Annotated in this window: 55 protein-coding genes (1 of these 55 only partly in view); 9 read left to right on the top strand and 46 right to left on the bottom strand. The window is 62.8% G+C overall.

What is annotated here, in order from left to right; all coding sequences use genetic code 11:
- Positions 1-155, bottom strand: the 5' portion of a protein-coding gene (locus FN060_RS07375) for a deaminase (RefSeq protein WP_244665714.1). The gene continues 1,081 nt to the left of window position 1, outside the view; 155 of the gene's 1,236 nt are visible here — the first part of the coding sequence; it begins with the start codon at positions 153-155; its stop codon lies beyond the left edge, outside the window.
- Between the two features lie 1,056 nt (positions 156-1,211).
- Here FN060_RS07375 and FN060_RS07370 point away from each other — a divergent pair.
- A complete protein-coding gene (locus tag FN060_RS07370; RefSeq protein WP_142587503.1) occupies positions 1,212-1,646 on the top strand; it encodes a hypothetical protein in 435 nt (144 codons plus the stop codon).
- 97 nt (positions 1,647-1,743) lie between these two features.
- Here the strand turns inward: FN060_RS07370 and FN060_RS07365 are convergent, their stop codons facing one another.
- From FN060_RS07365 to cysG, 5 genes are all read right to left on the bottom strand, one after another.
- On the bottom strand, positions 1,744-2,583 hold the full coding sequence (locus FN060_RS07365) for a ferredoxin--NADP reductase (protein ID WP_142587502.1): 840 nt from the start codon (positions 2,581-2,583) through the stop codon (positions 1,744-1,746).
- A 135-nt stretch (positions 2,584-2,718) separates the two neighbouring features.
- Positions 2,719-3,225 (bottom strand): DUF934 domain-containing protein, encoded by a 507-nt coding sequence (locus FN060_RS07360; RefSeq protein ID WP_142587501.1) that lies wholly within the window; start codon positions 3,223-3,225, stop codon positions 2,719-2,721.
- 11 nt (positions 3,226-3,236) lie between these two features.
- Positions 3,237-4,907, bottom strand: a complete 1,671-nt coding sequence (locus FN060_RS07355; RefSeq protein WP_142587500.1) for a nitrite/sulfite reductase — start codon at positions 4,905-4,907, stop codon at positions 3,237-3,239.
- A 7-nt stretch (positions 4,908-4,914) separates the two neighbouring features.
- Positions 4,915-5,229 (bottom strand): DUF2849 domain-containing protein, encoded by a 315-nt coding sequence (locus tag FN060_RS07350; RefSeq protein WP_142587499.1) that lies wholly within the window; start codon positions 5,227-5,229, stop codon positions 4,915-4,917.
- Positions 5,226-6,662, bottom strand: coding sequence for a siroheme synthase CysG (gene cysG, locus FN060_RS07345; protein ID WP_077547354.1), 1,437 nt, complete (start codon positions 6,660-6,662; stop codon positions 5,226-5,228). Before cysG ends, FN060_RS07350 begins: the two co-directional genes overlap by 4 nt.
- 194 nt (positions 6,663-6,856) lie before the next feature.
- Between cysG and FN060_RS07340 the strand changes: the two genes are divergently transcribed.
- On the top strand, positions 6,857-7,435 hold the full coding sequence (locus FN060_RS07340; protein WP_142587498.1) for a deaminase: 579 nt from the start codon (positions 6,857-6,859) through the stop codon (positions 7,433-7,435).
- Between the two features lie 24 nt (positions 7,436-7,459).
- Entirely contained in the window at positions 7,460-8,284 is an 825-nt protein-coding gene (gene mazG / locus FN060_RS07335; protein ID WP_077547352.1) for a nucleoside triphosphate pyrophosphohydrolase, read from the top strand.
- A gap of 4 nt (positions 8,285-8,288) precedes the next feature.
- Here the strand turns inward: mazG and FN060_RS07330 are convergent, their stop codons facing one another.
- The gene (locus FN060_RS07330; protein ID WP_142587497.1) at positions 8,289-9,215 is read right to left on the bottom strand and encodes an AraC family transcriptional regulator; all 927 of its coding nucleotides are present in this window, start codon (positions 9,213-9,215) and stop codon (positions 8,289-8,291) included.
- Positions 9,216-9,308: 93 nt separating this feature from the next.
- On the opposite strand from FN060_RS07330, the gene FN060_RS07325 reads away from it, so the two are divergent.
- A complete protein-coding gene (locus FN060_RS07325) occupies positions 9,309-10,058 on the top strand; it encodes an SDR family oxidoreductase (RefSeq protein WP_142587496.1) in 750 nt (249 codons plus the stop codon).
- A gap of 32 nt (positions 10,059-10,090) precedes the next feature.
- Here FN060_RS07325 and FN060_RS07320 read toward each other — a convergent pair whose 3' ends face one another.
- The 10 genes from FN060_RS07320 to dusB form a co-directional block, all read right to left on the bottom strand.
- Entirely contained in the window at positions 10,091-10,678 is a 588-nt protein-coding gene (locus FN060_RS07320) for a YdeI/OmpD-associated family protein (protein WP_142587495.1), read from the bottom strand.
- Positions 10,679-10,747: 69 nt separating this feature from the next.
- Positions 10,748-12,118 carry a GTPase HflX gene (hflX, locus tag FN060_RS07315; RefSeq protein ID WP_425312148.1) on the bottom strand — a complete coding sequence of 457 codons (1,371 nt, stop codon included), beginning with the start codon at positions 12,116-12,118 and terminating at the stop codon, positions 10,748-10,750.
- A 44-nt stretch (positions 12,119-12,162) separates the two neighbouring features.
- Positions 12,163-12,405, bottom strand: coding sequence for an RNA chaperone Hfq (hfq, locus tag FN060_RS07310; RefSeq protein ID WP_037155370.1), 243 nt, complete (start codon positions 12,403-12,405; stop codon positions 12,163-12,165).
- A 110-nt stretch (positions 12,406-12,515) separates the two neighbouring features.
- Complete coding sequence (locus FN060_RS07305) at positions 12,516-13,379, bottom strand: D-amino-acid transaminase (protein ID WP_142587494.1); 864 nt, start codon at positions 13,377-13,379, stop codon at positions 12,516-12,518.
- A gap of 23 nt (positions 13,380-13,402) precedes the next feature.
- A complete protein-coding gene (gene trkA, locus FN060_RS07300; RefSeq protein WP_142587493.1) occupies positions 13,403-14,779 on the bottom strand; it encodes a Trk system potassium transporter TrkA in 1,377 nt (458 codons plus the stop codon).
- 35 nt (positions 14,780-14,814) lie between these two features.
- Entirely contained in the window at positions 14,815-16,179 is a 1,365-nt protein-coding gene (ntrX, locus tag FN060_RS07295; protein WP_077547346.1) for a nitrogen assimilation response regulator NtrX, read from the bottom strand.
- Positions 16,169-18,439 (bottom strand): sensor histidine kinase NtrY-like, encoded by a 2,271-nt coding sequence (locus FN060_RS07290; protein WP_077547345.1) that lies wholly within the window; start codon positions 18,437-18,439, stop codon positions 16,169-16,171. Before FN060_RS07290 ends, ntrX begins: the two co-directional genes overlap by 11 nt.
- Before the next feature lie 163 nt (positions 18,440-18,602).
- Positions 18,603-20,054, bottom strand: a complete 1,452-nt coding sequence (gene ntrC, locus FN060_RS07285) for a nitrogen regulation protein NR(I) (RefSeq protein ID WP_077547344.1) — start codon at positions 20,052-20,054, stop codon at positions 18,603-18,605.
- Entirely contained in the window at positions 20,051-21,199 is a 1,149-nt protein-coding gene (locus tag FN060_RS07280) for a two-component system sensor histidine kinase NtrB (protein ID WP_077547343.1), read from the bottom strand. The genes ntrC and FN060_RS07280 overlap by 4 nt, the downstream gene beginning before the upstream one ends.
- A complete protein-coding gene (gene dusB, locus FN060_RS07275) occupies positions 21,196-22,194 on the bottom strand; it encodes a tRNA dihydrouridine synthase DusB (RefSeq protein WP_142587492.1) in 999 nt (332 codons plus the stop codon). The genes FN060_RS07280 and dusB overlap by 4 nt, the downstream gene beginning before the upstream one ends.
- 176 nt (positions 22,195-22,370) lie before the next feature.
- On the opposite strand from dusB, the gene FN060_RS07270 reads away from it, so the two are divergent.
- Both FN060_RS07270 and FN060_RS07265 read left to right on the top strand, forming a co-directional pair.
- On the top strand, positions 22,371-23,555 hold the full coding sequence (locus FN060_RS07270; RefSeq protein WP_142587491.1) for a bifunctional 2-C-methyl-D-erythritol 4-phosphate cytidylyltransferase/2-C-methyl-D-erythritol 2,4-cyclodiphosphate synthase: 1,185 nt from the start codon (positions 22,371-22,373) through the stop codon (positions 23,553-23,555).
- Positions 23,552-24,055 (top strand): CinA family protein, encoded by a 504-nt coding sequence (locus FN060_RS07265; protein ID WP_142587490.1) that lies wholly within the window; start codon positions 23,552-23,554, stop codon positions 24,053-24,055. The genes FN060_RS07270 and FN060_RS07265 overlap by 4 nt, the downstream gene beginning before the upstream one ends.
- Positions 24,056-24,116: 61 nt before the next feature.
- Here the strand turns inward: FN060_RS07265 and FN060_RS23455 are convergent, their stop codons facing one another.
- The 14 genes from FN060_RS23455 to kdsA all read right to left on the bottom strand — a co-directional run bounded on the left by FN060_RS23455 (position 24,117) and on the right by kdsA (position 36,594).
- Entirely contained in the window at positions 24,117-24,899 is a 783-nt protein-coding gene (locus FN060_RS23455) for a cation:proton antiporter domain-containing protein (RefSeq protein ID WP_342345180.1), read from the bottom strand.
- 58 nt (positions 24,900-24,957) lie between these two features.
- Positions 24,958-25,440, bottom strand: coding sequence for a cation:proton antiporter domain-containing protein (locus FN060_RS23450; RefSeq protein WP_342345179.1), 483 nt, complete (start codon positions 25,438-25,440; stop codon positions 24,958-24,960).
- Positions 25,441-25,524: 84 nt separating this feature from the next.
- A complete protein-coding gene (locus FN060_RS07255; RefSeq protein WP_142587489.1) occupies positions 25,525-25,968 on the bottom strand; it encodes a type II toxin-antitoxin system RatA family toxin in 444 nt (147 codons plus the stop codon).
- 76 nt (positions 25,969-26,044) lie between these two features.
- On the bottom strand, positions 26,045-27,019 hold the full coding sequence (gene lipA / locus FN060_RS07250; RefSeq protein WP_142587488.1) for a lipoyl synthase: 975 nt from the start codon (positions 27,017-27,019) through the stop codon (positions 26,045-26,047).
- Positions 27,020-27,053: 34 nt separating this feature from the next.
- Positions 27,054-27,302, bottom strand: a complete 249-nt coding sequence (locus FN060_RS07245; protein WP_142587487.1) for a GlsB/YeaQ/YmgE family stress response membrane protein — start codon at positions 27,300-27,302, stop codon at positions 27,054-27,056.
- A 73-nt stretch (positions 27,303-27,375) separates the two neighbouring features.
- Positions 27,376-28,821: a dihydrolipoyl dehydrogenase gene (gene lpdA / locus FN060_RS07240; RefSeq protein ID WP_142587486.1), complete on the bottom strand. Its 1,446-nt coding sequence runs from the start codon at positions 28,819-28,821 to the stop codon at positions 27,376-27,378.
- Between the two features lie 73 nt (positions 28,822-28,894).
- On the bottom strand, positions 28,895-29,134 hold the full coding sequence (locus FN060_RS07235) for an HP1242/YdcH family protein (protein WP_052638239.1): 240 nt from the start codon (positions 29,132-29,134) through the stop codon (positions 28,895-28,897).
- 97 nt (positions 29,135-29,231) lie between these two features.
- Positions 29,232-29,873 carry an SGNH/GDSL hydrolase family protein gene (locus FN060_RS07230; protein ID WP_142587485.1) on the bottom strand — a complete coding sequence of 214 codons (642 nt, stop codon included), beginning with the start codon at positions 29,871-29,873 and terminating at the stop codon, positions 29,232-29,234.
- A gap of 13 nt (positions 29,874-29,886) precedes the next feature.
- The gene (locus tag FN060_RS07225; protein WP_142587484.1) at positions 29,887-31,263 is read right to left on the bottom strand and encodes a pyruvate dehydrogenase complex dihydrolipoamide acetyltransferase; all 1,377 of its coding nucleotides are present in this window, start codon (positions 31,261-31,263) and stop codon (positions 29,887-29,889) included.
- A gap of 13 nt (positions 31,264-31,276) precedes the next feature.
- Positions 31,277-32,707: a pyruvate dehydrogenase complex E1 component subunit beta gene (locus FN060_RS07220; protein WP_142587483.1), complete on the bottom strand. Its 1,431-nt coding sequence runs from the start codon at positions 32,705-32,707 to the stop codon at positions 31,277-31,279.
- Between the two features lie 19 nt (positions 32,708-32,726).
- Positions 32,727-33,773 (bottom strand): pyruvate dehydrogenase (acetyl-transferring) E1 component subunit alpha, encoded by a 1,047-nt coding sequence (gene pdhA / locus FN060_RS07215; protein ID WP_142587482.1) that lies wholly within the window; start codon positions 33,771-33,773, stop codon positions 32,727-32,729.
- Positions 33,774-33,923: 150 nt separating this feature from the next.
- The gene (locus tag FN060_RS07210) at positions 33,924-34,241 is read right to left on the bottom strand and encodes an FtsB family cell division protein (RefSeq protein ID WP_077547331.1); all 318 of its coding nucleotides are present in this window, start codon (positions 34,239-34,241) and stop codon (positions 33,924-33,926) included.
- 134 nt (positions 34,242-34,375) lie between these two features.
- Positions 34,376-35,650 carry a phosphopyruvate hydratase gene (gene eno, locus FN060_RS07205; RefSeq protein WP_142587481.1) on the bottom strand — a complete coding sequence of 425 codons (1,275 nt, stop codon included), beginning with the start codon at positions 35,648-35,650 and terminating at the stop codon, positions 34,376-34,378.
- Between the two features lie 95 nt (positions 35,651-35,745).
- A complete protein-coding gene (gene kdsA / locus FN060_RS07200) occupies positions 35,746-36,594 on the bottom strand; it encodes a 3-deoxy-8-phosphooctulonate synthase (protein ID WP_142587480.1) in 849 nt (282 codons plus the stop codon).
- A 200-nt stretch (positions 36,595-36,794) separates the two neighbouring features.
- Between kdsA and lexA the strand changes: the two genes are divergently transcribed.
- The gene (gene lexA / locus FN060_RS07195; RefSeq protein WP_077547328.1) at positions 36,795-37,511 is read left to right on the top strand and encodes a transcriptional repressor LexA; all 717 of its coding nucleotides are present in this window, start codon (positions 36,795-36,797) and stop codon (positions 37,509-37,511) included.
- Here lexA and FN060_RS07190 read toward each other — a convergent pair.
- The gene (locus FN060_RS07190) at positions 37,492-39,981 is read right to left on the bottom strand and encodes a ComEC/Rec2 family competence protein (RefSeq protein WP_142587479.1); all 2,490 of its coding nucleotides are present in this window, start codon (positions 39,979-39,981) and stop codon (positions 37,492-37,494) included. The two genes, lexA and FN060_RS07190, sit on opposite strands and share 20 nt — an antisense overlap.
- Positions 39,982-40,256: 275 nt before the next feature.
- On the opposite strand from FN060_RS07190, the gene gltA reads away from it, so the two are divergent.
- On the top strand, positions 40,257-41,546 hold the full coding sequence (gltA, locus tag FN060_RS07185) for a citrate synthase (RefSeq protein WP_077547327.1): 1,290 nt from the start codon (positions 40,257-40,259) through the stop codon (positions 41,544-41,546).
- 31 nt (positions 41,547-41,577) lie between these two features.
- Here the strand turns inward: gltA and lpxB are convergent, their stop codons facing one another.
- From lpxB to FN060_RS07115, 14 genes are all read right to left on the bottom strand, one after another.
- Positions 41,578-42,753 carry a lipid-A-disaccharide synthase gene (lpxB, locus tag FN060_RS07180; protein ID WP_142587478.1) on the bottom strand — a complete coding sequence of 392 codons (1,176 nt, stop codon included), beginning with the start codon at positions 42,751-42,753 and terminating at the stop codon, positions 41,578-41,580.
- Positions 42,753-43,634 (bottom strand): LpxI family protein, encoded by an 882-nt coding sequence (locus FN060_RS07175; protein WP_142587477.1) that lies wholly within the window; start codon positions 43,632-43,634, stop codon positions 42,753-42,755. The genes lpxB and FN060_RS07175 overlap by 1 nt, the downstream gene beginning before the upstream one ends.
- Before the next feature lie 3 nt (positions 43,635-43,637).
- Positions 43,638-44,453 carry an acyl-ACP--UDP-N-acetylglucosamine O-acyltransferase gene (gene lpxA / locus FN060_RS07170; protein ID WP_142587476.1) on the bottom strand — a complete coding sequence of 272 codons (816 nt, stop codon included), beginning with the start codon at positions 44,451-44,453 and terminating at the stop codon, positions 43,638-43,640.
- Positions 44,450-44,917: a 3-hydroxyacyl-ACP dehydratase FabZ gene (fabZ, locus tag FN060_RS07165; RefSeq protein WP_052638227.1), complete on the bottom strand. Its 468-nt coding sequence runs from the start codon at positions 44,915-44,917 to the stop codon at positions 44,450-44,452. Before fabZ ends, lpxA begins: the two co-directional genes overlap by 4 nt.
- The gene (gene lpxD, locus FN060_RS07160) at positions 44,910-45,974 is read right to left on the bottom strand and encodes a UDP-3-O-(3-hydroxymyristoyl)glucosamine N-acyltransferase (protein ID WP_142587475.1); all 1,065 of its coding nucleotides are present in this window, start codon (positions 45,972-45,974) and stop codon (positions 44,910-44,912) included. The genes fabZ and lpxD overlap by 8 nt, the downstream gene beginning before the upstream one ends.
- Before the next feature lie 50 nt (positions 45,975-46,024).
- Positions 46,025-48,358 (bottom strand): outer membrane protein assembly factor BamA, encoded by a 2,334-nt coding sequence (gene bamA, locus FN060_RS07155; protein WP_142587474.1) that lies wholly within the window; start codon positions 48,356-48,358, stop codon positions 46,025-46,027.
- Positions 48,359-48,545: 187 nt separating this feature from the next.
- On the bottom strand, positions 48,546-49,670 hold the full coding sequence (gene rseP, locus FN060_RS07150; RefSeq protein WP_142587473.1) for an RIP metalloprotease RseP: 1,125 nt from the start codon (positions 49,668-49,670) through the stop codon (positions 48,546-48,548).
- A 45-nt stretch (positions 49,671-49,715) separates the two neighbouring features.
- A complete protein-coding gene (locus tag FN060_RS07145; RefSeq protein ID WP_142587472.1) occupies positions 49,716-50,549 on the bottom strand; it encodes a phosphatidate cytidylyltransferase in 834 nt (277 codons plus the stop codon).
- Positions 50,549-51,292, bottom strand: a complete 744-nt coding sequence (locus FN060_RS07140; RefSeq protein WP_142587471.1) for an isoprenyl transferase — start codon at positions 51,290-51,292, stop codon at positions 50,549-50,551. The genes FN060_RS07145 and FN060_RS07140 overlap by 1 nt, the downstream gene beginning before the upstream one ends.
- A 44-nt stretch (positions 51,293-51,336) precedes the next feature.
- On the bottom strand, positions 51,337-51,897 hold the full coding sequence (gene frr / locus FN060_RS07135) for a ribosome recycling factor (protein ID WP_142587470.1): 561 nt from the start codon (positions 51,895-51,897) through the stop codon (positions 51,337-51,339).
- Positions 51,898-51,940: 43 nt separating this feature from the next.
- Entirely contained in the window at positions 51,941-52,663 is a 723-nt protein-coding gene (gene pyrH, locus FN060_RS07130) for a UMP kinase (RefSeq protein WP_142587469.1), read from the bottom strand.
- A 96-nt stretch (positions 52,664-52,759) separates the two neighbouring features.
- Positions 52,760-53,686: a translation elongation factor Ts gene (tsf, locus tag FN060_RS07125; RefSeq protein ID WP_142587468.1), complete on the bottom strand. Its 927-nt coding sequence runs from the start codon at positions 53,684-53,686 to the stop codon at positions 52,760-52,762.
- 165 nt (positions 53,687-53,851) lie between these two features.
- A complete protein-coding gene (rpsB, locus tag FN060_RS07120; RefSeq protein WP_052638219.1) occupies positions 53,852-54,631 on the bottom strand; it encodes a 30S ribosomal protein S2 in 780 nt (259 codons plus the stop codon).
- 189 nt (positions 54,632-54,820) lie between these two features.
- On the bottom strand, positions 54,821-55,354 hold the full coding sequence (locus tag FN060_RS07115) for a hypothetical protein (protein ID WP_142587467.1): 534 nt from the start codon (positions 55,352-55,354) through the stop codon (positions 54,821-54,823).
- A 216-nt stretch (positions 55,355-55,570) separates the two neighbouring features.
- On the opposite strand from FN060_RS07115, the gene FN060_RS07110 reads away from it, so the two are divergent.
- Positions 55,571-56,494, top strand: a 924-nt coding sequence (locus FN060_RS07110) for an NADP-dependent isocitrate dehydrogenase (RefSeq protein ID WP_185929039.1), incomplete at its 3' end; no start/stop codon positions are given.

Below are 56,494 nucleotides of genomic sequence, written 5' to 3'. Positions count from 1 at the left end.
GCAATAGCCTTCATCAGTTCAGTGATGCGTAGTGGGACTGACTTGTACTGAAGATTTGCGAGTTCTCTTATGATGACGTCTTGAACATAGTCTAGGTCCACGCCAATTGGACCGACGAGGCCGATAACGAGCTCCGGCTTTCTAGAATCATCCATACCGCCCCTCCCCGACAAGCATTGATAATTTGTGAACAAAGCTAGAAATTAATCGTTATGAGAACGCGCAGGAATCGCGTTTAATGAGATGTGTAATAGCAACCTTTGGTGGAGGCGACAATGTCAAGCGATTGCGTGGTCGTGAAGGATGCGCCGGTTTCACAAGTCAACGAAGTCAAGTGGCTTGGTGAGCAGTTGTTGGTAGCGCTCAGGAACTTGACAAGCAGGCCGCTGGAGCGGCGTGGACCCTACGAGGTCACAGATGAACTAATAGAGGACCTCAACCACAAGTACGATTTACGGTAGCGTCGACAACCATACGCACGTAAGCTACCTCGAGCTTGTTTCTGGTGGGTGAGGCCTGCCTTGGGCTGCAGTCTCCGGGGCATCGCTACTAAAGACCACGAATGGTTGCTCTCGCCGTGCAGACGCACGGCGGCTGGATCCTCGGGCCAAGCCCGAGGATGACGAAGGTGACCTTGTGCCTCAGGCCTTCCCCCCCAAAAACCGCACACCCACCCACCAAATATCAACCACTTACCCCCCTCCTCATCCCCGTCCGCCAAACCCGTGCCCATACTTCCCCTGTCCCGCCGCGGATACACCAGGAGGCGTCCTGGCGAGGCGGGGCCGGCGCTGGTGATGAGGAAACGACGTAAGTCCTCATCATCGGGGTCCGCGGAAAATGGTCTCCCTCCGGCGACACGGGGAGAGACGAAGGGTTACGGACCGGCCCTCGTCTCTTGATGCCCGAAAGAGCGCGCCGGGCGTGCCTGTGCGGCACACAGGGGGGCCGATGAGGATGGTGTCGCCGGACCTTCAAGTCCGACGAGATGCCGGGGCAAGGAGCCTCGGAACCCGGGAAACCGGCGGTCAAACACCTCCCCATTCGGCCTTTGCAGAGAGACCGGAGTCGCGGGCACAAACTGCCGAACGGGGCGCTGAGAGGTGCCACATAAACTAACTTTACGAGGCAGCTTTCAGCGCCCCGTCCAACACCTGCTTCGTCCTCCTCGGGAGAGCGAAGCGAAAACCGCGGATCGCCAAGGGGTTACCATGTCCGACACCAAGCCACCTGCCATCGACCCGCACCTCGCCGCCCGCACCGCCGAGGCGCTGGCGCTTCCGCACCTCGTCTGCCGGCGCCGCGCGTGCCGCCGCAAGAACCGCTGCCTCTGGTGCTTCCGCTCCACCGGCGAGCGCTGCTGCATGAGGAACCTGACGGCCGAGCAGCGCCGGATTTTCGACACCGTCTATCATGAGGCCGCTGCCGCCTGGCATTTTCTCGGCACGGACCCGCATTGGTTCGAGGCGCGCGAGGGAGAACGCCGGACGCACAACGACCTGGGGATCGCCATTGCCCGAACCGATCCCGGCAGGTGGCGGAGGGAGAAATGGGACGCCGAGTGGCGGGCGCGGGAGAAGCGGCTGGCGCAGTTCGACAGGGAGCGGACGTCGGGAAAGGACGGAGAGGAAGGGGGGAGAGGATGAGGCGCTGCCCCCCGGCCCTGCGCTTGCGCTTCGGGCGTTCGGCGCTCAAAACGCTCCACTGGAGCGTTTTGCCGGGCGCGTCGCGCCCGGACGCGCCTCACCCCACAAACGCCCGTTCGATCACGAACTCAGCCGGCTGGCTGTTGGCGCCTTCGGTGAGGCCGGCCTTCTCGAGCAGCGCCTTGGTGTCCTTCAGCATCTCGGTCGAGCCGCAGATCATGCCGCGGTCGGTGGCCGGGTCGAGCGGCGGCACGCCGAGATCGGTGAACAGCTTGCCGCTCTCGATCAGGTCGGTGATGCGGCCCTGGTTCGGATAGGAGGGGTCGCGGGTGACGGTCGGGTAGTGCTTCAGCTTGTCCCCGACGATCTCCGAGAGGAATTCGTGGTTCCTGATCTCCTCCATGAGGTCGAAGCCGTATTTCAGTTCCGCCACCTCGCGGCAGGTATGGGTGAGGATCACCTCGTCGAACTTCTCGTAGGTCTCCGGATCGCGGATCAGGCTCGCGAACGGCGCAATCCCGGTGCCGGTGGAGAACATGTAGAGGCGCTTGCCCGGCGTCAGCGCATCGAGCACCAGCGTGCCGGTCGGCTTCTTGCGCATCAGCACCGTGTCGCCGGGCTTGATCTTCTGCAGATGCGAGGTGAGCGGCCCATCCGGCACCTTGATGGAAAAGAATTCCAGTTCCTCGTCCCAGGCGGGGCTGGCGATCGAATAGGCGCGGTAGATCGGCTTGTCGCCGACCATCAGGCCGATCATGGCGAATTCGCCGGAGCGGAAGCGGAAGCCGGCCGGGCGCGTCATGCGGAAGCGGAACAGGAAGTCCGTATAGTGCTCCACCGCCAGCACCGTCTCGGCATAGACATTGTCCGGAATGCCGGCCGGCTTGTTCTCGGCCCCGGGGGCAACGAAGTCTTCCGTCTTGGCTGGAGCGTTCATGCGGCGTCCGTTTCGCTTGTCGTCTGGTGGGCTGCGGAGCGAAATATACCATCCGCCCCGCAAATTGAAGGCACCCGCGTGCTTATGCCGCGGCGCGCCCGGAAAATATGTGCCGGAAATTCCGCTTCCGACCGGTCAGCCGGTGGAGCGGCGGCGCCAGCTGTAGCCGGGGGCATCGGCTGCCGGTCGCGCGGCCGGCTGGTAGTGGACGGGAATGGCCGGCAGCCGGCCTTCCGCCAGCCGTCGCAGCGCCGTCTCGTTGGTCACCGCAAAACTGTCGATCCCGACCCGCAGCATCAGCGGGATCTGGTCGATCAGCACGTCGCCCAACGCCCGCAGCTCATTTTGGTAACCCAGCCGTTCCCGCAGCAGCGAGGCATGCGAAAATGCCCGGCCGTCGTTGAAGGCGGGAAATTCCACCGCTACGATCGCCAGCCGGTCGAGATAAGGCTGGAGCCGGTGCACATCGTCGGCGGGCCTGATCAGAACGCCGAGGCCGACGTCGTTGCTCGCCTCCGCCTTCTCGATCAGTTGGTCGAGGGACAGCAGCGGTTTCTGCTCGCCCGTCGCGGGATTCTCTTCGGTCTCGACCACCCAGGGGTCGTTTTCGACGAAGCCGGTTTCCTTCCAGATCCTGGTCATCATCCGCCCCTTCAAGCCGCTTCCGCCGTCGAACCGTAGAGCGCATCCTTGAACGGCTGCGGCCCGACGCGGCGATAGGCTTCCAGGAAGGTCTCCTCCTTCGACAGGCGAAGCCCGAGATAGGTGTCGACGATGGTCTCCACCGCATCGGTCACCTTGGCCGGCTCGAAGCCGCGGCCGATGATCTCGCCGATCGAGGTGTTCTCGTCGCCGGAACCGCCGAGCGTGATCTGGTAGAGCTCGGCGCCCTTCTTCTCCACGCCCAAAAGCCCGATATGGCCGACATGGTGGTGACCGCAGGCGTTGATGCAGCCGGAGATCTTGATCTTCAGCTCGCCGATCTCCGCCTGCCGCTCCGGTGATCCGAAGCGGGTCGAAATCTCCTGCGCCACCGGAATCGAGCGTGCATTGGCCAGCGCGCAATAGTCGAGGCCCGGACAGGCGATGATGTCGGTGATCAGCCCGGCATTGGCCGTCGCCAGTCCCTGGGCGACGAGGGCGCGGTAGACCGGCTCGAGATCCGCCAGTGCCACATGCGGCAGGATGACGTTCTGCTCGTGGCTGATACGGATCTCGTCGAAGGCATATTCCTCGGCGATGTCGGCGATCGCATCCATCTGCTCGTGCGACGCATCCCCCGGAATGCCGCCGATCGGCTTCAGCGAGATCGTCACCATGCCGTAATCGGGATGCTTGTGCGGCTCGACGTTCTGGTCCACCCAGCGCGCGAAATCCGGATCCTCCTTCTTCCAGCCGGCGATCTGCCCCCAGCCCTCCGGCCGCTCCGGCAGGGAGGGAGGCGCGAAATAGCGGGTGATTGCGTCGATATCGGCCTCCGGCAGCGTCAGCTCGGTGCCCTTCAGGTGCGAGAATTCCTCCTCCACGCGCCGCGTCATCTCCTCCACGCCGATCTCGTGGACGAGGATCTTGATGCGCGCCTTGAACTTGTTGTCGCGCCGGCCGAAGAGGTTGTACACGCGCACGATCGCGGTGGTGTAGGTCAACAGATCCTCTTCCGGCAGGAAGTCGCGGATCTTCTTGGCCACCAGCGGCGTACGCCCCTGCCCGCCGCCGACATAGACGGCAAAGCCGAGCGCGCCCTTGTCGTTCTTCTTCAGGTGCAGGCCGATGTCGTGGACCTGTATCGCCGCCCGGTCGCGCTCGGCCCCGGTGACGGCGATCTTGAACTTGCGCGGCAGGTAGGAGAATTCCGGGTGGACCGAAGACCACTGGCGCAGGATCTCGGCATAGGGACGCGGATCGGCCACCTCGTCGGCGGCGGCGCCGGCAAAGTGGTCTGCGGTGACGTTGCGGATGCAGTTGCCGGAGGTCTGCAGCGCATGCATCTCGACCGTCGCCAGCTCGTCGAGAATGGCCGGCGTGTCCGACAGCTTCGGCCAGTTGAACTGGAGGTTCTGCCGCGTGGTGAAGTGCCCGTAGCCCCGGTCATACGTGCGCGCCACATGCGCCAGCATGCGCATCTGCCTGGCGTTCAGCGTGCCGTAGGGAATGGCGATCCGCAGCATGTAGGCATGCAGCTGCAGGTAGACGCCGTTCATCAGGCGCAGAGGCTTGAACGCGTCCTCCGTCAGTTCCCCGGAGAGGCGGCGGTTGACCTGGTCGCGGAACTGCTCGACGCGGCTCTTGACGAAGGCGTGGTCGAATTCGTCGTAACGATACATGATATCCTCAGACTGCGATGAAGGCCGCATCGGCCGGGCGGTAGCCCGCGGCGTATTCCATGGTGGGGCCGGCAGCACGGATGCGCTCGCGCAGCCGGATCGGCCAAAGCTTGCCAGCGACTTCCTGCACGTCGATGACATTGACGTCGACGACGCGGTTGGCGGCGAAGTCCCGCTTGCCGATCGCTTCCAGCGAGGCGACGGCCTCGGCATGGCGGGCGACCAGGGCGTCCTGCAGGTTTTCCACCCAATGGCCGTTGGCATCCAGCCATACGGCGATGCCGTCCGTCAGCCTGTTTGCGGTGAGGACCTTGTCCGTCATGCTTCACTTCCCATCCTAGCGCGAGCCGTCGCAGTCCATGCGGACAGGGGCTCGGATCTTTGAAAATTCGCACCGGCGACAGCCTCGCCGATGATGACCATGACCGGACCGGCGAGATCGTCCCTCGCCTCGAGATCCGGAAGTTCCTTCAGGACCCCGTGGAAAAGACGGCGATCGGTGCGGCTGGCATTTTCCACCACGGCCACGGTCGTGTCTGGCGACAGGCCGGCTTCCACCAGCCGGCCGGCCACGGAGGCGGCAACCGAGCGGCCCATGTAGACGGCGATGGTGGCGCCGGACACAGCGAGCCTTGCCCAGTCTGGCATTACGTCGCCGGTGAGGTCGTGGCCGGTCGTAAAGATGAGCGAGGAGGCGACACCCCGCAGCGTCAGCGGCAGATCGAAATCGGCGGCTGCGGCAAAGGCGGAGGTGATGCCCGGCACGATCTCGTAAGAGATGCCGGCCTCGCGGAGAGCAGCCATCTCCTCCCCTGCCCGGCCGTAGACCAGCGGATCGCCCGACTTGAGGCGCACCACGCGCTTGCCATCCTGCCCCAGCCGCACCAGCAGACGATTGATCTCGCCTTGCGACTTGGAATGACAGTTCTTGCGCTTCCCAACGGACAGGCGCTCCGCATCACGGCGGCCCATGTCGACGATTGCCTGGGGGACGAGAGCGTCATAGACGATCACATCGGCTTCCATCAGCACGCGCTGGGCGCGCAGCGTGAGCAGATCCTCGGCACCGGGGCCGGCACCCACGAGCCAGACATGGCCTTCGGCCCGGCCCGAGGTGGAAAGCAGGGCATTGGCAGAGCGGCGGGCGCCGGAGACGTCACCTGCATCAACGCTGTCTGCGACAGCGCCGGTGAAGAAGCGGCGCCAGAAGATGCGACGCGATACCCCCTTGGGGATCAACCGTTCGACGGAATCCCGGTAATCAACGGCAAGGGAAGCGAGCCGGCCGAGCGACGGCGAAAGCATCTGGTCGACGCGGGCGCGGATCATCTGCGCCAGCACCGGACCTGCTCCTTCCGTGCCGATCGCGACGGCAACCGGCGCACGGTTGACGAGGGCCGGGGTGAGGAAGTCACAAAATTCCGGCTGGTCGACCGCATTGGCCGGAATCCTCGCGGCGCGGGCAGCCGTGACAATGGCCTGATCCTGCTGCTCGTCGCCGGTCGCAGCGAAGACGAGAGCGGCACCGTCCACCTGGTCAGCCGCGAAAGAAGCGGCGATGACGTCAAGCTTGTTTGCTGCCAGATAGTCCCGGTAATCGGGTTCCGGATCCTCGGCATAGGCGACGATGTGTGCATCCGTGTTGCGCAGCAGCCGGACCTTGGCGAACGCCTCGTCGCCATTGCCGAAGACTGCAACGGTCCTACCGCTGACGCGGAAGAATGCCGGGAATGTTGTCAAACGGGTGGTGGACATGACGACCTTTTCGAGCTTGGCTGCACAATATCACCCATCGCACCTTGAGACAGAAGAAACCGATATGCGAGTTGCACGGCGTGCGAACATTTCTGTTCTCGCTCGCCTGCCATCTTGAGTAAAAGCCACCGATACCCGCAGGCGCCGGCGGTGATTCCGCATCCGTCCGGCGGCCCGTCCCTAAGGAAGAAGCCATGTCCCTTGTTGCCCGCCTCCTCGACGTCATGGAGAATGACATCCTGCCGCTGACGGAGGCCGGCGTGGCGGCCGGCAACAAGGTGTTCGGCGCGGCGATCCTACGCAAGTCCGACCTGTCGCTGGTGCTCGCCGAGACCAACAACGAGATGGGGAACCCGCTCTGGCACGGCGAGGTGCATGCGCTGAAGCGCTTCTACGAACTGGACGCAAAGCCCGACACCAAGGACCTGATCTTCCTCTCCACCCACGAACCCTGCACCATGTGCATGTCGGCGATCACTTGGGCGGGCTTCGACAATTTCTACTATTTCTTCAGCCACGAGGATTCGCGCGACGCCTTCGCCATTCCGCATGACCTGAAGATCCTGAACGAAGTCTTCGGCCTTCCACCAGGCGGCTACCGGCGGCAGAACGCCTTCTGGCATTCACATGCGATCGCAGACCTCGTGGCGGTGGAGGAAGAGCCAAAACGAACGGCTCTGCTGGAGCAGTCGGCAAGAATCCGCGCGGCCTATGACCGGCTTTCCGGCACCTATCAGGCCGGCAAGTCCGCTAATTCCATCCCGCTCCGCTAAAGTTCGCTGAGGACCATCGACGCCATGGAAGCTTCACGAGACATCTCCCGCCTGATCGACATCATGAAGGCGCTGCGCGATTCGCAAAGCGGCTGCCCCTGGGACATCGTGCAGACCTTCGAGACGATCAAGCCCTATACGATCGAGGAGGCATATGAGGTGGCCGACGCCATCGAGCGTAACGACCTCGACGACCTCTGCGAGGAGTTGGGCGACCTCCTGCTGCAGGTCGTCTACCACGCACAGATGGCCGAGGAGGCCGGTGAGTTCTCCTTCGGCGACGTCGTCCATGCTGTGACCCGCAAGATGATCCGCCGCCACCCGCATGTCTTCGCGATCTCTGACGCTGATACGCCCGGCGCCGTCAAAGTCCAGTGGGATGAGATCAAGACGGAGGAGAAGCGCGAGCGCGCCGAGCGGCGGGCACGGCGTGGGATCCAGGAAGACTTCAAGGCCGGCTATCTCGGCAGCGTCCAGCGCAGCCAGCCGGCGCTGACGGAAGCACTGAAGCTGCAGCAGCGGGCGGCGAAGGTCGGCTTCGACTGGTCGGAGGCAGAGCCAATCCTCGACAAGATCGAGGAGGAGGTTGCCGAGTTGCGCGAGGCGCTCCGCGGCGGACAGAAGGACAAAGTGAAGGACGAACTCGGCGACCTCATCTTCGCGCTGGTCAACATCGGCCGCCACGTCGACGCCGACCCAGAGGATGCGCTGCGCGGCACGAACACGAAGTTCCGGAGTCGGTTCAGGCACATCGAGACGGAACTTCAGAAATCAGGCGAGACGCTCGAAGCGGCGACACTGGAGCGGATGGAAGAGCTCTGGCAGGCGGCGAAGCTGGGAGAGCGATAACGGCTCAAGCGGCTGCGGCGGAGAGGCGGTTGACTGCCGCCTGCTCAGCAAATCGCGAGGGCGGTACGCCGACCAGCCGCGTGAATGCGGTGCTGAACGCGCTGGCGGAGCCGTAGCCGACACGTTCAGCAATCTCCTGCAGTCCCGCCTGCCCTGAGCGCAGCAGGTTCCTCGCCAGCGCCATGCGCCAGGACGTCAGATAATCCATCGGTGCGACACCCACCTTCTGGCGGAAGCGGTTGAAGAATGCGGAGCGGGAAAGGGCTGCCTCCTTTGCCATTTGTTCGACCGTCCAGGGCCTTGCCGGATCCTGGTGCAGGCGCCGGATGGCGAGCGCCAGGCGCGGATCGGCAAGCCCGCGAACGATCCCCTGTGGCGCAGCTTCAGCGGCGGCAGAGCGCAAGGCTTCCACGAGCAGGACTTCGAGCAGGCGCGCAAGGATCATCTCCCGCGCCGGCCGGTCGGTGCGGGCCTCATCAGTGATCAGTCGGACCAGCATGGACAGGCGTTGTTCGCCGCGGATGTGCAGGAGTTGCGGCAGAAGGGAAACGAGCAAGTTCCTGTCGGGCGAACCGAAGACGAAGTGACCGATCAGCAAGCGGACATCCGCGGGCCCGTGCGGATCCCCGTGCCTCGTCTCTCCCTCCAGCATGGTGATTGTCCACCGGGTCTCCTCGTTCCTGTCGGTGTCCTGCGCGCTGGACATGGTGAAGGCGAAGGCGGCCGGGATCAAGACGAAGTCGCCTTCCTGCAGGGTGATCGGCGGGCGCCCCTGAACCCAGAGGTCCGCGCTTCCTTCCAGAACCACGCAATAGAACGGGTTACCCTGTTCGAGGCGATCGACGCGCCAGCTCCCCGAGCCGCTGACCACCTTTGACATAGGCACGCCGGGTGCAAGGACCCCAACCATTTCGGCGAGCGGATCAGTCATTCGAATACTCTCGATAACGTTTTTGGTACCTATCATTATAGCTAGTCGCGCTTGCGCGGTCCATGATGCTCGGACACAACCTCGGAGACAGATATGAAAACCATATTGATCACTGGCTGCTCGTCCGGCTTCGGCTTGGAAATCGCAAAGTTCTTCCTCGACAAGGGCTGGCGTGTGGTCGCTACCATGCGCAGGCCGCGAAACGACGTCCTCCCCTCCTCCGGCAATCTCACGGTTCTGGCGCTGGATGTGCGTGATGCCGAGAGCATTTGTGCGGCCTTGGAAGCGGCAGGCCCGATCGACGTGCTCGTCAACAATGCCGGCATCGGCTGGATGAACGTCATAGAAGGCACGCCGATGGAGACCGTGCGGGACCTCTTCGAGACGAACACCTTCGGCACGATGGCGATGACGCAGGCCGTGCTGCCGCAGTTCCGCAAACGCCGGGAGGGCGTCATCATCAATGTGTCCTCGAGCGTGACGCTGAAGCCGCTGCCGCTCCTGTCCGCCTACACCGCGAGCAAGGCGGCCGTGAACGCTTTCACGGAATCGGCCGCACTGGAGCTTGAGCCGTTCAACATCAGGGTCCGGCTGGTGCTGCCGGGACGGGCTCCGGACACGGCTTTCGGCGGAACTGCGCGCAGCCGGCTGCAGGATCAGGGCGGCTTTCCAAGCCCGTATGAAGATTTCGTCAAGCAGATCTTCAGCGCCCGGGAACAGCAAGTGGAGGCGCCAGTCACGCATCCGGCCGATGTGGTGGCGGCGGTTTGGCGGGCGGCCACCGATCCGTTGTCGCCCATGCGCATCGCTGCCGGCGCGGATGCGGTGGCACTAGCCGGATAGCGAAGTCTCTGGCGGTCCGGGGAGAGCCACGGCTATCGGTCGTGCATTCCCTTGCCCGCCAGGATGCGGCTGCGATGCTTTTCGATGCGTGCGCGACGCGTCTGGGACTGCTTGGCCTGGGAGAAATGGAGGACATAGCCGCGCCGGCGGCCGGGAGTGAGGCCTTCGAAGGCAGCTTGCAATTCAGGATCCTCCCCAAGGGCGCAGACAAGTTCCTCCGGATAATCGAGATCATCCTTCGGCATGTCGACCCTGGCACCCGCGCGCTCCAGCTCCATGGCCTCGCGAACATAGGCCTTGATCGTCTTCTCCAGTCCGGCAATCTGGGCAGTCCCGGTGAAGCGGAGGATGCGCGAGGACCGGGAATTCTCTCCGGGCGCGATGAGGATTTTCTCAGGGTCCTTCAGGAGGACGCCCTTGAAGAAACCGAGCGTGGCCGCATCCTTGAAACCCCACAGCAGCGCGACATTGCCATCGTCGACGGTGTAGCAGGGGGAGCTCCACTTGAATGTTTCGACAAGCCCGCAGTCCAGGAGGATCTTTCTCAGGGCCAGGAGTTCCTCGCGCCAACGCTCCTGATCGGAGAAGAAGGCATCGATCTTCCGGTCGTCATCGCTCATGGTGCTCCTCCCACCCATGAATAACGTGTTTCAGAATGCAACCGAAGGCGTGGGCGGCACCGCTGCGGACTACCGCTCCCAGTCTTCCTTCTCGGGCTTGGGGCCATTGCCAAGCCGGCGCTCGAGCGCTGCCGCCTGGCTTTCGGAGAGCCGCACGTCGAGCTCGACCGAACCGTCCTCCTGGTCTCGGCGCTCGTCGACGATCGCGTTCTCGTAGACCCAGGAGACGAGCGCCAGCTTGTCTGCCGGTATCGCGACCGTGGTTTCGGTCAGCACGCCGGACAGCCGGCGGGCGATCTCTGCCAGCAGCGCATCGACGCCCTCGCCCGTGATCGCCGACACGGCCATGATGTTATCGCGGCCGCTTGCCCGTTCCGCCATCGCATCATGGGCCTCGGGATCGAGGCGGTCGATCTTGTTCCAGACCTCGATGATCCGGGCCTCCCGCTCCTTCTCGTCGATGCCGAGATCGGACAAGATGCGCATGACGTCTGCAGATTGCGCAGCGTTGTCCGGATCGGACATGTCGCGGACATGCAGGATGAGATCCGCTTCGAGCACTTCTTCAAGCGTGGCGCGGAAGGCTGCAACAAGGTGCGTCGGCAGATCGGAAATGAAGCCGACGGTATCGGACAGGATGACGGTGCGCCCATGCGGCAGCTTCATGCGGCGCAGCGTCGGATCGAGCGTGGCGAACAGCATGTCCTCGGCCAGAACGCCGGCACCGGTCATGCGGTTGAAGAGGGTCGATTTTCCGGCGTTCGTGTAGCCGACGAGGGCAACGATCGGATGCGGCACCTTGCGGCGCTTGGCGCGGTGAAGCTGACGGGTTCGCACCACCTGCTCCAGTTCGCGCTCGAGCTTGACGATGCGCTCCTGGAGCAGCCGCCGGTCGGCCTCGATCTGGGTTTCGCCGGGACCACCCATGAAGCCTGCGCCACCGCGCTGCCGCTCAAGGTGGGTCCAGCTTCGGACAAGGCGACCCTTCTGGTAATTCAGATGGGCGAGATCGACCTGCAGCGTGCCCTCCTTGGTGGAGGCGCGGCGGCCGAAGATTTCCAGGATCAGACCGGTCCGGTCGATGACCTTGGCGTTCCATTCTTTTTCGAGATTGCGCTGCTGTACCGGCGTCAGCGGATGGTCGACGATGACAAGGCCGGCGTCGTGCTGGTCGAGCAGCGCCTTGATCTCGCCCATCTTGCCCGTTCCCATAAGAGTGGCCGGGCGAGGCTGGGAGACCTGCACGATCAGACCCTGCACGACTTCGAGGTCGATCGCCCGGGCAAGGCCGATGGCCTCCTCGAGGCGTGCCTCCTCCGACCGCTGGGGTGCGGGTGCAGCCTCAGGCTGTGCTGCACGGGAGGCGCGGGCGTTCTTCAGCACCGGCACGAGCACCACGGCGCGCATGTCGTCCCGGCGACGGTCGGTCTCCGGGATCATCGATTCATTCGAGGTGTCGCGATGTTTAATCAGCTACTGTCCTGTCAGGCCGCGTTTTCTTCGCTCTCGAACATCTGCATCGGCTGGCCGGGCATGATGGTAGAGATCGCGTGCTTATACACGAGTTGCGAATGGCCGTCACGGCGCAGGAGAACGCAGAAATTGTCGAAGGAGGTGACAACGCCGGTCAGCTTCACACCGTTGATAAGAAAAATCGTCAAAGAAATCTTTTGCTTACGGACAGTATTAAGAAACAGGTCCTGCAAGTTCTGAGAACGTTCCGCCATAGCGCCGCTTCTTTCTTTTTTGCCGGCATCCTGCCGGGATGATCTGATCACATTTCAGAGAAATACGGGAAGCGCCCTCGTGCTTCCATCCCCCAATGAAATCCTCGTTATCAAATCGGCGTCTTTTCCGCAATGTGCAAAAAGGCACCACGCAGGGCGGCGGCAACGCTGCCAGGATGACCATTGGCGATGGTCCGCCCGTCGACGGCAACCACCGGAACACACGAGCCCGTCGCCGAGGTGAGGAAGACTTCGCGCGCCGCGAGCATTTCCTCGACCGTGAACTCACGCTCCTCGACGGGGACCGAGAGGCTGGCCGCCACATCGAGCACCGTCGTTCGCGTGACGCCGCGCAGGATCCCGTGCTCGGCCGGACGCGTTACCAGCATGCCATCGGCGCTGACAATCCAGACATTCGAGGAGGCCGCCTCGGTGACCTTGCCGGCGGCATCGACGAATATGGCGTCCTGGGCGCCGGCATCCTTAGCCTGCTGCTTCACCAGGACATTGGGAAGAAGGCCGACCGTCTTGATGTCGACGCGGTCCCAGCGGTTCTCCGGCACTGTGATGACCTTGATCCCCGTCTCGTACCGCGCCCGGGCCGGCTGCGGATCGACGGATTTTGCGGTGATGGTCAGCGTCGGCAAAGTGCCGGCGGCGGGGAAGTAATGGTCGCGACGGGCGACCCCGCGCGTCACCTGCAGGTAGAAGAGACCGTTCCTGACCCGGTTGCGGCGGAGGACCTCCCTGATGACGAGCTTCAGCGGCTCACGCGCCATCGGACTTGCGATGCGCAGTTCGCGGAGAGACCGGTCGAGCCGGTCGAGATGCCGGGTCAGGTCGATGATCAGTCCGTCGCGGACCTCGCAGACCTCGTAGACACCATCTGCGAACTGGAAACCGCGATCCTCGATATGGATGGCGGCGTCTGAGTGGGGAAGGTAGCGGCCGTTGACATAGGCAATTCTGGACATGGGCTAGCCGATCCGATCGATGCTCAGAAATATTGAATGGAGACGCGGAACATCTGCTCGACATTCTTGACTGCCGCCGCGGTGGAGAACAGCACGACGCGATCATGCGCCTTGATCTTCGTGTCGCCGCTTGGGCGGATGACGGTACCGCCGCGATAGATCGCGCCTATGCGGATGCCGTCGGGCAGGTCCAGTTCGCGGAAGGGCTTGCCGACCAGCGGCGACGTCTCGAGTGCCTCGGCCTCGATCACCTCCGCCGAGCCCTGCTGCACGGCGTAGACCGAGCGGATGCGTCCCTTGCGAACATGCTGGAGCACCCGGGAAATGGTGACGGCGCGCGGGTTGATCTGCGCGTCGATGCCGAGGGACTGCGTGACCTTGTTCAGCGAGGAGCTGTTGATCAGCACGAGGTTCGACTTGCAACCGAGTGACTTGGCCATCACCGCACCGAGGATGTTGATCTGATCGCTGTTGGTCAGGCTGACGAAGAGATCCGCGTCCTGGACGTCTGCCTGCTGCAGGATGTTCTGGTCGAGGGCTGAGCCATGCAGGACGACCGCGTTGCGCAATTGCTCGGAAATGGCGGCGGCGCGCTCACGATCGGTCTCGATGATCTTCAGCCTGGTTCTCGGCTGGAGTTGTTCGATTGTGCGTGCGACATAGTGGCCGATGTTGCCGCCACCGGCGATGATGATGCGGCGCGCTTCCTGTTCCTCATGCCCGAAGAGACCCAGCGTACGGCGCACGTGGTCACGCTGGCAGATGACATAGGCGAGATCTCCCGCTTCCAGTTGGTCCGCCGACCGGCTGACGGCAAGCCTGCCATTGCGGTAGATGCCGACGACCGTCGCCATCAGGTCCGGGAACAGCTGGCTCAACTGCTGTAGCGGCGTGTTGAGGACGGGGCAATCCTCCATGCACTCGATTGCCAGCATGGCAATCGAGTCCTCCGCAAACCGGACGATGTCCGTCGCGCCTGGGAAGGAAATCCGCCGCAGCACCATCTTGCCGACCTCGATCTCCGGCGAGATCGTCACATCGATCGACATGTTCTGGCGGCTGAAAAGATTCGAATATTCCGGTGCCAGATAGCTCTGGGCGCGGATTCGGGCAATCTTGGTGGGGACGCTGAACAGAGCCTGGGCCACCTCGCAAGCGACGATATTGACCTCGTCGTAGAGGGTCACGGCGATGATCATGTCCGCCTGCTCGGCGCCGGCCTTCGCCAGAATATCCGGATGCGCCCCGTGCCCCACATAGCCCCGCACATCCAGCGTCTCCGTGATCGCGTTAACCAGCGAGGCGGACGTGTCGATGACGGAGACGTCGTTGTCTTCCTGGGACAGGCGCTCGGCGATGCCGTAGCCGACCTGCCCCGCTCCGCAAATGATGACTTTCATGGGGCTTCCTTCATGGCTGCAGGCCGGAGACTGGCCTAGACGCCGAGGGACTTCAGTTTGCGATGCAGGGCCGACCGTTCCATGCCGACGAATTCCGCCGTCCGCGAGATATTGCCGCCGAAGCGGTTGATCTGCGCGATCAGGTAATCGCGTTCGAACATTTCACGGGCCTCGCGGAGCGGCAAGGTCATGATGTGATGATCGCCCTGGGAGGAAATCTTCGGGAGCATGTCGCCAAGGTCGGTCGGCAGCATGTCGGCCGAGATCACGCTGTCGGGGCTGTCGCCTCGCGCCAGGATCATCAGCCGCTCGATATTGTTGCGGAGCTGACGGATGTTGCCCGGCCAGTCATGGGCCTGCAGCACCGCCATGGCGTCCTCGCCGATTCGGCGGGTGCGAATGCCGGCCTGTTCGGAAATCTGGCGCATGAACATGTCGACCAGGAAGGGGATGTCCTCGCGCCGCTCGGCCAGCGCCGGAACCTTCACCGGCACGACGGCGAGCCTGTGGTAGAGATCCTCGCGGAAGATGCTTTCCGCGATCAGGCTCTCCAGGTTGTAAGCGGTCGACGAGATGATCCGTACGTCCACCTTGACCCGCTTCGAACCGCCGACCCGCTCGAACTGCTGGTCGACGAGGACACGGAGGATCTTGTTCTGCGTCTCGCGCGGCATCTCGCCCACTTCGTCGAGATAAAGGATGCCACGATGTGCCTCCTCCAAGGCGCCGATCTTGCGCTGCTGTCCGGGGCCGCCCTCGGTGCCGAAGAGAGCGACCTCCATCCGGTCCGGCGTAATCGTCGCGGCATTCAGCGCCACGAACGGACCGTTGGCGCGGGACGACTTGCGGTGGATCATCCGGGCGACCAGTTCCTTTCCGGAGCCGGAGGGCCCGAGAATCATGATGCGGCTGTTGGTCGGCGCGACCTTGTCGATGGTCTGGCGAAGCTGCGAGACGGCAACGGAGGTGCCGACGAGTTCCACGGCGTCACCGGTCCGCCGCTTCAACTCGCTGACCTCGCGCTTCAGCTTCGAGTTTTCCAGCGCCCGCTCGGCGATCAGGATCAGCCGGTCTGCCTTGAACGGCTTTTCGATGAAATCGAAGGCGCCGCGCTTGATCGCCGAGACGGCGGTCTCGATGTTGCCGTGACCGGAAATCATCACGACGGGCAGGTCGGGATGCCGGTTCTTGATCTCGTCGAGCAGGGCGAGACCGTCGAGCTTGGAGCCCTGCATCCAGATGTCGAGAAAGACGAGCCGCGGCACGCGATCGGAGATGGCTGCCAGCGCGCTGTCGCTGTCATGCGCCGTCCGGGTCTCGTGACCCTCGTCGGAAAGGATTCCGGAGACGATCTCGCGGATGTCCACCTCGTCGTCCACGACCAGAATATCAGACGCCATATGCGAGTTCCCTATCAGTTTCAGTTCCGATCCCGCCCGCTACCATGTGCGGCAGCAGGACCCTGATCATGGCACCGCGGCCATGATCGAACTCAGGGGGCGCATCATGCAGTTCAATCTGCCCCCCATGCTCCTCGATGATCTTCTTGACGATCGCCAGGCCAAGTCCCGTGCCCTTTTCGCGCATCGTCATGTACGGCTCCAGAATCTGGTGCCGGTTCTCAGCCGGGAGGCCGCTGCCGTTGTCGATGATGTCGACAACGAAAGTATCGCGGGCCGGTTCGTAGTTCGCCCTGACCCAGACCTTCCGCCCGTCGCGCTCCTGATCGCCCGGCACGGCCTCAATGGCTTCCACCGCATTCTTGACGAGGTTGCCGAAGGCCTGGCCGAGCATTCGCGCGTCGAACATTCCGACCAGGGGCTCGTCGCCCAGCTCCCGCAGGAACTCCACGTGGGTGGTACCCATTTCCCTCAGGAAGACCGCATCGCGCAGGATGTCGCGCAGATCCGTCTGCTCCTTCGCCGGCTTCGGCATCCGAGCAAAGGAGGAAAACTCGTCCACCATGCGTCCGATGTCCCCCACCTGGCGCACGATCGTGTCCGTGCACTGGTCGAAGACCGCCCGGTCATCGTCGGCGATCTGCTTGCCGTAGCGGCGCTTCAAGCGCTCGGCCGAAAGCTGGATGGGCGTCAGCGGGTTCTTGATCTCATGAGCGATGCGACGCGCGACATCCGCCCAGGCAGTCGACCGCTGGGCGATGACGAGGTCGGTAATGTCGTCGAGGGTAATCACATAGGAATCGCGAGAGGTGCTCTGCTCTTCCCGCGTAACCTGGACGCTCAGCGTCCGCTCCTTGCCGCCCCGCATCAGGTTGACCTGCTTGCGGAAGTCGTTACGGGCGCGGGAGGCAGCCTCCGAGAGGACGCTGTCGATCTCCGGCACGACTTCGGAGAGATTGCGCCCGATCAACCGCTCGGCCGACAGACCCAGGAACGCCTCAGCGGACGGATTGACGATGGTGATCCGCCGGTCGTCCTCGACGCCAATGACGGCAGCGGTCACGCCCGAGAGAACCGCCTCAATGAATCGCCGCCGGTCGTCCACCTCATCCTTTGCCTCGAGGATCTCGTCGCGCTGGCTGCGAATCTCGGAAATCATCTTGTTGAAGGTGCGCGACAGGCTACCGACATCGCCATCGGCCGCCCGGACCGGGACGACTACGTTCAAGTCTCCCGTGGCGACGCTGTCGGCTGCGCTGATCAGAAGGCGGATGGGACGAACGATCCGGTCGGCAACGGCAATGGCCGTCCATATGGCGGCCAGGAGGACGATCAATGCGAATCCCAGATAGACGATCGCAAAGGCGAATTGCAATGATGCCCGGCCGGCCTCCATGGCCTGATATTCGGCCGTATTGTCCTCCATCAGACGCATCGCGGCCATGACCTTCGGATCAACAGCGCGGATGGTGTAGAGGAATGTTCCGGGAAACGCATCCAGCTTGATGATGGCGCCGACGAGATTGGTCACGCCAGGCGGGATCAGCGTCGGCTGCCCTGCGGCCGCCTTTTCCAAAGCGTCCTTGGGTATGGCCGGGAGCGGGCGCTCCGTCGAGATGTCGGCCTGGGCGATCGCCGCCCCGTCCTCTCGAACGAGGAAGGCGCCCAGGAGCCCCCTGCCCCGTGCCTGGCGGGTCATCAGATCGACGAAGCCGGTGCGGTCCAGGTAGAAGGTGGCGCGATTGCGCTCGAGGTCATTGGCCATCGATACCGTCTGGCCCTGCAGGTAGCTCGCATTCTCCATCATGTAGGCCTGCGCCACATCGGTGGAGGACCGGACGATGGATTGCGTGCGTATGGAGAACCAGCGGTCAAGGCCCGCGCTCAGCGTGATGCTCGCGAACAGTGCCACAAGCACCGCAGGCGTGATTGCCACGATCGAGAAAAGCGCAACGACACGGATGTGAAGACGCGCGGCCGCCCGTCCCCTGTTGCGCGCTCTCAGCAGCCGGCTGAGCTCGCGACCAATGAGATAGAGAAGCCCGACAACGAAGATGCCGTTGAGGACGGCGGAGGCGATGACCACCGGCGTGGTGGGCGCGATCGGCGTGAGTCCGAGCAGGACGAAGAGAGTGAGGATAGCGCAGAGAAGCGCCCCTCCGGCAAGCAGGAGGCCCGGCAATGCGAAGGATGCGCGACGGTCCTGGGCTTCAAGATCCGATCCGGCTTCTTCCGCGGGCGAAAAGACGCCCTCGACCATTGCTAAACTCCTTGCGCGTGCGAGATCAGTTCGCTGCCGTCAGCGCCGCACCCGACTTCCTGTCTACCCGCGAGCGCAATGCCCGCATCGGCGAGATTCGTTGCCAATAAGCAACGCATTGTGGCGAAAGTGCAACGGAAACCCGTGGAGAGTCAATCAGGGTTCATGCACTGCGCGCGCTGCGATAGACGGAGACGCCAAGCTCCCTGATCTTCTTGCGCAAGGTGTTCCGGTTGAGCCCGAGCAGATCGGCTGCCTTTATCTGGTTGCCGCGGGTGGCGGTCAGTGCCGCGAGGATCAGCGGGTACTCCATCTCCCGCAGTACGCGCTCGTAGAGGCCAGGCGGCGGCAGGCTGTCGCCGAAGCTGGCGAAATAGGAGCGCATGTTCTCCTCCACAGCCTGCGAGATTGACAGGGCTTCGCCGCGCGGTCCGAGCTTTTCGATCGGGCTGTCGGGCGTATCCGAGCGCAATTCGGCGTCGATGATCTCGCGGGTGATGACGTCCTGCGGGTAGAGCGCCATCAGCCGGCGCATCAGGTTTTCAAGTTCGCGAACGTTGCCAGGCCAGGCGTAGGCCTTCATCGCATCGAGCGCCTCGCTGTCGAACCGCTTGACGTCCAGCCCCTCCTTTTCGCCCATCTGCATGAAGTGGCGGACCAGGTCGGGAATGTCCTCCGCCCGGTCGCGCAGGGGCGGCAGGCGCAGCGGGACGACGTTCAGTCGGTAATAGAGATCTTCGCGGAAGAGGCCCTGATTGATGAGCTGCTTCAGGTCCTTGTTGGTCGCGGCGACGATGCGGACATCGGTGCGGATCGGAGTGCGGCCGCCGACCGTCGTATACTCGCCCTGCTGCAGGACGCGCAGGAGACGCGTCTGCGCGTCCATCGGCATGTCGCCGATTTCGTCGAGGAAGAGCGTGCCGCCCTCGGCCTGCTCGAAGCGGCCGGTCGAGCGCGCCTGCGCGCCGGTGAAGGCGCCCTTCTCATGACCGAAGAGTTCGGACTCGATCAGGTCACGCGGGATGGCGGCCATGTTGATCGCCACGAAGGGGCCGTTGCGGCGCTTGCCGTAGTCATGCAGCGCCCGGGCGACGAGTTCCTTGCCGGTGCCTGATTCGCCGGTGATCATCAGCGTCAGATCCGTCTGCATGAGACGGGCAAGGACCCGGTAGATCTCCTGCATGGCGGCGGAACGTCCGACAAGCGGCATGCCATCCTGCGTGTCATCTTCGAGACGGGCAGGCTTCTTCTTCGGCTCGGCCAATGCGCGGCCAATGATGGCGATTAGTTCGGTGAGGTCGAAGGGCTTGGGCAGATAGTCGTAAGCCCCCTTCTCCGACGCCTTGATGGCCGTCATGAAGGTGTTCTGCGCGCTCATGACCAGCACCGGCAGGTCGGGACGCGCCTTCTTGATGCGCGGCAGCAGGTCGAAGGCATTCTCGTCCGGCATGACCACGTCCGTCACCACGAGATCCCCCTCGCCCGCCGAGACCCAGCGCCAGAGGGTTGCAGCATTGGAGGTGATGCGGACGTCGTAACCCGCACGCGTCAGCGCCTGGTTGAGTACGGTGCGGATGGCCGCGTCGTCATCGGCGACAAGGATGGTGGCAGTCATTGGGCTTTTCCTGTCATTCTATGGGCAGCACCTTGCTCCAGCGCACTCTCCTCCTTGTGCATCGGCATCAGGACACGGAACACGGTCCGGCGAGCCTGGCTGTCGCACTCGACGATGCCGCCATGGGCGCCGATGATCTTGGCCACCAGCGCTAGGCCAAGGCCGGAGCCGTTGGTTTTTGTGGTGATGAAGGGGTCGAAGAGGTCCGGCAGCAGGTCGGCCGGGACGCCGGGGCCATTGTCGATCACGCAGAATTCCAGCGGCAGAGAGATCTTCTCCCGCGACCCGGCGACGGAAAGCCGGATGCCGGGACGGTAGGCCGTGGTCAGCATGATCTCGCCGTCGGCTTGGTCCCCGATGGCCTCGGCGGCGTTCTTCACCAGGTTGAGGAAGACCTGCACCAGCTGGTCGCGGTTGGCGTGGACCGGCGGCAGCGAGGGATCATAGTTCTCCGAAAACCTGATGTGACGGCCGAAGCCCGCCTGGGCAACCGCCTTCACGTGGTCGAGAACCGAATGGATGTTGATGGGCTGCCGGTCGACCGGCCGCTCATCGGAAAAGACCTCCATGCGGTCGACGAGCGACACGATGCGGTCCGTTTCGTCACAAATCAGCCTGGTCAGCGCCCGATCTTCGCTTTCGACCGAGGTCTCGAGCAATTGTGCTGCTCCACGGATGCCCGAGAGCGGGTTCTTGATCTCGTGCGCCAACATCGAGGCGAGGCCGGTCACTGAACGGGCAGCGGCGCGATGGGTCAGCTGCCTGTCGATCTTGTCGGCCATGGAGCGTTCCTGGAAGACGACGACGACCGAACCGGGCTCGCTGACGACCGGAGCCACATAGAGGTCGACCAGCTTTTCCTGACCGAGCCGCGGCGACGACAGGTCGACCCGGTATTCGTTCACAGGCGCCTTGCGCTCCCGAACCTGGTCGATCAACGCCAGGAGCGGGCTGCCGAACGGAATGAGCGTGGCGATGTCATGGCGGGCGAGTTGCGCGGCACTGGCTCCGAAGAAGGATTCGGCCTCCCAGTTCGCGAAGGCGACATGCCCGGCAGGATCCACGAGGATCACCGGGTTCTGAACGGAATTGAGGACGGCGAGCGCCAGCGCATTGTCCCCCGACGGCGGCTGGGGCTTGTTCATGCGGCCTCCCTCGCGGCCGGCTCTGCCTGGACCTGCAGCGCCTGCATCATTTTCTGCATGACATCCTCTGGATCGGTGGATCGGAAGATCGCTGCCTTGTCCTCGACGGGAAGCGACGGCGCCAACCGGTCGATGTACCAGCCAAGGTGCTTGCGGGCGTGCCGCAGCCCGGCTTCCCGGCCGTAGAAGGCAAGCATCTCCTCGTAGTGCTCGGCGACAATCTCCCTCTGCTCCCTGCAAGAGGGAGACGGGTGGCCGGCGATTGCTCCGACATGCCACGGCCTTCCCTGGGCGCCACGGCCCATCATGACGGCATCGGCACCGGACGCAGCGAGGATCTCCCGCGCATCCGCGGGAGATTGGACGTCGCCATTGGCGATCAACGGTATGGAAATCGCCTCGCGCACCGCGCGAATCGCGTTCCAGTCCGCCCTGCCTTCGTAGAACTGCATGCGGGTTCGACCGTGTATCGTAACGAGCCTGACGCCGGCCTCCTCCGCCTGACGGGCGATCTGCGGGGCGTTGATCGAGTTCTCGTCCCAACCAAGCCGCATCTTCAGGGTGACCGGCACATCCACCGCCTTCACCGTCGCCTCGATCAGCGAAAGGGCCAGCACGGGATCGCGCATCAGAGCCGAGCCGGAAAGGCCGCCGGTTACTTTCTTGGCGGGACAACCCATGTTGATGTCGATGATGTCCGCCCCGTTGTCGGCGGCGATACGGGCGGCCTCGGCCATCCAGTGCGGCTCACGACCGGCAAGCTGGACCATGTGCGGACCAAGTCCGGCGCGCTTCAGGCGGGCCCAGGATTCACCGCGGGACATGGCAAGCTCACGGCTGGCGATCATCTCGGTGACGACCAGTCCGGCGCCCCATCGCCAGGCGATCTCGCGAAACGGCAGGTCGGTCACCCCGGACATTGGCGCCAGAACCACGCGGTTCCTGAGGGTGACGGGTCCGATGCTGAAGGGAGTGGCAAGATGCGGAACAGGCAAATGACAATCTTTCGGGCACGCAGTATTACTGCATCATTTTTAGCCACTCTCTTCGCCTTCCACAAGAGCAATCGTGCGGAAAGAAGAACGGGTCGGGCGGCTGGCAAAACGCCTTGTGAGTCTATAGTCATCCCCTGTCAATCGAATGTGTCAGTTGAGCGTGAGCCGCCCTCATCATGGATATCGGGATCGTCATCGTCGCAGCCGGACGTGGGGAACGGGCAGGATCTGCAGAGGGACCGAAGCAGTATCGCAGGATCGGCGGCAGCGCCGTGATCGCGCACACGCTGAAGGCCTTCCTCGACTGGTCGAAGGCCGGACCGATCGTCGTCGTCATCCATCCGGATGACAAGCTCCTGTTCGAGGAGGCCGTCAGTGGCCTCGCCACGGAACGCGTGTCGACGGTTACAGGAGGCGCGACGCGCCAGCAGTCAGTCCTTGCCGGCCTGCAGGCGGTCGCGGCGCTGGACGCGACGCATGTTATGATCCATGACGGCGCCCGGCCCTTCGTCGACCGGGTGCTTCTTGATCGCATCGCTGCCCGGCTGGAGGCGGGCGACGAGGCCGTGCTGCCTGCCCTTCCGGTCACTGATACGCTCAAGCGGGGCACGCAAGGGCGCGTGATCGAGACCATTTCGCGGGAGGAACTTTATGCGGCCCAGACCCCGCAGAGCTTCCGGTTGGCGACGATACTGGAGGCACATGAGAGGGCGGCCGCTCAGTCCCGTGTCGACTTCACGGACGACTGCGCCATCGCCGAGTGGGCGGCGGTTGCGGTTGCGATCGTGGAAGGCTCTCCGGACAATGTGAAACTGACAGTAAGGCGGGACATCACCATGGCGGACGAGAGACTTTCGGCGGCGGCACTTCCGGACGTGCGGACCGGGAACGGCTATGACGTGCACCAGTTGGAGCCGGGAGACGGGGTCACGCTGTGTGGCGTCTTCATCCCACACGACCAGAGGCTGAAGGGACATTCGGATGCCGATGTTGGGCTCCATGCGCTGACCGATGCGCTGCTGGCGACCTGCGGCGCCGGTGACATCGGCGATCATTTCCCGCCCTCGGACCCCCAGTGGAAGGGTGCGCCGTCGAAAATCTTCCTGGCGCGCGCCGCGGAGATCGTTCGCGAGAACGGCGGCACCATCATGAATGCGGACGTCTCACTGATCGCCGAGGCGCCGAAGATCGGCCCGCACCGACAGACGATGCGCGAAACCATGGCTGAGATACTGGGAATTGCCACCGAGCGCTGCTCGGTGAAGGCCACCACGAACGAGCAGATCGGCTTTGTCGGTCGACGCGAGGGCATCGCCGCCATCGCGACGGCAACAGTCGTGTATTCCGGACGCGGGTCATGAGTCTCTTCCCCGCGGATATCGAACGGGCGGCGAGCCAGGTCATCGCTCTTTACCGCGAACATCAGCAGATGCTGTCCACGGCCGAATCCTGCACGGGCGGGTTGATTGCCGGCGCCCTGACGGAGATTTCCGGGTCGTCTGCCGTCGTCGACCGCGGCTTCGTAACCTATACCAACGAGGCAAAGGTGGACCTGCTTGGCGTGTCGGAGAAAAGCCTTGCGGCCTACGGCGCGGTTTCGCGCGAAGTCGCGCTGCAGATGGCGCATGGTGCCCTCTACCGGTCCCGCGCCAGCGCGGCGGTTGCCGTCACGGGGATTGCCGGCCCGAACGGTGGGTCGGCTGAGAAGCCGGTGGGTCTCGTGCATCTTGCCGTCCAGACGCGAGCCGGAATTCTGATCCATCGGGAAATGCGCTACGGGTCGATCGGCCGCAGTGAGGTGCGGCTCGCGACGGTGCGGACCGCACTGGAGATGCTGCTGGAGGCGGCCGAAACCAGATGATGGCGAGCGCATCGAATGTTGGCCACTGCCGCAGTCTTCGCCTCCCTCCGGGATCGTCAAGCTAGTTTTCTGAGATCGCCTCCGAAGCGGGCCCCTGCAAACCGGGCGGCGGCACACCCGTGGCATCAGGATCCCTCCCTCGGCTACGGTCGAGCAGCCGCATGACCGGGGTTACCGTCAAGCCGTGCAGGAGGACGGACAGCAGCACCACCAGACCTACGATGGCCCAGAGACGCTCACCGTCTTCAACGGGCATATGGTTGAGGCCATAGGCAAGGTAGTAGAACGAACCGACGCCACGGATGCCGAAGAAGGAGATGGTCAGTTTTTCTCTCCAGGCGGCGTCCAGCCCGATGAGGCCGATCAACCCGCCCAGCGGCCTTATGACGATCAGGATGAGAACTGCCGCGACGATATCGGCGAATCGAAGCGGCGCGAGCAGGCCGGTCACCAATGCACCACCAAAAAGCAGCAGCAGGATCATCATCGCCAGGCGCTCGACCTGCTCCGTGACGTCGTGCATCTCCCGATGAAAGTCGTGCTCGCGATGGGCATGACGAAGCGTGAGGGCGGTCACGAAGACGGCGAGGAAGCCATAACACTCGATGATTTCGGTGAGGCCATAGGAGACGAAGGTCGCGGCGATTGCAATCAGGCCGTCTCCCGTCTGTGCGAGCTTGGTATCAGCGGGCACTCTGAAGGTTAGCCAGCCGAAGATGCGGCCGACCAACCAGCCGCCGACGATGCCGGCACCAACCTCCCAGAGAACGCTGTGAAGTATCCACTTCTCCAGCCAGGGTTCACCGTTGACAGCGTAGACACTCAGCGCGATTGCAAGGTTCACGAACGGGAAGGCCAGGCCGTCGTTCAGCCCCGCCTCTGATGTGAGCCCGAACCGTACCTCATCTTCCTCCCCGGTCTTTTGGAGGGCCGACCTGAACGTCGGCGGCGAGAACAGGATCAGTCGGCGCCAGACTCGCGCCGAGAAGCAAGGCAATTGCCCATGGCAGGCCGAGCCCCCACACCCCCAGAACCGTGATGGCTGCAATGCTCATGGGCATTGTGATTGCCAGCAGACGCCAGGTCACGCTCCATCGCCGCCAACTGAAGACGCGGTCGAGCTTCAGGCCGGCGCCCATCAGTGCGATGATCACCACGAATTCAGTAAAGCGCTCCGTAAATTCAGGATAGGTCAGAGGCAGTGGCTCATCGGAGACCGCCGGGCTCATAAACAATGCTGCACCCAAAGCAATGCAGACGATCGGCAATGACAAAGGGAGGCGCTTGAGCGCCAGAGGCAACCAGGCGACGAGCGCTATGAGGAAGCCCAGTCCCGTCAGAACCAGGATATAGGGATCAGGTGACCAGTCGCTGAGATCTAGCATCGCCTCTCAACGGGCGTGAGCCGTTTTTGATCCAGAAGTTCCAGCGCTGCTCTAGATTTGGGTGTGCTGCCGGATGTCTTCCATTCAGCCGTAGACCCGATCCGCCCGCGCCTCGAAGGCTTCGGCGAACATGCGGAAGGCACGGTCGAACATCGAGCCCATCACGGCGCCCAAGATCCGGCTCTTGAATTCGTAGTCGATGAAGAAGTGTACCTTGCATCCCTCGCCGGCCGGTTCAAACCGCCAGCGGTTGTCCAGGTAACGAAACGGGCCCTCAATGTACTTCACGTCGATCGCCAGTTCTTCAGGGTTCAGGAGGACCTGCGTCGTGAAGGTCTCGCGTATCGCCTTGTAGCCGACAGTCATGTCGGCAATCAGCAGCGTCTTGCCGTCGCGCTCCTTGCGCGACCGGACGGTGAGCGCCTCGCAAAGCGGAAGGAATTGCGGGTACTTCTCCACATCGGCCACCAGATCATACATCTGCTTGGGCGAATGCTTGACGGGGCGATGAGTCTCGAACTTTGGCATGGTGGAGAGCTAATGCCGGGAGCAGGGGATGGCAAGAGCCGGGACGGGAGCCGTCCCGGCCATGATGACGCGGCAGCTATTCCGCAGCGGCCAGAAGCTTCCGCTCACGGGCCGCCTTCAGTCGTGCGAAGTCATCGCCCGCGTGATGGGAAGAGCGGGTCAGCGGACTGGACGAGACCATCAGGAAGCCCTTGGTATAGGCGATGGTCTCGTAGGACTTGAATTCTTCCGGGGTCACGAAGCGCTCGACCTTGTGGTGCTTGCGGGTGGGCTGCAGATATTGACCGATGGTGAGGAAGTCCACATCAGCGGTCCGCAGGTCATCCATCAGTTGCAGCACCTCGTTCCGCTCCTCGCCGAGGCCGACCATGATGCCGGACTTGGTGAACATCGTGGGATCGAGTTCCTTCACTCGCTGCAGCAGACGGATGGAGTGGAAATAGCGCGCGCCGGGGCGAACGGTCAGGTAATTGCCCGCAACCGTTTCCAGATTGTGGTTGAATACGTCCGGCTTGGCGGCGACGACGCGCTCGAGGGCGCCCGGCTTCTTGAGGAAGTCCGGCGTCAGAATCTCGATCGTGGTCAGCGGCGAGGCCGCGCGGATCGCCCAGATCACCTTCTCGAAGTGCTCGGCGCCACCGTCGTCGAGGTCGTCGCGATCAACGGAGGTGATAACCACGTGGGAGAGGCCCATCTGCCGCACGGCCTTGGCGACATTCTCCGGCTCGTCCAGGTCGAGCGCATTGGGGCGGCCCGTGGTGACGTTGCAGAAGGCGCAGGCGCGGGTGCAGATCTCGCCCATGATCATGAAGGTGGCGTGCTTCTTGTCCCAGCACTCGCCGATGTTCGGGCAGCCGGCCTCCTCGCAGACCGTGACGAGCTTGTTTTCCTTCACGATCGAGCGGGTTTCGGCATAGCCCTTGGAAACAGGCGCCTTGACCCGGATCCATTCCGGCTTGCGCAAGACTTCAGTGTCCGGACGATGCGCCTTTTCCGGATGGCGGACGCGCTTGAGATCTTCCGCAGCGGTCCTGTCGAGAATGGTTACCATCAGTTACCTGCCTTTGCCGCGTCAGCGGCTCCCGTTACCGACGGGCGATTTTTGCAAGGAATAACAGAACGCAGGAGCCGATGAAACCTGTCACCAGGAAACCCAGCCATCCGTCTGCAACATGGATGTCGGCGCCTTCGAAGACGGCGTTGGCAACGATGGCACCAACGATGCCGATGAAGATGTTCATGAACAGGCCATAGCGCAGGTCCATGAACTTGCCGGCAAGCCAGCCGGCCAGCCCGCCGATGATGATGGCCGCAAACCAGCCTACGCCTTCCATTGCCGTTCCTCCGATCGAGACTTCACATGTGGGAGATGCCGGCCCCTGGAACAAGCCGGCATCGATTGCAGGATCAGGCGTTCAGGGCCCGGCCATAGGCATCCAGCACGCTTTCCTTCATAGTTTCCGAAATGGTCGGATGCGGGAAGATCGTGTGCATCAGGTCTTCTTCCGTCGTTTCGAGGTTCATCGCGACGACGAAACCCTGGATGAGTTCGGTCACTTCCGCGCCGACCATATGGGCGCCGAGGAGTTCGCCGGTCTTCTTGTCGAAGATCGTCTTGACGAGACCCTGGTCTTCGCCGAGCGCGATCGCCTTGCCGTTGGCGACGAAGGGGAAGCGGCCGACGCGGACGTCCCTGCCCTGCTCCTTCGCCTTGGCTTCCGTCAGACCGACGGAGGCGACCTGCGGGTTGCAATAGGTGCAGCCCGGGATCTTCGCCTTGTCCATCGGATGAACATTCGGCAGGCCGGCAATCTTCTCGATGCAGATGACGGCCTCGTGCTCGGCCTTGTGGGCGAGCAGCGGCGGACCGGCGACATCGCCGATTGCATAGATGCCGGGGATATTGGTCTTGCCGTACCCGTCGATCGCGATGAAGCCGCGGTCCGTCTTGACCCCGACCGCTTCCAGACCAAGGCTCTCGATATTGGCCTGGACACCGACGGCCGAGATCATCCGGTCAGCCGTGATCGCTTGAGTCTTGCCGTCCTTCAATTCGATGGTGGCGGTGACGGAGTTGGCGCCCTTCTCGACCTTGGCGACCTTGGCCTCGAGCAGGATCTTCATGCCCTGGCGCTCGAACTGCTTCTTCGCCAGTGCGGAGATCTCCGCATCTTCCACCGGCATGACCTGCTTCATGATCTCGACGACGGTGACGTCGACGCCCATGGTGCGGTAGAAGCTGGCAAACTCGATGCCGATCGCGCCAGAGCCCATGACGAGCAGCGACTTCGGCATTTCCTCCGGCTTCATGGCCTCGAAATAGGTCCAGATGAGCTTGCCATCCGACTCGATACCGGGCAGCGCACGCGGCCGCGCGCCGGTCGCGACGATGATGTGCTTGGCGGAATAGGTGCCCTCGCCCAGGGTGTTCTTCGGCACGGGGCCCTGCGGCTGGACGATGGGCTTGGAGATCTTGCCGACGACCACCTCGCCCGGCTTGGTGATCTTCGCCTCGCCCCAGATGATGTCGACCTTGTTCTTCTTGAACAGGAAGCCGACGCCGTTGTTCATGCGATGGGCGATGCCGCGGGAGCGGGCGACGATCGCCTTGATGTCTGGCTTGATCGAGCCTTCGAGCGTCAGGCCGTAGTCCTTCGCATGGCTGGCGCTGTGCATGACGTCAGCGGTGCGGAGCAGCGCCTTGGTGGGGATGCAGCCCCAGTTCGAGCAGATGCCCGCTAGGTGCTCGCGTTCGACGACCGCAACCTTCATGCCGAGCTGTGCCGCACGGATCGCGGCGATGTAGCCGCCGGGGCCGGAGCCGATGATGATGACGTCATAAGCGTTGGACACGGGCCTTCATCTCCTTGTCTGTCGGAACAGGCCCGGCTTTCGCCGAGCCTTCCGGGGGATGAAGCACCAGGCGTCACGCCTTGGCCAGCATCCCGTAAATCTCATCCTTCAGAACCATCCGGCGCTTGCGCATGTCTTCCATATGCGCATCGCCGACCGGCTCCACTTCCGTTTCAGCCCGATGAATCGCACGATTGACGTCGCGATAATTCTCGAGCAGACCGGCAAAATGCTCATTGCTGACCTTCAGCGAATGGATCTTGTCGGCGTATTCCGGAAATTCGTCGTGAATTTCGTGAGGCGTGTTCGACATGGCTCGGTCTCCTCTTTGTCCATCAATCGATGAAACCAGCCATATCCGTCGCACCTGCTTTCTCTTTGATCGTAGTCAATTCCGTCACCAAAGAGCGTCAAATTCCCAACATCATCCGTACGATAGGTTCGAGCCCCCTGCCGAGGGCCCGGGTATTGTTTGCGTTCAGATGGACACCGTCGAGTGGCGTCGTCTCGGCAACTGAGGCCGCATCATAGAACCCGCAGCCCAGTTCATCCGCGAGGTCGCGATAAAGCGATGCGAGCATGGCCGACTGCTCGACGCCGCCGGCAAACATGGCGGCGAAAACGGGATCAGCCGTCTCGCGAAGCGGCGGCGGCGCGACGATGAGGATGTCCGGCACTTCGTAATCAAAGGACCATTCGTGATTTCGGACCAGCGCCACCAGCCGCTGCATGCCCTGGCGCGCCGCAATCGCTGTGCCGGCAATCACCGGCTTCATGTCGTTGGTGCCGAGCATGAGGATGACGAGATCGAGCGGCATGTGGCTGTGCAACACCGTCGGCAGGCTCTTCACGCCGTTGCGCTCGCAATCTGCCAGGTGATCGTCGTAACCGGTGGTGCGGCCGTTCAAGCCTTCCGCAATGACATTGACCTCTGAACCGAGGGCCGCCTGCAGCACGCTTGGCCAGCGGTCCTCGAAGAGGTGACGACCCGGACCTTCCGGATCGTAACCCCAGGTGAGCGAGTCACCGTAGCAGAGGACGGTCTTTGCCATCGGCTCTTCCGCGTCAGACGAGCATCGCCATCGGGTTTTCGACATAGCGCTTGAAGGCAGAGGCGAGCTCCGCGCCGAGCGCACCATCGATGACCCGATGATCGAAGGCGAAGGTTGCGGTCATGACCGTGCCGATCTTGATCTCGCCGTTCCTGACGACCGGCTTCTCGACGCCGGCGCCGATCGACACGATCGAAGCCTGCGGCAGGTTGACGATCGAGGTGAAGCTGGAGACGCCGAACATGCCAAGATTGGAGACGGACGTCGTGCCGCCCTGATACTCCTCAGGCTTCAGCTTCTTGTCGCGCGCCCGCTTGGCGAGATCCTTCACCTCGTTGGAGATGGCAGACAGCGTCTTCTGCTCGGCATTGCGGACGATCGGTGTGATCAGGCCGTCGGGAATGGCAACGGCCACGCCGACATCGGCTTGCTTGTGCAGCACGCGTGCCGTCGAGGTCCAGGAGGCATTCGCCATCGGCACGTCGCGCAGCGCGAGCGCCATCGCCTTGATGATGAAGTCGTTGACCGAGAGCTTGAAGGCCGGAACCTCGCCCTTCTCCGTCTTCTTCACCGGAGCCGAAGCGTTGATCTCGGCGCGCAGCTTCATGAGGGCGTCGAGTTCGCAGTCCATCGACACGGTGTAGGATGGAACGGTCTGCGTCGATTCCGTCAGGCGTGATGCAATCGTCTTGCGCATCCCGTCATGCGGCAGGAGTTCGTAGGAGCCTTCGGCAAAGAGCTTGAGGACCGCATCGTCCGATGGGCCCTTGGCCATGGCCGGGGCAGCCGCCTGAGGTGCGGCGGCAGCGGCAGCCGGGGCGGCTTTCGTCGTACCGGAGGCCGCAGCCTTCTCGACATCCGCCTTGACCACGCGGCCATGCGGACCCGAGCCGGAAACGGCCGACAGATCGAGACCGGCTTCCCTCGCGAGGCGACGTGCCAGCGGAGACGCGAAGATGCGTTCGCCGGAGGCAGCCTTGGGCGCAGGTGTAGAGGCCGCGGGCGCCGCGTCCGCTACCGGCTGCTCCGCCTGCGGCTTGGCGGCTTCCGCTTTCGGCGCTTCCGCCTTGGCTTCGGCCGGAGCGGCGGCAGGCTTCGGTGCTTCCGCCGATGCCCCACCGGCGGCAGCGGCGTCCTTCACATCCTCGCCTTCACCGGCGAGGATTGCGATCAGCGCGTTGACCTTGACCGCCTCGGTACCGGCCGGGACGACGATCTTCGCCACCGTGCCTTCATCCACGGCTTCCACTTCCATGGTCGCCTTGTCGGTCTCGATCTCGGCAATCACGTCACCGGGGGCGACCTTGTCGCCCTCCTTGACCAGCCACTTGGCAAGATTGCCCTCTTCCATCGTGGGAGAAAGGGCGGGCATGGTGATGTTGATCGGCATCGGACGCCTCCCCTTACTTGTAGCAGACGGTCTTCACCGCCTGGACGACCTCGCCGACATTCGGCAGGGCCAGCTTCTCGAGGTTGGCCGCATAAGGCATCGGCACGTCCTTGCCGGCGATCGTCAGGATCGGCGCATCGAGATAGTCGAAGGCCTGCTGCATGACGCGGGTGGCGATTTCCGTGCCCACCGAGTTCTGCGGATAGCCTTCCTCGACCGTGACGAGACGGCCGGTCTTCTTCACCGATTCGATGACGGTCGGCAGGTCCATCGGGCGCAGGGTGCGAAGATCGATCAGCTCGACGTCGATGCCTTCCTTCTCCAGTTCGGCGACCGCCTTCGTCGCATAGGTCATGCCGATGCCGAAGGAGACGATCGTCGCGTCCTTGCCCTGCTTGTGGATGCGGGCCTTGCCGATCGGCAGGACGAAATCATCCATCTTCGGCACGTCGAAGGACTGGCCGTAGAGGATCTCGTTTTCCAGGAAGATCACCGGGTTCGGATCCCGGATGGCCGCTTTCAGCAGGCCCTTCGCATCGGCCGCCGTGTAGGGCATGACCACCTTCAGGCCGGGAATGCTGGAATACCAGGCCGCGTAGTCCTGGCTGTGCTGGGCCGCCACGCGGGCAGCAGCACCGTTCGGGCCGCGGAAGACCATCGGCGCGCCCATCTGTCCACCGGACATGTAGAGCGTCTTGGCGGCCGAGTTGATGATCTGGTCGATCGCCTGCATGGCGAAGTTGAAGGTCATGAACTCGACGATCGGGCGAAGGCCGGCCATGGCCGCACCGACCCCGACGCCGGCAAAGCCGTGCTCGGTGATCGGGGTGTCGACGACACGGCGGGGTCCGAATTCCTGCAGAAGACCCTGGGTCACCTTGTAGGCGCCCTGGTATTCGGCAACTTCCTCGCCCATTACGAAGACGGTCTCGTCACGGCGCATTTCCTCGGCCATGGCATCACGCAGTGCTTCGCGGACGGTGGTGGAGACCATCTCGGTGCCTTGCGGGATATCCGGATCGGCAGCGACGTCGACCTTCGGCTGTGCCGGAACCTTGTTGTCGGCGGACGAGGCAGGCTCGTCCCTGGCTTCGCGGGCCTTGCCGCCTGCAGCGTCCGAGGTCGCGGCCGGCGTATCAGCATCGGCCTTGGCCGCTTCCGCCTGGGCAGGCTTTTCCGCCGAAATGGAATCAGCGTTCTCGCCTTCCTGCAGCAGCACGGCGATCGGCGTGTTGACCTTGACGTTTTCGGTGCCGGCCTCGACCAGCAGCTTGCCGATCACGCCTTCATCCACGGCTTCCACTTCCATGGTCGCCTTGTCGGTCTCGATTTCAGCAATGACGTCACCGGATGCGACCGTGTCGCCTTCCTTCTTCAGCCACTTGCTGAGCGTGCCCTCTTCCATGGTCGGAGAAAGGGCGGGCATGAGGATATCGATTGGCATACTAGTGTCCCTCCCCGTCTCAGAGCAGAATGTCGGTATAGAGCTCGGAGGTATCCGGCTCCGGATCGTTCTGGGCAAAGTCGGCGGAGTCGGAGACGATGTCGCGGACGTCCTTGTCGATCGTCTTCAACTGATCTTCCGATGCCCAGCCTTTGTCGAGCAGGCGGTTCTTCACCTGCTCGATCGGATCGTGTTCCGAACGCATCTTCTGCACTTCGTCCTTTGAGCGGTACTTCGCCGGGTCGGACATCGAGTGGCCGCGATAGCGGTAAGTGAGCATTTCCAGGATGATCGGGCCCTTGCCGGAGCGGCAGTAGGAAACCGCCTCGTCCGCGGCGGCCTTGACGGCGCGGACATCCATGCCGTCTACCTGGTATCCCGGAATGCCGAAGGAGGCGCCGCGCTGGGAGAAGTCGGTCTGCGCGGAGGCGCGCGAGACGGCGGTGCCCATGGCGTAGCGGTTGTTCTCGATCACGTAGACGATCGGCAGCTTCCACAGGTTGGCCATGTTGAAGCTCTCATAGACCTGGCCCTGGTTGGCGGCGCCATCACCGAAATAGGCAGTCGAGACACTGTCATTGCCGCGATACTTGTTGGCAAACGCAAGACCCGTGCCGAGGGAGACCTGGGCACCGACAATGCCGTGGCCGCCGTAGAAGTGCTTTTCCTTGGAGAACATGTGCATGGAGCCGCCCTTCCCCTTGGAATAGCCGCCCCGACGTCCCGTCAGCTCTGCCATGACGCCCCGCGCACTCATGCCGGTCGCCAGCATGTGGCCGTGGTCACGATAGCCGGTGATGACCTGGTCGCCTTCCTTGAGCGCCATCTGCATGCCGACGACGACCGCTTCCTGGCCAATATAGAGGTGACAGAAGCCGCCGATGAAGCCCATGCCATAGAGCTGGCCGGCCTTCTCCTCAAACCGCCTGATCAGCAGCATGTCACGGTAAGCCTGGAGCTCCTGCTCCTTGTCGAACTCGGCGATGGTACCGCCGGTGAAGTCTTTTCTTGCAGGCTTTGCCGCGGATTTGCGGCCGGATACAGACGCGGTTTTTCTCGGCGCCATTCATCCCTCCCTCATGTGCTGCAGGTCTTGTTCAGGCCGTTACCATAGGGAAGAAAAGGCACCCCAGCAATGCCATAAATGCATGGCTCGCATTCCGTACAACCCGCTGATAATACAATATTAATTCAGATTAACCGAAATCTGGTTAACCTAGAAATAGTTGTTGAAGATCACGATTTCGTCCTCGCGCGCGACGTTCAACTGGTAACGCGCGATCTCGTCCAGCATGTCTTTTTCCAGCGAACCGTCACTGAGGAGCTGCACCTGACGCTCAAGAGCCTGCCGCTTCTCGGTCAGTCGCGCAAGTTCCGCCAAGCGATCGAGCCGCTGCCGCTCGAAGTTTTCGGTAGCAATGAGCCCGAGCTCGCCGTTGACCGAATGATAACCGAAATACGAAAGGAAGGCGACGGTTATGAGCGGGAGCACGAATCGACCGAGTTTTCTTTCCTTATGGTGCTTGGTCCACATGCCCCGCGACATCCTCGAAACGCATTACGATGTGTCAAATTCGCAGAACTTGCTTAAGCAATCGTTGACCGCCCGAAACGCAGAAAGCCCGGCGAACCGGGCTTTCCTTGCGAACTTAATGTTTGCCTGATGAATCAGGCCTTGAGAATGGACCTGCCGGCATAGACTGCCTGCGGCCCCAGCATTTCCTCGATGCGGATCAGCTGGTTGTACTTGGCAAGCCGGTCCGAACGCGAGAGCGATCCGGTCTTGATCTGCCCGCAATTGGTGGCGACCGCCAGATCGGCGATCGTCGAATCCTCGGTTTCGCCCGAGCGGTGCGACATGACCGCGGTATAGGCGGCCTTGTGTGCGGTCTCTACGGCATCCAGCGTTTCGGTCAGAGAGCCGATCTGGTTGACCTTGACGAGGATGGAGTTGGCGACACCCATCTTGATGCCGTCGCGCAGGCGCGCGGAGTTCGTGACGAAAAGATCGTCGCCAACGAGCTGGCACTTGGAGCCGACGAGATCGGTGAGCGACTTCCAGCCATCCCAGTCGTCCTCGGCCATGCCGTCCTCGATGGAGATGATCGGATACTTTCCGACGAGTTCCGCCAGGTATTCGGCCATGGCACCGGGTTCCAACGTGCGGCCCTCGCCTTCCATGGCGTACTTGCCGTCCTTGAAGAATTCAGTCGAGGCGCAATCCAGTGCGAGGCATACATCGTCACCGGGCTTGTAGCCGGCCTTTTCCACCGAGCGCATGATGAAGTCGAGGGCTTCCGGTGCGCTCTTCAGGCCGGGGGCAAAGCCACCTTCGTCGCCGACATTGGTGTTGTGGCCCTGGGAGGCGAGTTCCTTCTTCAGGACGTGGAAGACTTCCGCACCGATACGAACCGCATCGCGAAGGCTCTCCGCGCCAACCGGCATGATCATGAATTCCTGGAAGTCGATCGGATTGTCGGCATGGGCGCCGCCGTTGATGATGTTCATCATCGGTACCGGCAGGACGTGTGCGCCGGCGCCCCCGACATAGCGGTAGAGCGGCAGGCCGGAGGAATCAGCTGCTGCCTTGGCGACGGCGAGCGAGACGCCCAGGATGGCATTGGCGCCGAGGCGCGACTTGTTGGGTGTGCCATCGAGTGCGATCAAAGTCTTGTCGATGTGGATCTGGCTTTCGGCATCGAAGCCGCCAATGGCATCGAAGATCTCGGTATTGACCGCCTCGACCGCCTTCTCAACGCCCTTGCCACCATAGCGCTTGCCGCCATCGCGCAGTTCCACCGCCTCGTGGGCCCCGGTGGAAGCACCCGAGGGGACAGCCGCGCGGCCCATGCTGCCATCCTCCAGGTAGACATCGACCTCCACAGTCGGATTGCCGCGGCTGTCGAGGATTTCGCGTGCGATGATATCGGTAATGGCGGTCATGATCTCTCCCTGAGGTAAACCCAATGCCCTGCGGTCATCGACAATGTCTCTTAATCGATGACAGGCGAATTACAATCCGGCTCCCGCTGCGGCGCCTAGGCGGCCTTGGCCACGGCATCGAAGGCCAGAAGCTTTTCCAGGAGCCGTCGCATGTCCTTCAGATGAACCATGTTGGGGCCATCGGAGGGCGCATTGTCCGGGTCCTCGTGCGTCTCGATGAACAGGCCGGCAACGCCGACAGCGACGGCTGCGCGGGCGAGCGTCTCGACGAACTCACGCTGGCCACCGGATGAACCGCCCTGCCCGCCGGGCTGCTGCACGGAATGCGTTGCATCGAAGACCACCGGCGAGCCCATCGCGGCCATGATCGGCAGCGAACGCATGTCGGAGACGAGCGTATTGTAGCCGAAGGAGGCGCCACGCTCGCAGAGAAGCACGTTCGGATTGCCGCTTGCCGTGAATTTAGCCTGGACGTTCTTCATGTCCCAGGGCGCTAGGAACTGGCCCTTCTTAACGTTGATGGCGCGACCGGTCTTCGCGGCGGCGATCAGCAGATCGGTCTGGCGGCAAAGGAAGGCGGGTATCTGCAGGATATCGACCGTGGGCGCGACCAGTGCGCACTGTTCTTCCGTGTGAATGTCGGTGAGAACCGGGAAGCCGAATTCCCTCTTGAGGTCGGCAAAGATTTCCATCGCGCTGTCCAGGCCGATGCCGCGCTTACCCGACAACGATGTCCGGTTCGCCTTGTCGAAGGAGGACTTGTAGACAAGGCCGATCCCGAGCTCGGCGCAGAGCTCCTTGAGCCTTCCGGCGATCATGAAGGCGTGGTCGCGGCTTTCCATCTGGCAGGGGCCGGCAATCAGCGAGAAGCGAGCCTGCTGGGAGAACAACACGCGGCCCTGGCCTTCACCCACGAAAACTTCGGGATTGGGCTTAACGTCCATGGCGGCACTCCTTTCAAGCGGGCATCTGCTCCGTCGCGTGGACCCGGCTGCGGCGGACGCGATGTCCATAACAGCAACCACCGCCTCTGTCACGGAGCCAAGGCATAAGCACGCCGACGCAGCTGGAACTTTAGCCTTGCGGAACACACCCGGAACATATATGGTCTGTTCCGTATTTGTTTCATCGTCAGGGAACCCGGATGCTCACGCGCAAACAGCAGGAACTGCTTCTTTTCATTCACGAGAGGATGAAGGAGTCGGGCGTGCCTCCGTCCTTCGACGAAATGAAGGATGCGCTCGACCTGGCGTCGAAGTCGGGCATTCACCGGCTGATCACTGCGCTCGAGGAGCGCGGCTTCATCCGCCGGCTGCCCAATCGGGCGCGGGCACTTGAGGTCATAAAGCTGCCGGAAGCCTACAGCACCAGCCTGCAGCCGCGCCGCGGCTTCTCGCCGAGCGTCATCGAGGGCAGCCTCGGCAAGCAGAAGCCGGCGCCGGCCCCCTCGCCGATCGCCGCAAGCAACGAGAACGCAAGCACGAGCGTGCCGGTCATGGGACGTATCGCGGCGGGCGTGCCGATCTCGGCGATCCAGAACAATACGCACGACATTGCGGTTCCTGTCGAAATGCTTGGCGCCGGCGAGCACTATGCACTGGAGGTCAAGGGCGACTCGATGATCGAGGCGGGGATCCTGGATGGGGATACGGTCATCATCCGCAACGGCCAGACGGCCAGCCCCGGAGACATTGTCGTGGCTCTCGTCGATGACGAGGAGGCAACGCTGAAGCGGTTCCGCCGCCGCGGTGCCTCGATCGCGCTGGAGGCTGCCAACCCGGCCTATGAGACTCGCATCCTTCCCGCCGATCGGGTGAAGGTTCAGGGAAAGCTCGTCGGCCTCATCCGCCGCTACCACTGATCATTCGCAGCAGCGCTAAGGGAAGCGTTTGGTCGAAGCTGTCATTTCGCCAGTCATAGAGACGGTGGCTGGTCCATGGACGGCGGGTTCCGGCACTTGCCGCGTTGACCCGCCACAGGGACGGGTCGGGACTGCCGTTCAGATAGATTTCGATCGCGCCAGTCTTTCTCAGGCTTGCGGCGTTCAGCAGCACGGCACCCGCGCGACATTCGTCGAACCGCGCGCGAGGGGCGACAACCAGCGCCGCCAGATCGCAGGCGCTTCCTGCTAGTCGCGGATCCTCGACCACGGCAATACTGACTCCGCCCTCATGGGCTACCGCCACGCACCACAGCTTGGGCAGGCAATGGAATCGACCCGCATCAGCTGCGGCGAGAGCGAGCATCGACGACATTTCCGACCGGATCCGGTCACGCTGTTCGTCGATCAGGGCGGCTTTCGCGGAAGGATCGCCTGCCGCCGCAATGCCAATGTCACTTGCCGGAGACATGACCGGAGCGACGGGCTCGGGAAGCAGCAGGGCGCGCTGCCACTGGTCGAAGATGAAGGCTGGCGGGCGCGCACGGTTGGTGGCAAGAACGCTGCCCCGCAGTGCTACGAGCGCGCCGTCGTCGGAGATCAGAATATCAGGTTGGGGCAATCGGTTCGCCTGCGAGCTCAGCGCGAAGGCGAGCGCCATGATCGGCACGCCGACCAGCCTAAGCCGAGTACGCAACAGGGCGATCAGGAAGCCGATCGAGGCGATCGACAGGAACCAGGGATGCTGCCGGCCGGTGCCGACGTCTCCACCCCAGGCAGCCACGTGCTTTGCGACCGCGATGACCGCCTCCAGCCCCAGACCCATCAATTTCAGGAGGGGCGCGTCGAGCCCGAGCGGCATCAACAACATACCGAGCAGGCCAGCCGGCATGACCACGAAGGAGATGATCGGCATCACGGCGAGGTTGGCCGCCAGGCCATAGCCGGCAAGCCGGTGAAAGTGCTCCATCGAATAGATCGCCGTCGACAGGCCGCCGATCAGCGAGGTGGCGAAAATCCCCGCCATCCAGTGCCAGCCGGTCAGCACCGGCGCGAGCCTGCCGCGGGCGAAGATCGATGGTTCGGGATCCTCCCCTGCGCCGCGCCGGCTCCAATAGGCATAACCCGCGACCAGCGCGGCCGTCGCCGCGAATGACATCTGGAAACTCGGCCCCATGATCTCGGAAGGGGCCATCGCCAGCATGATGAGCGCCGCCAGTGCGATATTGCGAAGGCTGATTGCCGCGCGGTCGAACCATACGGCGATGAGCATCACCGCCATCATCAGGTAGGCTCGCTCTGCGGAGACCGCAAAGCCGGAGACGAGATAGTAGGCAGTGGCCATGAGCAGCGCCCCGGTGGCGGCGATCTTCTTCACCGGCCACGCCTGGGCGAAGCCGGTGAACAGGCAGAGGCAACTGCGCAGTCCGACGAAGAAGATACCGGCCGCGAGCGCCATGTTGAGCCCGGAGATCGCCACGATATGGGCAAGGCCGGAGATGCGCAGGGCCTCCGTCGTTTCTCGGGAGATCGCACGTCTCTCATCGGTGACAATGGCTGCTGCGAACGCACCCGCGTCTCCTGGCAGCACGCTGCGTATCCGGTCCGCGATCATGCTGCGCAGGGAGAAGATCCATCTCTCGAGTGCCCGGCCCCAGTCCAGCGCTGCGGCCTGCGAAGGGACTGCCGCCTGTGGCGCACCGTAGAAGAAGCCGATCGCCCCGATGCCATCATGAAAGGAGCGGAAGGCAAAATCATTCAGGCCGGGCAGCGCAGGCCCGGAAGGCGGAGACATGCGTGCGCGCCCCCTAACCGCATCGCCTGCCTCGAATGGCCGGTGCTTGCCGCGGGCGAGAAGGATCACGTCGCGCGGCGGTCGCCTGAGGGTCGGCTGCTCCGTCTGGTGAACACGGATGAAGTAGCGCCACCGGCCCTCACCCGCTGGCTCGCGACGATGCACCTCGCCAGAAATGGTCGTGGTGACGGGGGAGTCGAGGATAACGGTGGCATGCCGCCAGGTCTCGAACTGCGCAAGGGCCATCCCCGCCAGAACAAGCGTCGGCGCAAAGAGAAGCAGCGGGAGCCTTCCGGAACGGTGTTGGACGACGATCGTGGCGACCGCCAACGCGACCAAGAGCGCCAGCGGGAGCGGCGCCGGCGGATTGCGGGGAAGCGTGAACCAGAAAATCGCGCCGGCCCCGGCAAGCACGGGCACGAACAGGAAGGCGTGGCCATGGGCGACTTCCTCCTCCAGCATCCTGCGCACCTGCGCCGGAAGGCGTTCCATCAACCGCGCGACGTCGCCCAGGCTCAACGACGCCGGGCTTCGAAACCGGCTATCGGCAAGGACCGGCGCCGACCTCTCGCCAGTATCACGGACGCTGCCTGCCGCTGCGGGAGCGGAAACCACACCCGGCTCGGACTGCTCCCGAAGTAGGCCCTGCTGCGGCATCCGCGTCCACCCGCCCCACCGGAGGAAGAATGCAACCAGGGCAGGCGAAATGCAATCCATAACTGCAAGCCGGTTGCACCAACATCCAGGTCATGCTCCGGTCCGTTGGCGGATCGTTAACCGCATCCAAGGCTCGGCAGCAGAAGCGATTTCGGCACCGCACAATTAGACCTCCGCAGTGCTTGGCAGCGGCGACCGGATCATATAGCAACACACTACGCTTAATTCTTGTGGCGTTTTGAGACGCCCCGCCGCCAACAGTTTGGAGGATCAGCATGACGGATAAGAGCGCAAATCTGGTACTGGGTAACAAGAACGTCGAATTGGGCGTGAAATCCGGAACGATCGGTCCGGACGTTATCGACATCGGTGCCCTCTACAAGGAAACCGGGGCCTTCACCTACGACCCCGGGTTTACCTCTACCGCTTCGTGCGAATCGAAGATCACCTACATCGACGGGGACGAAGGCGTCCTGCTGCATCGCGGCTACCCCATCGAGCAGCTGGCCGAGCACGGCGACTTCCTCGAAACCTGCTATCTGCTTCTCTACGGCGAACTGCCGACCGCTGCGCAGAAGAAGGACTTCGACTACCGCGTCACGCACCACACCATGGTGCACGAGCAGATGACGCGCTTCTTCACCGGTTTCCGCCGCGATGCCCACCCGATGGCCGTCATGTGCGGCTGTGTTGGCGCACTATCGGCCTTCTATCACGACTCCACCGACATCACCGATCCGCACCAGCGGATGGTGGCTTCGCTGCGCATGATCGCAAAGATGCCGACGATCGCCGCGATGGCCTACAAGTACCATGTCGGCCAGCCCTTCGTTTACCCGCAGAACGATCTCGACTACGCATCCAACTTCCTGCGCATGTGCTTCGCCGTCCCGTGCGAGGAATACAAGGTGAACCCGGTTCTGGCCCGTGCCATGGACCGCATCTTCATCTTGCACGCCGACCATGAGCAGAATGCCTCCACGTCGACGGTCCGTCTCGCCGGTTCGTCGGGCGCCAATCCGTTCGCTTGCATTGCAGCCGGCATTGCCTGCCTCTGGGGCCCTGCGCATGGCGGCGCCAACGAAGCGGCGCTCAACATGCTTACGGAAATCGGCAGCGTCGATCGCATCCCGGAATTCATCGCCCGGGCGAAGGACAAGAACGACCCGTTCCGCCTGATGGGCTTCGGGCATCGCGTCTACAAGAACTACGACCCACGCGCCAAGATCATGCAGAAGACCACGCACGAGGTCCTGGCCGAACTCGGTCACAAGGACGATCCGCTGCTGCAGGTCGCCATGGAGCTCGAGCGCATCGCCCTGACGGACGAGTACTTCGTCGAGAAGAAGCTCTACCCGAATATCGACTTCTATTCGGGCATCACGCTGAAGGCGATGGGCTTCCCGACCACCATGTTCACGGTGCTGTTCGCGCTGGCCCGTACCGTCGGCTGGATCGCTCAGTGGGCCGAAATGGTCGAGGATCCGCAGCAGCGCATCGGTCGCCCGCGGCAGCTCTATACCGGCGCTCCGAAGCGGGACTATGTTCCCGTCTCCAAGCGCTGATCTGCAACCTATCGAAATGCAAAAAGCCCGGTCATCGGCCGGGCTTTTTTCTTCCCATCACCTCAAGGACTATGCCCGCCGCCGCCTCTCCAGGCGGCACCTGTGTCTGGAGGCGCTGCCAGGTAAGGTCGAAACCTTCGAGCATCGCGCGCCGCTGCAGGGTGTCGCCAGCCAGTCGCTCCAGCCAGCGGGACAGGCTGCCGGGGCGCACCACCTCGTTCAGATACTCCGGAATAACCGGGTAGTCGGCAATCAGGTTGGGAAGTGCGGCCGACCAGATCTTGATGCGCTTCGACATCAACGTGATCAGCCAATCTGCCTTGTAGGCGGAAACGGCAGGGACGCCGCAGAGGGCCAATTCCAGAAGCACCGTGCCGGAGGCAGCCAGCGCAGCATCCGCCTCTGCGAATGCCGCCCACTTCTCCTCTGACGAAACGGTAATCTCCACGCTGACAGGCAAGGTCGCAGCGATCTCGCGGACCAGCGCCTCCTGCCGCGGCACAGTCGGCAGGAGCGCTCGTACCGGCCCCACCCGCCCGGCCAATTCCGCCGCCGCCTGGCCGAAAATCGGAAGCAGCTGGCGGATTTCGGCGGCGCGTGAACCGGGGAGCAGCAACAGCGTAAGCGCGTCGCCCGGCTGCTTCTGTGCCCAAGCGCGGCGTAGGTCACGAACCTTGAGAAGCGCTGGCTCGCTCGTCAATCGGTGGCCAATGAAGGTTGTCGGAGGACCACCAAGGCGCTGCATGGCGGCCGGCTCGAATGGCAGTACCGCCAGCACATGGTCGACATAGGGCACCATGGCTTTGGCGCGGTACTCTTTCCACGCCCACACGCTCGGGCAGACATAGTCGATGATCGGCAGGTCCGGCAGCGCCGCCCTCACCCGCCGTGCGACCCGATGCGTGAAATCCGGACTGTCCACGATGACAAGGACATCCGGCTTCGCGGCGATCACGGCGTCTGCCGTCTGGCGGATGCGGCGGAGAAGTTGCGGCAGACGCTTCAACACCTGGGTCAGGCCCATGATCGACAATTCGGAGAAGTCGAACAGCGACTGAAGGCCCTCAGCCTGAAGAGCCTCTCCGCCCACGCCAAAAAGCTCTACCGGGCCTGGATGGGCTTTTCTCAACGCGGCGACGAGGTCCGCGCCCAGCAGATCGCCGGAGACCTCACCAGCGATGACAGCAACCTTCAATGCTTTGGCCATCAAAGCCCTCCCTTCGGAAGCCCGGTATCGATCCCGCAGACGAAGATCCCCGCCCGATCGGCCGCCGCAACCAGTGCCTGCTCCTCCAGTACCAACGATCGGCCCGCCTCGACCGCAATGCCGGCAAGGCCGGCGCGGGCTGCATTTTCAACGGTCGAGAGGCCGATTGCCGGCAGATCGGCCCGGACATCCTGCTGTGGCTTGCACAGCTTGACGAGAACGCCTCTCCGGCGCTGCGAGATCCTCCCCTCCCGGCGAAGCTCCGCAACCCGCTCAAGCATTTGATCCGTTCCCTCGGCGCCTTCCAGCGCGACGACGCGCCCGCCGACGCTGACCGCGCCTTGCCCGACATCCAGCCGTCCCAGCGCCAGGGCCGCCTCGACCGCCTGCTCGATGTCGCGCAGATCATCTGCCGCTGGCCGGGCGGTCGTCAGTGGGCCGGTGCGCGCCAACAGTCCAGGAGCTATCTCGTGCGCGCCAAGCACCCGGCATCCCATGCCCTCGAACAGCTTGATGACCATCTGCAGGACAGCGTCGTCGCCGCCGGAGACCAGTGTGCGGATAACTGCAGGCACCTGCAGCAGCGTCCGGAAGGTCGGACGGATATCGTGCAGTTCGGGACGCCGCCTGACCGCTCCCGACATCACCACCCGACCGACACCCTTTTCGCGGATGAACCGCTCGATTCCGGCAAGATCGCCAACGCCTGCGCTCAGCGTCTCAAAGCCTTCGAAACTACGGTCGGCTTCATCTGCCAGTGCAATGACGACTGGATCTTCACCCGCGTCGCGGGCGGCTTCCGCAAGATAGAGAGGCAACTGGCCCCAACCTGCGACGATGGCAAGCCGCCCCTTGCCGATGGGGGCCGGGCGGACAATCATGGTTCAGGCTTTGCCGCGGAACGGAGAGGAAATTGCCCGATCGCTGTCGGCCGCGATGAAGTCGAGGATCTCCACGACTTCGCGACAATCGGCATATTCATCCCGGATCGCCGCAGCATTGGTGCGGATATTTCCTTCGCCCTCGAAGATCTGCTTGAAGGCCTTGCGAACACGATGGATGGTCGCGCGGTCGATGCCAGCACGCGTCATGCCGACGATATTCAACCCCGCCAGGATGCCGGGATTGCCGTTCAGCATACCGTAGGGGATGACGTCATAGTTCACGGCAGTCAGGCCGCCGATGAAGGCGTTGCGCCCAATGCGGTTGAACTGGTGAACGGCGGAACCTCCGCCGAGAATTGCGCGGTCATCGACCTTCACGTGCCCCGCCAGCATGACGTTGTTCGACATGACGATGCCGTTGCCGAGGATGCAGTCATGGGCGACGTGGGAGTTGGCGAGGAAGAGGCAGTCGTTGCCGATCACCGTCCTGCCGCCACCGCCGACCGTGCCCATGTTGATGGTCACGCCTTCACGCATCGTGCAATTGTCGCCAATGGTCAGGGTCGAGTCTTCGCCGGCCTCGTGAAGGCTCTGCGAAAGACCGCCGATGACGGCCATGGGGAAGATGCGACAGCCCTTGCCGATCTCGGTCTTGCCCGTCACGACCGCGTTGGAGACAACCTCGACATCGTCCTTGAGCACGACGTCCCTGCCGATCGTGCAGAAGGGGCCGATGGTGACATTCTCACCGATCGTGGCACCGTCCTCGACGATCGCCATCGGGTGGATGCGGGCGGTAGACGCGATCCGGCTCATTGGTCACCCTTTGGGCGGATCATGGCGCCGATATCGGCTTCCGCGACCAGCGCGTCATCCACATATGCGTCGCAGTGAAACTTCCAGATATTGCCGCGCTGCTTCTGCTTCTTCACACGGAACTCAACCCGATCGCCGGGCACGACTGGCTTGCGGAAACGGGCATTGTCGATGGTCATGAAATAAACGAGGTCGCCGCCCTGCCCTTGCTTGCGGGCGCAGATGGCGCCCGCCGTCTGGGCCATGCCCTCGACCAGCAGGACGCCCGGCATGATAGGCTGCTCAGGAAAGTGGCCGGTGAAATGCGGCTCGTTGGCGGTGACGTTCTTGATGCCTATCGCGGAATCGTCGCCGTCGATCTCGATGATCCGGTCCACAAGCAGGAATGGATACCGGTGCGGCAAGAGCTTCATGATCTCGAGAATATCCGCCGACCCGAGCGTCGTGGCCGCCTGTTCACTCATTCCTGTCTCCTCTTCGCTTCGCACGCTCGTCGGACCGCGCCATTGCTGCGGCGACGTCACGGAAGAAATCCTTGAGCGGCCGGGCCGGAACGCCGCCAACACGGGCGCCGGGCGAAAGATCCGACATGACGCCGCTCATCGCCGCAATCTGGGCACCGTCGCCAATGGTGATATGCCCATTGACGCCGCTGGCGCCGCCGATCATGACGCCATTGCCGATGGTCGTCGAGCCGGCGATGCCGACGCCGCTGACGATTCCGCAATGCCGGCCGATCCGGACATTGTGGGCGATCTGCACCTGGTTATCGATCTTCGTGCCCTCGCCGATGACCGTATCATCCATCGTGCCGCGATCGATCGTAGTATTCGCACCGATCTCGACATTGTCCTGGATGATCACCCGGCCGATCTGCACGATCTTCAGCATACCTGCAGGACCCGGCGCATAGCCGAAGCCGTCCTGTCCGATTCGGGCGCCGTTGTGGATGATGACGCCATTGCCGATCAGCGACGCAACGACCGAAGCGCCGCCCGCAATCGTGCAGTGGCGGCCGATCTTCACGTCGGATCCTACCAGCGCTCCCGCCCCGATGCGGGTTCCCGACCCGATTTCCGCTCGGGCGCCGATCACTGCCATGGGCTCTACCTCGACCCCGGGCTCCAACCTTGCAGTAGGATCCACAAAGGCCGACGGATGGATGCCACTTGCTTGCGACGTGAACGGCGAGGGCCGCATGGCAACCGGATGAAGCAACGCGCCCGCCTGGGCAAAGGCGGTATGAGGAGTGGCGATGCGAAGGACTGCTATATGATCAGGTATCAGTGACTGCAGCGACGCGTCGCAAAGGATCGCCGAGGCCCTGCAGCTTGTGAGTTCCTCGCGGTCCTTGCGGGATCGCAGATAGCAGAGTTGCCCCTCTCCAGCACGTGAGAGCGGGGCAACGGAACGGATGATCCGGTCTCCGGCGGAAGAATCAAGCAGTTCGGCCCCAAGATGGGCAGCCAGCTTACGCAGGCTGACCCCCTCGTGGGTCGGAAAGAACTCATTTGAATCCATCAGGCCATTTAACTCCAGGTCAGATCTGGCCGCAGTCCTGACAGCCGTTGTCAGAACTGGTTTGCCATGCTGAACCGGAATTCCTGGGTCTCGTCGAAGTCTTCCTTGACGACCGGAATCGCGTAGTCGAAGCGGATGGAGCCGAAGGGCGATGCCCACTGGATACCCGCGCCGACCGAGGCGCGCCAGGCCATGCCGGTTCCCTCGGCGGCTTCACCGCGCAGATCGACCTCATTGCCGTAGAGCGTTCCGGCATCCGCGAACAACGCGCCCCGGAGACCGAAGTCCTCCGGGAAGGCCGGCATGGGGAACGTGACTTCAGCGGAGGCCGTGAAGTACGTCGTGCCGCCGAGCGGATCGCCGTTGGCCATACGCGGGCCGATGCCCTTGTTCTCGAAGCCGCGAACAAGGCGGCCGCCGAGCTGGAACTGGTCGAAGACGTAGAGGTCGTCACCGGTCGGCATAACATGGCCAGCGCCTACTGCGACGGAACCTATGATGTCGGCTTCCTCCGACAGCAGGTGGAAGTAGCGGCCGCGACCATAGATCTTGTAGTACTCGGAATCACCACCAAGGCCTGCGTACTCGTGGGTGAGCGTGGCGTAGATGCCTTCGCGGGCAAGTGTGGTGTTATCCAGCGTGTTGTAGGTAAGGGTCTGGGATACGGAAGACTGGACAAAGTCACCCTGCTCGACCAGCGCCTCATAGGGTGCCGAAAGACCATTTCTCCAGTCGCCTTCGCCGTCGTACTGGATATCCTTGTACGTGTAGCGGAACGTGGTTGCCAGATCTTCGGTGATCGGGGCGGTGACACGCAGCGTCACGCCCTGCTCCTGATAGTCGTAGTAGCTTTCCGAAGACGTCTGGCTACGGAAGATGTCAAAGCCCGCTGCGAGACGATAGCCGAGGAAGTAAGGCTCGGTGAACGAAAGATTGTAGCTGCGGGCGTCATCGAGACCGCCACCGACAGCAACCCGGATGAACTGACCGCGGCCGAGGAAGTTCTTCTCCTCGATGGAGGCTTCGAGGATCAGGCCTTCGCCACCAGCGGAGTAGCCGGCGCCGATACCGAACGAGCCGGTCGGCTGGTCTTCGACATCGACGATCACAACGACACGATCGGGAGCGGAGCCCTGCGAGGTCGAGATGTTGACCGTCGTGAAATAGCCCAAGGCCTCGAGCCGGCGCTTGGCGCGCGAGACCATCTGCTGATTGAACGCGTCGCCTTCACTGAAGTCGAATTCACGGCGAATGACATAGTCGCGCGTACGGGTGTTGCCGCGCACTTCGATCCGCTCGACATAGGCACGCTCGCCCTGATCGACGAGATAGGACACGCCTACGGTCTGGTTGGCGAAGTTGCGGTCGCCACGGGGCGTCACGCGGGCGAACGGATAGCCAGCGGATGCGACACGCTGCGAGATGGCTTCCATCGACTTCTGAACGTCGCCGGCATCGTAGGTATCGCCGGTCCGGGTCCGGACCAGACCCTGCAGGTCTTCCGAATTCACGCCTTCGACGGTCGATTCGACGACGACATCACCAAAGCGGTAACGCGGTCCCTCTTCGACGGTGAAGGTGATGTTGTACTGGTTGGTAGCCTCATCCAGCACCGCCTCGGAGGAGATGATGCGGAAATCCGGATAGCCGTGGTTGTAGTAGAACTGGCGCAGCGCATCTTCGTCGGCACGCAGCTTGTCGGCGTTGTAGACGTCCTTGCGGGTTAGGAAAGAAAGCGGACCCGATTCCTTCGTCAGGATCACCGACTGGAGCCGACCGTCGCCATAGGCCTGGTTGCCGACGAAGTTGATGTTGGCGATCTTGGTGCGGTCACCCTCGTTGATGACGAAGGCAAGGTTGACGCGGCCCTGGCCGACGGACGCGGTCTGCGTCGTGATCTCGACGTCACTGCGGCCGATCGCCGAATAGGCCTCGCGGATGCGCTCGATGTCGGCGTTGATCAGTTCCTGGTTGTAAGGGCCGAGCGGCTGCGTGCGCACGACGGCGGCCAGCTTGTCGTCCTTGATCTTGCGGTTGCCGTTGAACACGACCTGGTTGATCAGCTGATTCTCGCTGACGCTCACAACCAGCGTGCTGCCGGAAACGCTGATCCGGACGTCGGAGAAATATCCGGTGGAATAGAGCCGCTTCACGGATTCATCGATGTCGGCGTTGGTGAAGCTCACGCCCGGCCGAATGGTAAGATTGGCACGCACGGCTTCTTCGCCGGCGCGCTCCGTGCCCCTGACCTGGACGTTGCGAATGACTGCCGCTTCCGCGACCGATGCAGAGGCAAGTACCGATACGCCCGCGCCCGACCCAACAATGCTAGCAGACAGCGCAAACGCCGATACGGCGTTCAAAAACCTTGAACTGGCCTTCATTTCAAATCTTACCTTTTTCCGTTGTCCCTCGGCGGGTGGAGCCCGACTCCGGCCACACGTGTGTCGTTTTACCTGCTTTTACCCTACAAGCAAGGCATCACGTTAATTTCTGTTTACTTCCCTGCAAGGCGTGGCCGAGCGGCCACGCGCAGTTCAAAATACGGTAAACAAACAGTTTTCTTAAAATTCAACCGATCCAGCGACCGAACGTGTCGTTCCAGGTCGCGAAAACCATAAGCGTCAGAATCATGGCGAGCCCAAAGCGGAAAACCACGTCCTGAACGCGGGGGCTCAAAGGCTTGCCGCGCACCGCCTCCAATGCGTACATCACAAGGTGTCCGCCATCAAGAACGGGAATCGGAAACAGGTTCATCAGACCGAGCGATACCGAGATGACGGCGGCGAAATTGAGGACCGCGGCGAATCCCAGCGTGGCCATCTGTCCGGTCGTCTCGGCGATCCGGATCGGTCCGCCGATCTGGTCGGCGCTCATGCGGCCGGAGAAGATATTGCCGAGATAGCTGAAGGTGCCGCTGATGATGTGGCCGGTCTCGCGTACACCCTCGGCCACCGCTCCCATCGGTGAATAGGTCTCGAGACGGAAATTGCCGCGTTCGGCGTTGGTGACGATGCCGATCTGGCCAAGTTCGACCTTGTTGCCGAACTGGTCGGTGATCTCCGTGCGCTGAGGTGTCACGGGCACGTCGATCTCGCGGCCGTCGCGCTCCACGGTGATGACGATCTGCGTCTGCGGACGGACCGCCACGTAACGGCGCACATCATCGAAGGTGCGGATCTTGTCCCCATCGAGGGCCACCAGGAGATCGCCCGGCTCTATGCCGGCAGATGCCGCTGCGCTTTCCGGACGGACCTCGGCCACGACTGGGTCGGATACCATCTTGCCATAGACAGAGAAGAGCGCGGCAAAGATGACGATCGCAAGGATGAAGTTGGCGATCGGGCCGGCGGCGACAGTCGCGGCACGCTTCCACAGCCGGGCACCTGCAAGGGTCTGTGCGCGTTCTTCCGGGGTAAATTTCTCCAGATTGGCAGTGTCCGGGACGCTTGCCGCGTCCTCATCGCCGAAGAACTTGACGTAGCCGCCCAGTGGTACCGCCGAGAGCTTCCATCGGGTTCCGTGACTGTCGGTATAGCCGAACAGCTCCGGGCCGAAGCCTACCGAGAAGGCGGTGACCCGGATACCGCACCAACGCCCGACGAGATAGTGGCCCATCTCGTGCACGAAGACGAGCACGGAAAGCACGATGATGAAGGGGATGATATAGCCCGTGAGCAGCCCGATGATCGCCATGAAAATCAATCCGTCCTTCCATACGCCGGTGCCGCCGGCTGACGCTCAAAGACCAAAAAGGAACTCACCAACGCTCAGTCCAAGGTGGCCACTTGAGGCTTCATATGCAAGCGCCAGAAGAAAGATCGCAAAACAGGCGAAAACGAGACCATCCACCCGGTCCATCACTCCGCCATGACCCGGGATGAGGTGACTGGAATCCTTGACAGCGAAGCGACGCTTGATGAAGGATTCGAAAAGATCACCGATCTGGCTCGCCACCGAGAGCAGAAGCGCGATCACGGCCAACCAGGGAGACACCACGCCAATAACGGCAAGACCGACCAGTGAGCCGGCGATGACCGCAGAGACTGTCCCGCCGATCGCCCCGGACCATGTCTTGCCGGGCGAAATCCTCGGCGCAAGCTTCGGTCCTTTCAGGGCTCTTCCGACAAAGTATGCCAGGATGTCGGTCGCCCACACCACGGCAAAGACGAAGAGGACTGCCGCAAGACCCGGAAAGCCCCCTTCCCTGATTGCCGCAAGCGAAATGCCACTCAGTCCCGCATAGATGACTCCACCCGGCAGCCACCAGGTGCCTCCGCCAATGGCGACGATCAGCAGCATGGTGATCGCCAGACCGCCCAGGAAGGGCATGTTCATATCGGTGTCACCAAAGGCGATGTTCGCCGACAGCAGGATGATCCCGACCCAGCCGACGAGGTTTCCCGTGAAGTTGCGCTCGGTCAGGCGGGTAATCGTCGACCACTCGAAGTAGATCAGCAGCGCTATGGCCGCGGCAAGGCCTCGGAAAGCCAGTCCACCCACCCAGGTCGCCGCAAGAACGACCGCAGCCATGACGACGCCGGAGATCACCCGCCGCTTGAGCTCTGTTGCCATCAGACAACCACCGCCGTTGTTGCATCCGAAAGTCCGCCGAACCGGCGGTCCCGAGCCGCGAAGATACGCAACGCCGCCTCGAACTGCTGCCGGTCGAAATCCGGCCAGTAGCACGGCAGGAAGACGAATTCGGAATAGGCCGCCTGCCACAGGAGGAAGTTCGAGAGGCGCTCCTCGCCGCTGGTGCGGATGATCAGATCGGGATCGGGAATTCCGGCGGTGTCGAGGCGGCTTGCGATCGAGTCGGGGGTGATATCCTGCGGGTCGACGAGTCCTGCCTGCACCTCCTTCACAAGCCGGATTGCCGCGCGCGTGATCTCGTCCCGCGCGCCGTAGTTGAAGGCAATGATCAGCGTCATCGCGGTGTTGTTGCGCGTGGTTTCCTCCGCCTCGAGAAGAAGCGGGAGGATATCGCTGCGCAGCTTCTGACGCTCGCCGATGATGCGGATGCGGATGTTCTCGCGATGCAGGTCGGCGAGGTCCCGGCGGATGAACCGACGCAGCAGACCGAGCAGAGCCTCGATTTCTGCCTCTGGCCGAGACCAGTTCTCCGAAGAGAAGGCGAACAGCGTGAGATATTTCACGCCGCATTCACCGGCCGCCCTCACCGCCTGACGGACTGCCTCGACCCCCTTGTTGTGGCCGATCGTGCGCGGCAGGCCGCGCTGTTTGGCCCACCGTCCGTTGCCATCCATGATGATGGCAACATGCTGTGGAATGATCGGGAGATCGAGTTTGGCCATGGGAGTTCCGATTGTCGGATGCCGGGATTGCGATGCAAGTCCGTCTAGACCTGCATGATTTCCTTTTCCTTCTCGCCGAGCAAGCGGTCGACTTCCGAAATCATATCATCTGTCATCTTCTGGACCTTGTCGGAAAGCGATCGGCTCTCGTCCTGACCGATGTCGCCGTCCTTCTCGGCCTTTTTCAAGCCGTCCATTCCGTCGCGACGTACATGGCGGATCGCGACCTTGGCCTTCTCGGCGTAGTCATGGGCAACCTTGACGAGCGACTTGCGGCGCTCCTCGTTGAGCTCGGGGAGCGGGATGCGCAGGTTCTGACCGTCAACGATGGGGTTCAGCCCCAGGTGCGATTCGCGGATGGCGCGATCCACCGCGCCGACCATGGACTTGTCCCAGATGGAGACGCCCAGCATGCGAGGCTCGGGAACGGTGATGTTGGCGACCTGGTTGAGCGGCACACGTGACCCGTAAGCCTCGACCGTCACGGGATCGAGAATATTGGCCGACGCACGTCCGGTGCGAAGCGATGCGATGTCGCTCTTGAAGGCGTTGATCGCACCATCCATCCGGCGCTTGATGTCGTTGAGGTCGATGGCTGCAGTCATCCGTCTACTCCCTGTCTTGTTCTTGGCTTTCGGGCCCGGCTGTTCAGTGGTCTGCAACGATGGTCTTACGACCGCCGCCGGTCAATATCTGGGCAAAACCGCCCTTCTCGTGAATGGAGAACACGATGATCGGGATCGAGTTCTCGCGAGCGAGCGCCACGGCCGCAACGTCCATGACGGCGAGCCCCTTCTCGAGGACCTCACCATGGGTCAGCGTTTCGAAGCGCGTCGCGGCTGGATCCTTCTTGGGATCGGCCGAATAGATGCCGTCTACCTGGGTACCCTTGAAGATCGCTTCAGCGCCGATTTCCGCAGCGCGCAGGGCTGCAGCCGAGTCGGTCGTGAAGAACGGGTTTCCTGTGCCGCCGGCAAAGATCACCACCCTACCCTGCTCCAGGTGATGCAGCGTCCGCAACTGGGTGAAGCTCTCGCAGATCTCTGGCATGGCGATTGCCGACAGCACAACCGTCTCGATGTCGAGCTTCCGAAGCGAGGTGGCGAGCGCAAGAGCATTGATGACGGTTGCCAGCATGCCCATGTGGTCGCCGGTGACGCGGTCGCCGCCCTTCGAGGCCACAGCCACGCCGCGGAAGATGTTGCCGCCGCCGACGACGACACCGACCTCCACGCCCATGGCGCGTGCCTCTGCGATGTCGGACGCGATCCGATCAGCGACCGTCACATCGATACCAAATCCCTGGCTGCCCATCAGGGCTTCGCCGGAGGCCTTGAGAAGAACGCGCTTGTATATGGGCTTCGGGGACATGGACACTCCTGACGATCAAACGGCTTGCGGATACACGAAGGGCACCGCGTTGTCACGCGATGCCCTCATGCTTTCACCAATCAAGATGAAGCGATGTCAGCCCTTGGCGGCCGCAGCCACTTCCGCTGCGAAGTCGGACTCTTCCTTCTCCACGCCTTCGCCGAGCAGCAGGCGGACCATGCCGGTGACTTCGATCGGAGCCCCGACTTCCTTCTCGGCTTCCTTGACGGCAGCGCCGACGGTGAGGTCCGGATTGATGACGAAGGCCTGCGAGAGAAGGGCCACTTCCTCGAAGAACTTGCGCATGCGACCTTCGACCATCTTCTCGATGATGGCGTCCGGCTTGCCGGACTCGCGGGCCTGCTCGATGAAGACGTTCTTTTCACGCTCGGCTACGGCCGCATCGACTTCCTCGGCACGGATGGCGAGCGGAGCAGTTGCCGCGACATGCATCGCGATCTGACGGCCGATGGCGTTGAGGGCGTCCTTATTGCCGGTCGACTTGAGCGCGACGAGAACGCCAAGCTTACCGAGGTTGTCGGCAGCCGCATTGTGGATGTAGGTGGCGACAACGCCGTCCTCGACCGACAGGAGGGCCGAGCGGCGCAGGCTCATGTTCTCGCCGATGGTGGCAATGGCGTCCTTGATGGTGTCCGTGACCGACTTGCCGGAAGCCGGGTAGGTTGCGGCACCGACGGCCTCGACCGAACCGTCAGTCGAGAGTGCGACCTGCGCGACGCCGCGGACGAGGTCCTGGAAGGCATCGTTGCGGGCAACGAAGTCGGTCTCGGAGTTGACCTCGACAACGACAGCCTTGGTGCCTGCGGTGGAAATGCCGATCAGGCCTTCTGCAGCGGTACGGCCCGACTTCTTGTCGGCCTTGGCGATGCCCTTGGCGCGCAGCCAGTCGATCGCAGCTTCCATGTCACCATTGTTTTCAGCAAGAGCCTTCTTGCAGTCCATCATCCCTGCGCCGGACTTCTCGCGCAGTTCCTTCACCATTGCGGCTGTGATTTCGGTCATTGTGTGCCTCTTGTTTGCAAGGTTGCCTCAGCCGGAAAAACGTCGGCCAGGGCAGCGTTGGGGACGAATGTACCCGTAAGTATGACAGGGTCATGAAGACCATCTTCGGGGAGGAACGCCTCGACCCGAAGCCAGGAGGCGGCAATGACGCCGCCTCCCGCTTGATCAGGCCTGAGCCTCGGCTTCGGCTTCGCCTTCCAGCGCAGGCTCGACCGGAGCTTCGGCGGAGGCGCCGAGATCACGGCCGGAAGCGCCCTGCTGACGTGCGATGCCGTCGATAGCGGCGCGTGCGATCAGGTCGCAGTAGAGAGCGATGGCGCGCGAAGCGTCGTCGTTGCCCGGGATCGGGTAGTCGATCAGGTCAGGATCGCAGTTGGAGTCGATGATGGCGACGACCGGGATACCCAGACGCTTCGCCTCGTCGATGGCGATCTTTTCCTTGTTCGTGTCGATGATGAACATCAGGTCCGGCGTGCCGCCCATGTCGCGGATACCGCCGAGAGCCTTGTCGAGCTTCTCGCGCTCACGCTCCAGGTTCAGGCGCTCCTTCTTCGTGAAGCCCGAGGCTTCCGAAGCGAGGATCTCGTCGAGCTTGCGCAGGCGGGCGATCGAGTTCGAGATCGTCTTCCAGTTCGTCATCATGCCGCCGAGCCAGCGGGAGTTGACGTAGTACTGGGCCGAACGCTTGGCGCTGTCGGCGATCAGTTCAGACGCCTGGCGCTTGGTGCCGACGAACAGAACGCGGCCGCCACGGGCAACGGTGTCCGAAATGACCTGCAGGGCGCGCGAGAGCATCGGCACGGTCTGGGCAAGGTCAATGATGTGGATGTTCGAACGATCGCCGAAGATGTACGGCTTCATCTTCGGGTTCCAGCGGTGGGTCTGGTGGCCGAAGTGAACACCAGCTTCCAGAAGCTGGCGCATGCTGAAATCAGGCAATGCCATGCCTTTTTCTCCTTTTCCGGTTGAACCTCCGCAAGGCGAACAGCACCCTCTTCGAGGATGCCACCGGCGGAATGGCCCGGATTTCTCCCGGACGATCCCATGCCTTACGTGTGGAATGGAGGTGCGCATACAGCCGATCCCGCGAAAAGGCAAGGGTCCGACCGGAAATTCACCGGGCGCGGTATCGGCTCAATAGGTTTCGGTAACGTGCTGCTTCATTTCGGCGAGCACAGAATCCTCGTCCTCGGGTCCGATGCGGTGGATGTCGTGGATAACGAACCTGCCGTCCTCGTCCATCACATCGAAATGAACCTCGTTGACGCTTTCGCGCAACTCCGGCTGGTCCAGGCATCGCCACAGCTTAAAGGTCACCTTGACGGGAGTGATTCCCTGCTGCTGTGAACCCGTGGTAACGACGACGTCCTCCAGCGGGCAGCCATCCTGCGAGGCGGTGACCACGTCATAGCCGAACGGATCGCCGGGGCTGCCGTCATCCGTTTCATATGCCGGCCGCTTCGAAGCTTCGGCATAGGCCGCCTGGAACTGCCGGCTGAACAGTCGGCCGAGTGGCTCCTGATCAAAGAGGTAGACCCATTCTCCGTCCGTATTCGACCAGTTCCGCTCCGTAATGGCCATGACCTCGCGGACGGGATCGGTTGCATCCGCGGCGAACGCCGTCCAAGCAATCGAGATACAGGCTGAAGGCAGGAGGATTTTGCGCATGAGGTCCGTCCGGTGATTCCCGAGTGCGATCATCCGTCATCGTCGCGGTTCATTGCAACGGCTTCCGCGACCAAAGTAGACGCCGCAGGATGACGAAAAGGACATCTCCCGACCGCCTATGGCTTTGCGTTCTGGACCTTGGATGCTATAGCGCAGCCCACATTCTTGTCCAAAACTGCGGGGAATTGCTCCCTGCCAGCATTCGAAGAGGAATCCATGCAAAAGATCAAGGTAGCCAATCCGGTCGTCGATCTCGACGGCGACGAGATGACCCGCATCATCTGGCAGTTCATCAAGGACAAGCTGATCCTGCCCTACCTCGATCTCGACATCGAGTACTACGACCTCTCGGTCCAGAACCGCGATGCCACGGACGACCAGGTGACCGTCGATGCCGCGCACGCGATCAAGAAGCATGGCGTTGGCATCAAGTGCGCGACCATCACGCCGGATGAAGGCCGCGTCGAGGAGTTTGGCCTGAAGAAGATGTGGAAGAGCCCGAACGGCACGATCCGCAACATCCTCGGCGGCGTCATCTTCCGCGAGCCGATCATCATGAAGAACGTGCCGCGCCTGGTTCCGGGCTGGACGCAGCCGATCATCGTCGGCCGCCACGCCTTCGGTGACCAGTACCGCGCCACAGACTTCAAGTTCCCCGGCAAGGGCAAGCTGACGATCAAGTTCGTCGGTGAGGACGGTCAGACGATCGAGCATGACGTCTTCGACGCCCCGTCTTCCGGCGTCGCCATGGCGATGTACAACCTCGACGATTCGATCCGCGACTTCGCCCGCGCTTCGCTGAACTACGCCCTGATGCGCGGCGTCCCCTGCTACCTGTCGACGAAGAACACAATCCTGAAGGCCTATGACGGCCGCTTCAAGGACATCTTCCAGGAGATCTACGACGCCGAGTTCAAGGCGCAGTACGAAGCGAAGAAGATCTGGTACGAGCACCGCCTGATCGACGACATGGTCGCGGCCGCCCTGAAGTGGTCCGGCGGCTATGTCTGGGCCTGCAAGAACTACGACGGCGACGTGCAGTCCGACATCGTCGCGCAGGGCTTCGGGTCGCTCGGCCTGATGACCTCCGTCCTGATGACCCCGGATGGCCAGACGGTGGAGGCGGAAGCCGCCCACGGT

Origin of the sequence: Pseudorhizobium halotolerans, assembly GCF_902153235.2 — a bacterium.
GTDB classification, from domain to species: domain Bacteria; phylum Pseudomonadota; class Alphaproteobacteria; order Rhizobiales; family Rhizobiaceae; genus Neorhizobium; species Neorhizobium flavum.
This window is presented reverse-complemented; position numbering and strand designations above follow the sequence as displayed.

What these genes read in the sequence shown, in the direction of transcription:
- FN060_RS07330 (WP_142587497.1), bottom strand. Translation starts at nt 9,215, where the DNA reads ATGACTGATCCGCTCGCCGAAATGGTTGGGGTCCTTGCACCCGGCGTG.
- lpxD (WP_142587475.1), bottom strand. Translation starts at nt 45,974, where the DNA reads ATGGATTCAAATGAGTTCTTTCCGACCCACGAGGGGGTCAGCCTGCGT.
- lpxA (WP_142587476.1), bottom strand. Translation starts at nt 44,453, where the DNA reads ATGAGCCGGATCGCGTCTACCGCCCGCATCCACCCGATGGCGATCGTC.
- bamA (WP_142587474.1), bottom strand. Translation starts at nt 48,358, where the DNA reads ATGAAGGCCAGTTCAAGGTTTTTGAACGCCGTATCGGCGTTTGCGCTG.
- FN060_RS07350 (WP_142587499.1), bottom strand. Translation starts at nt 5,229, where the DNA reads ATGACGGACAAGGTCCTCACCGCAAACAGGCTGACGGACGGCATCGCC.
- FN060_RS07340 (WP_142587498.1), top strand. Translation starts at nt 6,857, where the DNA reads ATGTCCCTTGTTGCCCGCCTCCTCGACGTCATGGAGAATGACATCCTG.
- rseP (WP_142587473.1), bottom strand. Translation starts at nt 49,670, where the DNA reads ATGGCGATCATCGGGCTGCTCACGGGCTATATCATCCCCTTCATCATC.
- FN060_RS07230 (WP_142587485.1), bottom strand. Translation starts at nt 29,873, where the DNA reads ATGGCAAAGACCGTCCTCTGCTACGGTGACTCGCTCACCTGGGGTTAC.
- hflX (WP_425312148.1), bottom strand. Translation starts at nt 12,118, where the DNA reads ATGATCCCGGAGACCGACCGTCGCCGGGACGACATGCGCGCCGTGGTG.
- FN060_RS23450 (WP_342345179.1), bottom strand. Translation starts at nt 25,440, where the DNA reads ATGCTAGATCTCAGCGACTGGTCACCTGATCCCTATATCCTGGTTCTG.
- FN060_RS07265 (WP_142587490.1), top strand. Translation starts at nt 23,552, where the DNA reads ATGAGTCTCTTCCCCGCGGATATCGAACGGGCGGCGAGCCAGGTCATC.
- FN060_RS07145 (WP_142587472.1), bottom strand. Translation starts at nt 50,549, where the DNA reads ATGGCAACAGAGCTCAAGCGGCGGGTGATCTCCGGCGTCGTCATGGCT.
- mazG (WP_077547352.1), top strand. Translation starts at nt 7,460, where the DNA reads ATGGAAGCTTCACGAGACATCTCCCGCCTGATCGACATCATGAAGGCG.
- FN060_RS07190 (WP_142587479.1), bottom strand. Translation starts at nt 39,981, where the DNA reads ATGCCGCAGCAGGGCCTACTTCGGGAGCAGTCCGAGCCGGGTGTGGTT.
- FN060_RS07175 (WP_142587477.1), bottom strand. Translation starts at nt 43,634, where the DNA reads ATGATTGTCCGCCCGGCCCCCATCGGCAAGGGGCGGCTTGCCATCGTC.
- FN060_RS07360 (WP_142587501.1), bottom strand. Translation starts at nt 3,225, where the DNA reads ATGACCAGGATCTGGAAGGAAACCGGCTTCGTCGAAAACGACCCCTGG.
- FN060_RS07245 (WP_142587487.1), bottom strand. Translation starts at nt 27,302, where the DNA reads ATGGAAGGCGTAGGCTGGTTTGCGGCCATCATCATCGGCGGGCTGGCC.
- FN060_RS07280 (WP_077547343.1), bottom strand. Translation starts at nt 21,199, where the DNA reads ATGAACAAGCCCCAGCCGCCGTCGGGGGACAATGCGCTGGCGCTCGCC.
- FN060_RS07210 (WP_077547331.1), bottom strand. Translation starts at nt 34,241, where the DNA reads ATGTGGACCAAGCACCATAAGGAAAGAAAACTCGGTCGATTCGTGCTC.
- lpxB (WP_142587478.1), bottom strand. Translation starts at nt 42,753, where the DNA reads ATGGCCAAAGCATTGAAGGTTGCTGTCATCGCTGGTGAGGTCTCCGGC.
- frr (WP_142587470.1), bottom strand. Translation starts at nt 51,897, where the DNA reads ATGACTGCAGCCATCGACCTCAACGACATCAAGCGCCGGATGGATGGT.
- FN060_RS07290 (WP_077547345.1), bottom strand. Translation starts at nt 18,439, where the DNA reads ATGGTCGAGGGCGTCTTTTCGCCCGCGGAAGAAGCCGGATCGGATCTT.
- FN060_RS07220 (WP_142587483.1), bottom strand. Translation starts at nt 32,707, where the DNA reads ATGCCAATCGATATCCTCATGCCCGCCCTTTCTCCGACCATGGAAGAG.
- FN060_RS07270 (WP_142587491.1), top strand. Translation starts at nt 22,371, where the DNA reads ATGGATATCGGGATCGTCATCGTCGCAGCCGGACGTGGGGAACGGGCA.
- ntrC (WP_077547344.1), bottom strand. Translation starts at nt 20,054, where the DNA reads ATGACTGCCACCATCCTTGTCGCCGATGACGACGCGGCCATCCGCACC.
- eno (WP_142587481.1), bottom strand. Translation starts at nt 35,650, where the DNA reads ATGACCGCCATTACCGATATCATCGCACGCGAAATCCTCGACAGCCGC.
- FN060_RS07320 (WP_142587495.1), bottom strand. Translation starts at nt 10,678, where the DNA reads ATGAGCGATGACGACCGGAAGATCGATGCCTTCTTCTCCGATCAGGAG.
- rpsB (WP_052638219.1), bottom strand. Translation starts at nt 54,631, where the DNA reads ATGGCATTGCCTGATTTCAGCATGCGCCAGCTTCTGGAAGCTGGTGTT.
- trkA (WP_142587493.1), bottom strand. Translation starts at nt 14,779, where the DNA reads ATGAAAGTCATCATTTGCGGAGCGGGGCAGGTCGGCTACGGCATCGCC.
- FN060_RS07225 (WP_142587484.1), bottom strand. Translation starts at nt 31,263, where the DNA reads ATGCCGATCAACATCACCATGCCCGCCCTTTCTCCCACGATGGAAGAG.
- kdsA (WP_142587480.1), bottom strand. Translation starts at nt 36,594, where the DNA reads ATGGACGTTAAGCCCAATCCCGAAGTTTTCGTGGGTGAAGGCCAGGGC.
- fabZ (WP_052638227.1), bottom strand. Translation starts at nt 44,917, where the DNA reads ATGAGTGAACAGGCGGCCACGACGCTCGGGTCGGCGGATATTCTCGAG.
- FN060_RS07305 (WP_142587494.1), bottom strand. Translation starts at nt 13,379, where the DNA reads ATGTCCAGAATTGCCTATGTCAACGGCCGCTACCTTCCCCACTCAGAC.
- FN060_RS07325 (WP_142587496.1), top strand. Translation starts at nt 9,309, where the DNA reads ATGAAAACCATATTGATCACTGGCTGCTCGTCCGGCTTCGGCTTGGAA.
- lexA (WP_077547328.1), top strand. Translation starts at nt 36,795, where the DNA reads ATGCTCACGCGCAAACAGCAGGAACTGCTTCTTTTCATTCACGAGAGG.
- FN060_RS07140 (WP_142587471.1), bottom strand. Translation starts at nt 51,292, where the DNA reads ATGGCCAAACTCGATCTCCCGATCATTCCACAGCATGTTGCCATCATC.
- FN060_RS07370 (WP_142587503.1), top strand. Translation starts at nt 1,212, where the DNA reads ATGTCCGACACCAAGCCACCTGCCATCGACCCGCACCTCGCCGCCCGC.
- hfq (WP_037155370.1), bottom strand. Translation starts at nt 12,405, where the DNA reads ATGGCGGAACGTTCTCAGAACTTGCAGGACCTGTTTCTTAATACTGTC.
- FN060_RS07115 (WP_142587467.1), bottom strand. Translation starts at nt 55,354, where the DNA reads ATGCGCAAAATCCTCCTGCCTTCAGCCTGTATCTCGATTGCTTGGACG.
- tsf (WP_142587468.1), bottom strand. Translation starts at nt 53,686, where the DNA reads ATGACCGAAATCACAGCCGCAATGGTGAAGGAACTGCGCGAGAAGTCC.
- pdhA (WP_142587482.1), bottom strand. Translation starts at nt 33,773, where the DNA reads ATGGCGCCGAGAAAAACCGCGTCTGTATCCGGCCGCAAATCCGCGGCA.
- ntrX (WP_077547346.1), bottom strand. Translation starts at nt 16,179, where the DNA reads ATGGCGTCTGATATTCTGGTCGTGGACGACGAGGTGGACATCCGCGAG.
- FN060_RS07255 (WP_142587489.1), bottom strand. Translation starts at nt 25,968, where the DNA reads ATGCCAAAGTTCGAGACTCATCGCCCCGTCAAGCATTCGCCCAAGCAG.
- FN060_RS07235 (WP_052638239.1), bottom strand. Translation starts at nt 29,134, where the DNA reads ATGTCGAACACGCCTCACGAAATTCACGACGAATTTCCGGAATACGCC.
- cysG (WP_077547354.1), bottom strand. Translation starts at nt 6,662, where the DNA reads ATGTCCACCACCCGTTTGACAACATTCCCGGCATTCTTCCGCGTCAGC.
- FN060_RS07355 (WP_142587500.1), bottom strand. Translation starts at nt 4,907, where the DNA reads ATGTATCGTTACGACGAATTCGACCACGCCTTCGTCAAGAGCCGCGTC.
- pyrH (WP_142587469.1), bottom strand. Translation starts at nt 52,663, where the DNA reads ATGTCCCCGAAGCCCATATACAAGCGCGTTCTTCTCAAGGCCTCCGGC.
- FN060_RS07365 (WP_142587502.1), bottom strand. Translation starts at nt 2,583, where the DNA reads ATGAACGCTCCAGCCAAGACGGAAGACTTCGTTGCCCCCGGGGCCGAG.
- lipA (WP_142587488.1), bottom strand. Translation starts at nt 27,019, where the DNA reads ATGGTAACCATTCTCGACAGGACCGCTGCGGAAGATCTCAAGCGCGTC.
- gltA (WP_077547327.1), top strand. Translation starts at nt 40,257, where the DNA reads ATGACGGATAAGAGCGCAAATCTGGTACTGGGTAACAAGAACGTCGAA.